Raw genomic sequence first — 56098 nt, 5'->3', positions numbered from 1 at the left:
GGCCCGCGGTTCCGTAGAGGGCGATGTGGGATCCCAGTAGCCGGCGACGAACAGGACGAGGGCCGCCGCCAGGGCGGCGGGAATCGCGGCCACACGCCGTTTCAGCGCCGGCGCGAAGTGGATCTCGCGGGTGTGGTCGGCGGCGATCAGGACGATGATGGCCATGATCAGCGCATGGCCCACCATGTCGATCCGGCCGAAGGGATAGACGGCCGCGTTGAAGATGACGAACAGCGACACGGCGGAGAGCCGCCGCACCAGCGGCGTCCAGAGGAAGGCGAAGCCCAGCGTGAACTCGGCGACCCCGGCCATCGGGATGAACGCGTCGCGCGGGATGCCGAAGGTGAGGAAGGGCTTCTCGGCCACGAGCGGGTAGAACCACTCAGGGTAGGCGAACTTCTCCAGGCTCGACCACATCAGCGCGATCGCGACGCCCCAGCGCAGCACCTCGAAGCGATGCTTGCGCCAGTCCTCGTTCGAGGAGGCCTCCAGCACGAGATAGGCGGCGACGGCGAGGCCGAGGGCCAGGTAGTCGAGCAGGTGGAAGAGGTCGTAGTCACGCAGCGCGAGCGCCCACAGCGCGACGATGCCGGCGGCCGAGATCGGCATGGTGCGGCGGGAGAAGACGCCGGCGGCGATCAAGAGCTGCGCCCAGGAGACCCATTCGGCGGGCGTCTTCAGATCGGGGGTCAGGTAGACGCCGCCGACCGCGAAGATGGCGACGAAGAACGCGCCGGTCGTCACCCGCATGAAATCGTCGGCGCGGGACCAGAGCGGGTCGAACACGCGGTCGAACCCGGCGAGCACGGCTTCGCCGACGCGCGTGCGTTCGATGGCGCGGGTCGCCGCGAAGAAGACGGTCACCAGGACGATCGCGGTCCAGAACCAGACGTCATGCAGGGTGGCCGACACGGGACGCGGGGCCGCCCCGACGATGTAGGGGGCGAACCACTTCACATGGGCTTCGGCCAGGGTGGGAGCGGCGATCATCGTCGCCGCGGCGGCCGCGACGAGGCGGCGGGCGGTGTTGGCCATCAAGGCCTCCGAGTCGCGCCCTGCCGGCGCGTTTGGGGGGAATGGCAGGACCGGAGCGGGCGCAGCTCGATCAGAGGGCGCGACGTCTCGCCGGCCCCGTGGATCTACGCCTCCAATCTCCAGACGGCATCCGTAGATTGCGCAGTCCGTAGCCCTACGGACGGCGGCCCGCGGCTATCGCTGCGCCACGGCGCGCAGCTTGTCGGGATTACGGGTGATGTAGATCCCGGTGATCCGGCCCTGCTCGATCTCCAGGGCGGTGGTCTGGAGGACCGCGCCGCGCTCGCGGCTGACATAGCCGGGGAGGCCGTCGATCCAGACCGGCTCGAGCAGCTCTGCTTCGCGGCGCCCCCATTTGCGGTGGAGGCCTGCATAGAGGCGCAGCAGCCGCTCGACCCCCACCACCGGGTTGATGAAGGCCAGCACCTTTCCGCCGCCGTCGGACTGAAGCACGGCGTCCTGGGCGAGGAGGCTGCGCAGGGCCGCGACGTCGCCGCTGGTCGAAGCCTCGAAGAAGGCGCGGGCGACCCGCTCGCCTTCCTCCCGCTCCACCTGGAAACGGGGACGCGCCGCCTGGACGTGCCTGCGCGCCCGCGCCGCGAGCTGCCGCACGGCCGGGCCCTTTCGCCCCAGCGTCTCGGCCACCTCGTCCAGCGGCACGCCGAAGACGTCGTGGAGCAGGAATGCGGCCCGTTCGAGCGGCGAGAGACGCTCCAGGGCCAGCATCAGCGTCAGGGTGAGGTCGTCCTCGTCGACGCGCTCGTCGGGCGCGGACAGCAGCGGCTCGGGGAGCCAGGCGCCGACATAGGTCTCCCGCCGCGCCCTGGCCGACTTCATCTCGTCGAGGCAGAGCCGGGTGACGATGCGCGCCAGGAACGGGAAGGTCGCCTGGACCGCGCTCCGGTCCGTGGCCGTCCAGCGCAGCCATGCGTTCTGGACCACGTCCTCGGCCTCGCTCCGCGAACCGAGCATCCGGTAGGCCATCCGCAAGAGGCGAGGGCGGTGCGCCTCGAACGCCGTCGTGGGATCGTCGGGTCGCGTCATCGCCGCGTGTTTCCGAGGCGGGCTGTCGGAACGGGAGACCCTCACCATGGCGCATCCTCTCGCGCGTGAACAGGGACCGCCTCCATGGCGGACTCGCCTCTCCAAGACGAGCCGGACCGCCGCGATGTGACATGGCGCAGCGCCGTCGGCGATGTCACATCCCGGCCCGCGATCTCGTCCTGGGGGCGCCGACGGTCGACCGACGCGTCGGAATGGCCGGAAGGCCCTGTCGCACCACGGAGACGACGATGACCCTGCGCCTCAACTACGCCAAGCTGTCCCCCGACCTCTTCAAGGCGCTCGCCGATCTCTCGGCGTCGGCCAAGACAGCGCTCGACCCGACGCTGGTCAGCCTGGTCGAGATCCGCGCGTCACAGCTCAACGGCTGCGCGTTCTGCGTCGACATGCACGTCAAACAGGCGAAGATCCACGGCGAGCGCGAGCTGCGGCTCCACCACCTCGCGGTCTGGCGGGAGTCGCCGCTGTTCTCGGCGCGGGAGCGCGCCGCGCTCGCCTGGACGGAAGCGGTGACGCAGCTGCCGCCGCACGGAGTGCCCGACGAGGTCTACGGAATGGCGCGGGACGAGTTCGCCGAGAAGGAGCTCGTGGACCTGACCTTCGTGGTCATGACCATCAACTCCTGGAACCGCGCCAGCGTGGCGTTCCGCGCCGAGCCGGGAGCGGCCGACAAGCTCTTCGGCCTCGACCGCGCCGGCCTGTCCTGACCGGCGACGGGGACCGGGGCGCGTCCGGTCGGGGCGCGGTTCCGGCGTGGCCCGCGGGTGTGGTCACGCACGGAATCCGCCCCGGAAGGAGGGCATGCTGCGGGCAGGATCGCAGGGGAGGGCGACATGCCCCTTTACACCATCGCACTGTACCGGGACGAGAGCTGCGCCTGGCTCGGCGCCGAGCGGGCGTTCCCCGACGACGACGAGGCGCTCTGCGCGGCGCTCGCCGAATATGAGTGGTTCCTCGGGATGGACGAGGACACCCCCTCCCAGGGATGGCGCATCGAGGTGTCGGACGGGCGCGGCGAGCCCCTGCGGTTCAGCTGCGAGACGCAGGCTCCGCCGACCCTTCACTGAGGAGGTCGGCCAAAGGCGCTCGTGCCGGGCCGGCCGGAGGAGTACCATCCGGTCTCGCCTTCGACGGGAGGAGACCATGGCCGAGAGCGTCTACAAGGTCATCGAACTCATCGGGTCCAGCACGGAGAGCTGGGAGAAGGCCGCCAAGGCCGCCGTCGAACGGGCGGCGTCGTCGCTGCGCGACCTGCGCGTCGCGGAAGTCGTCGAGCAGGACATGCTGATCGACGAAGGCGGGCGGATCGAAGCGTATCGCGCCAAGGTCAGGGTCTCGTTCAAATACGAGAAGGGCTCCGAGGATCCGCTGGCGGAAGAGCGTCTCGAATGATCGCCTGAGCTTCAGCCGGGGGCTCGGCCTTCCAGCCGTCGCCGCGGGCCCGGCGGCGGTCGTCGCACGCGCGCCTTGCGGGCTCGCGCCGCGCGTGGAATGACGGGCGCTCGGTCCCCGTTAGGGGGAAGCCAGGAGACCCAGCCATGGACACGCTTGAGAACGGGACCCCGGTCAGGGTGGCGATCGTGGCCGCCGGCGGCAGCGGCATGGGCGCGGCGGCCGCGCGCAAGCTGGCGTCCGAGGGGTGCAAGGTCGCGATCCTGTCCTCGTCCGGAAAGGGCGAGGCGCTCGCGGCCGAACTGGGCGGCCTCGGCGTCACCGGGTCGAACCAATCCCCGGACGACCTGAAGCGCCTCGTCGACCAGACGGTCGAGCGGTGGGGCCGCGTCGACGTGCTCGTCAACAGCGCCGGCCACGGGCCGCGCGCGCCGCTCCTGGAGATCAGCGACGAGGACTGGCGACGCGGGATGGAGGTCTATTTTCTCAACGTGGTCAGGGCCACGCGGCTGGTGGCGCCGGTCATGGCCGCCCAGGGCGGCGGCGCCATCATCAACATCTCGACCGCATGGGCGTTCGAGCCGAGCCCGATGTTCCCCACCTCGGCCGTGTTCCGCGCCGGCCTCGCCGCCTTCACCAAGCTTTTCGCCGACCAGTACGCGCCGCAGAACGTGCGCATGAACAACGTCCTGCCCGGCTGGATCGACAGCCTCCCGCAGACCGAGGAGCGCCGCCAGGGCGTTCCCATGCAGCGCTACGGCACGAGCGAGGAGATCGCCGCCACCGTGGCCTTCCTGGCCTCGCCGGGCGCGGGATACATCACCGGCCAGAACATCAGGGTGGATGGCGGGCTGATGCGCTCCGTCTGAGGGGGGCTTCAGTCAGAAGGACCGCGGCAGGCCGAGCACGTGCTCGGCCACATAGGAGAGGATCAGGTTGGTCGAGATCGGCGCGACCTGGTAGAGGCGGGTCTCGCGGAACTTGCGCTCGACGTCGTACTCGCTGGCGAAGCCGAAGCCGCCATGGAACTGGATGCAGGCGTTCGCCGCCTCCCAGCTCGCCTTGGCGGCGAGGTATTTGGCCATGTTGGCCTGCGCGCCGCAGGGCTGGCCGGCGTCGAACAGGCGGCACGCCTCGAAGCGCATCAGGTTGGCGGCCTCGATCTCGATATGGCTCTCGGCGATCGGGAACTGCACGCCCTGGTTCTGGCCGATCGGCCGGCCGAACACCACGCGCTCCTTGGCGTAGGCGACGACCTTGTCGATGAACCAGTAGCCGTCGCCGATGCACTCCGCCGCGATCAGCGCGCGCTCGGCGTTGAGGCCGTCGAGGATGTAGCGGAAGCCCATGCCTTCCTGGCCGATGAGGTTCTCCGCCGGGATCTCAAGGTTCTCGAAGAAGAGTTCGTTGGTCTCGTGGTTGACCATGTTCGGAATGGGGCGCACCTCCAGCCCCTTGCCGACCGCGTCGCGTAGGTCCACCAGGAAGATCGACAGGCCCTCGGACTTGCGCGCCACCTCGGCCAGCGGCGTCGTCCGGGCGAGCAGGATCATCAGGTCCGAATGCTGGACGCGCGAGATCCAGACCTTCTGGCCGTTGACGACGTAGCGGTCGCCCCGGCGCAGGGCGGTGGTCTTGATGCGGGTGGTGTCGGTGCCGGTGGTCGGCTCGGTGACTCCCATCGACTGCAGGCGCAATGCGCCTGACGCGATCGCGGGCAGGTAGCGCCGCTTCTGCTCGGCCGAGCCGTGCCGCAGCAGGGTGCCCATGTTGTACATCTGGCCGTGGCAGGCGCCGGAGTTGCCGCCGGAGCGGTTGATCTCCTCCATGATCACGGAGGCCTCGGTGAGGCCGAGGCCGGAGCCGCCATACTCCTCCGGGATCAGGGCGGCGAGCCAGCCCGCGCGGGTGAGCGCCTCGACGAAGTCCTCCGGATAGGCGCGGTCCTGGTCGACCTTGCGGTGATACTCGGGCGGGAACCCGGCGCAGAGGGCGCGAACGGCTTGCCGGATCTCCTGGTGGTCGTGGGGGGCGGATGCGGGCATGGGGCGGGTCCTGACGAGCGGCCCTCCTCCATGCCATGGCGAGCCCGAACGGGGAACCGTCGCCGCGGGGTCAGGAGCGATGCTGGAGGGTCGCCGAGGGGGACTGCCCGTAGAGCTTGCGGTAGGCCACCGAGAAGCGCCCGAGCTCCCAGAAGCCGTGGTCGGTGGCGACCGCCGTCACGCTCGTGCTGGCCGGGTCGGCCCGCCGCAGCGCGCGGTGCGCCAGGTTCATGCGGCGCAGCCAGAGATAGCGGATCGGACCCATGCCGAGCTGCTCCTGGCAGCTGACCCGCAGCGTGCGCTCGGGCACGCCGATGGCGGCGCAGACCTCGCTCAGATAGAGCGGCCGGTCTGGCGCCATCTCGGCGGCCTCCTCGAGCCGCTGGACCACCATGCGGTGATGTCCGCGCGCCAGGCTGGTGCGGACCGGCGCCGCCTCGTCCAGGCAGAGCGCCAGCGCGTGCTCGACGCCGCTCTGCAGTCCCCGGGCGATCTCGGCGTCGGACAGCGCCTCCGGGGCCACCCTGGCGAGGCGCATCACCGTCGCATGCAGCCGCATCAGCCGCAGCCAGGACGATGGCGGCGGGCGCAGGATGTGGGTTTCGGGCCAGGACGGAGGGTCGCGGCCGATCACCGTCCGGAAGACCGCGTCGAGGCGGTCCGGGGCGAGCGCCAGGCTCGCCCAGTCGCAGGATCCGGCGGTCTGCTGGGAGTTGAAGGTCCCGGGCCGGAACGCCGCCAGCTCGCCCGGCGACAGGGCGGCGCCGTTGTTCTGGAGCGGAGCCTGGCGCTCGTCGGCCAGGAAAAAGATCGACGCCTGGTCCCGCGGGGCCAGGAACGCGAAGGTGCGCGGCAGGTTCTCCGAGCCGCTCTGCAAGGTCAGCCCGTCCAGATCGACGCTGGCCAGCGTCGCCCGGAAGTCGCCGTCGCCGATGAAGACCGCCTTGACCTGCGCGGCGTGGATGGCGTCGTGATAGGCGTAAGGATCGCTGAAGCTGGTCACCGCGCTCGTCACTGCACCCACCGTGACATCGTGTCCTCACGACATGGTTGCAGCACAGTTGCGCGCCCGCATTGATAAGCGTCAGGTCAGCGCGCCCTTCCGGCGGGCGGTCGGCCGGAATCGCATAGCCGGTTGGCGGCGGACCGTGCAGTCGAGGCGGATGAACCCGCTCTGTCACCTGACCGCCGGGGCGCGGCGCCCCATCTCGCGCGTCCTGCGCGCCTGGGGCCGCGACGGCGTCCGCACATCGCTGCGCTGCGCTCTGGCGGCCATCGCCCTTTTGACCGCCGCCTGCGGCACGCGGCCGGAGTCGGGCTTCCTGACGCCCATCGCCAGCGTCGACCCCGGCGCCAGCGCCCATACGCTCTTGGTCGCCACCACGCGCAGCCGCGACGAGCGGCCGGGGACGCTGTTCAACGGCGAGCGCGCCGCGCCGCTGGATTTCGCCAGAGTCGAGGTGGTCGTCCCGCCCCGGCATGCGCCTGGCGAGGTCGAGTGGCCCTCGGCCGCCCCCGGCGACCCGCGCACGGAGTTCACGGTGCGCAGCGCCTCCTACCTGAACGAGGAGAAGGCCTTCGTCACGGCCCTGAACGCCCAGCTGGCGTTGCGGCCGCCCGGCAAGCGCAACGTGCTGCTGTTCATCCACGGCTACAACACGCTGTTCGCGGAGGGCGTCTACCGTTTCGCCCAGGTCGTGCATGACGCGAAGGCGCCCGGCGTGCCGGTGCTGTTCACCTGGGCTTCGCGCGGCAAGCTCGGCCAGTATGTCTATGACACCAACAGCGCCACGACGGCGCGCGACGACCTGGAGCGCACCATCCGGCTCGTCTTCGCCAGCAACGCCGAGCAGGTGAACATCCTGGCGCACTCGATGGGCAACTGGGTCACCGTGGAGGCGCTGCGGCAGATCAAGATCTCCGGGCGGATCCCGCCGATGGAGAAGCTCGGCACAGTGTATCTCGCCGCCCCGGACATCGACGTGGACGTCTTCAAGTCGCAGATGCGAAGGTTCGGCAAGCCGCAGAAGCCGTTTTTCATCATCCTGTCCCGCGACGACAAGGCGCTCGGCGCGTCGCGCTTCATCGCCGGCGGAGAGAGCCGCGTCGGGGACGACGCCAACGAGGCCGAACTGGCCGCGCTGGGCGCGGTCGTGGTGGACCTCACGGATCTGAAGTCGGGCGATTCCACCGGGCACGACAAATTCGCAAAGCTGGCGCAAGTCGCGCCCGAGATGCATCTCGTGCTGCAGCGCGGCGTCGGCGGCGCAGGGCCGGCCCGCTCGCAGGCCGCGCTGGGGACGTCGCTCGGCGCGATCGTGTCGCTGCCGGTCACCCTCCTGGGCGCGCCCGTGAGGCTCATCACCGAGCGGTGAGGGCCGCGGGCAAGGCGGCGATCTGCCGAAATCGCATAGGCCGGACCGCCCGCCGGGCGCAGCCTGCCATACGCGCCCTCGGGGGAGCGCGATCGGGAGTGCGTCATGAGAATCGTCTGGATCGCCGCGTCGATGGGTCTGAGCCTCACGCTCAGCATGCTGGGCGGCTTGCTGGTCCTTCCGGCGACGACCACGGAGGCGGGAGCTGTGACATGCGCGCGGGGCTATTACCGCGCCGGGTGCGTCGGGCCGCGCGGGGCCGCGGTGGCGCGCAGGCCGCCGGCCCGCGTGGTGCGGGTCCGCCGCTACTAGGCGGCCGTCATCGCCGTCCGGGGGAAGCTCCGAGCCCCGTTGAAGCATCGGAGGGGCAGGGGGGCTCGCGCGTGAACCCGTTCCGATATCTGATCGCCTGCCTCGGAGTCTGCGGACTGCTGGGGCTGTCGGCGTCCGCCGGAGTCATGGCGCAGACGCAGGCGCCGCCACCCCTGCCGCAGGGCTTCACGCAGGAGCAGTATGACGGGCTGGTGGACGCCATCAGCCGGGCCGTGGCCAAGCGGCTGCGCGAGGAGCCCGCGCCCGGCGCGGCGCCCGCGGCGTCGTCTTCGCCCGTGCCCATGGCGGCTCCTGCGCCTCCGGCCGCGCCCGCCGCGAGCGCGAGCGAGGACGGCGTGCTGGCGCAGGAGGCGGCAGCCTTCGCCGAGCGCGCCGGCGCGGTGATGCGCGCGTTCCCGGATCTGATCGGCGTCTATCGCGCGCTTCCGGCCGCTCTCGACAGGTCGGCCCAGGGGGGCAGGGGTCTCTGGTCCTTCATCGCGATGGCGGTCGCGGCGCTCGGCCTCGCCATCGGGTCGGAGCGGGCCGTCGCCGCGGCGCTTGCGCCGCTCAGGGCCCGGCTCGTCAGCGGCGCCGCCGCCCAGGCGGGCCGGGGCGGCCTCGCCCGCCTCGCGGGCCTGGCGCTCCTCGACCTGGTCGGGCTCGCCACGGTGTGGGCTGCGGCGGGCGTCCTGTCCGGGCTCTGGTTCGCCGGGTCGGACGGGCAGGCCCGTCTGGGCGCGGCCCTGCTGTCGGCGGCGTTCGCCTGGCGGTTCTACATGCTGGCGTTCAGGATCGTCCTTCGGCCGGCGACGCCGCAGGCGAGGCTGGCGGCCATGTCGGACGAAGACGCGCGCGCCGTCTATGGGCGGGTCTCGGCCATCGTGCTGCTGATCCTGGCGGGGCGCATCGCGCTGCGCGTCGCGGTCGCGCTGCAGGCGCCACCGGAGGCCGTCGCGGCGGGGCAGATCGTGCAGAACCTGGCGCTGCTCGGGGTGTTCCTGTGGGCCAGCGTCGCCAGCCGGCGCGCCGTCGCGGGCTGGTTCGTGGGTCTGGCCGGCGCGAGCGGCGCCGGACAGGCGCTGGGCCGCCATTGGCTGGCGATCGCGGTTCCGTTCTTCGTCGCGCTGTGCGGCGCCCAGGTCTATGGGGCGGTGCTGCAAAAGCCGTCCATTCCGGCCGCGATGCTGTTCACGCTCAACGCCGTGCTCGGCGTGATCCTGTTCCGCACGCTGGTGGAGGCCGTCGAGCGCCGGGCCGCCCACACCTCGCGGGAGGCGGCGTTCGGCCTGCTGGCGCGCTGCGTCACCGTCGCCGTCCTGATCTCGGCGGGCGTGCTGATCGCGCAGACCTGGATCGTCGACGTGCTGGGCCTCGTCGACGCCAAGGGCTGGCGGGCGCTGACCCGGTCGTCCCTGACGGCCGGGCTGACGCTCTTCATGGCCTATGTCGGCTTCGAACTGGTGGGCTTCCTCACGCGGCGCTACGAGACGGCGCAGGGTCCGGGCGGGCCCGCCGACGAGGACGAACATGCGGCGGCGGCGTCGCGCGTCGCCACCCTGATGCCTCTGATGCGCACGGCGCTGCTCGCCTTCATCGGCGTGATCGCGCTGCTCGTCGTCCTGTCCGAATGGGGCGTCAACATCACGCCCCTGATCGCCGGCGCGTCGGTGTTCGGGCTGGCGCTCTCCTTCGGCAGCCAGACGCTGGTGCGCGACATCGTCTCCGGCGTGTTCTACCTCGCCGACGACGCCTTCCGGGTGGGAGAGTACATCGACTGCGGCAAGGCTAAGGGCACGGTCGAAGGCTTCACGCTGCGCTCCATCCGGCTGCGGCACCAGAACGGACAGGTGCACACCATCCCGTTCGGGCAGCTCGGCCAGATCACCAATTTCAGCCGGGACTGGACGACGGTGAAGTTCAACCTGCGCTTCGCCCGCGACACGGACGTGGAGAAGCTGCGCAAGACCGTGAAGAAGATCGGCCAGGAGATGCTGGACGATCCGGAGATGAAGGACGAGTTCCTCGCGCCGCTGAAGCTGCAGGGCGTCGCCGACGTCGCCGACAACGCCCTGATCATGCGCTTCAAGTTCACTGTCCGGCCAGGCAAGCCCTCCTATATCCAGCGCGAGGCCGTGAAGAGGATGGTGCGGGCGTTCCCGGAGCTCGGCATCGAGTTCGCCAACTCCATGGTTTCGGTGCAGGCGCTGGGCGAACACGTCGACAGCGCCGCGGCCGGCGCCGCCGTCACGTCGCTTCTGCAAAGGGTCAAGGCCGCCGAAGCCACCGGCGCGGGATGACGGTCCTGCGAAGGCGCCGGCCTCGGCCCGCGCTCCTCATGCTGCGCTGCGCAAGACGCTTGGGCGCTGCAGCGCGCGCGGACTTGCGGCGGGGGCCTTCGGGGGGCATCCTTGAGCGGACCCGAGACCGAGTCCCGCCAGAGTGTCCGAGCCTTTGACATCGTTCGCGGAGTGGCTCGAGCACATCGGCCTCGCCGAGCTCACGCCCATCCTGGCCGCGCAGGACGTCGGGTTCGACACCCTGGGCGACATCACCGACGGCGATCTCAAGGAGCTGGGCCTGACCTTGGGCCAGCGCAAGCGCCTCCTGCGCGCCGCGGCCGCCATCGGCGGGGCGGACCATGCCGCCGCGGTTCATCCTGAGCTGCAGCCCGAGAGCGCCACGGAGCGGCGCCACCTCACGGTGATGTTCTGCGACCTGGTCGGGTCCACGCAGCTGTCGAACCGGCTCGAGACGGAGGATTATCTCGCCATCATCCAGGCTTACCGGGCGTTCTGCACGCAGGTCGTGAACCGCTACGAAGGCTTCGTGGCGCGGTTCATCGGGGACGGCATCCTGTGCTATTTCGGCTACCCGATCGGCCATGAGAACGACGCGGAGCGGGCCGTGCGCGCCGCGCTGGACATCACCCGAGGTCTGGGCGACATCCCCACCGTCGACGGGACCCGTCTGCAGGCGCGGATCGGCCTGACGACCGGCGTGGTCATCGTCGGCGACATGTTCAGTCCGGGCGGTCCCGAGCGCCAGGAGATCGTGGGTTCGACGCCCAACCTGGCGGCCCGCATCCACTCCGCCGCCCATCCGGACGAGGTGCTGCTGGCGGAGAGCACGTGCCGGCTCGTGCGCGGCGTCTTCGCCTGCGAGTTCCTGGGCCGGCAGATCTTCAAGGGGTTCTCGGCCGAGACGGCGCTGTGGCGGGTGCGCGGCGAGCGGCGCGTGCCCAACCGGCTCCGGGCCCGCCGGGGGCGTCGCGCCATCCCGCTCGTCAACCGCACGGCCGAGCTCGACGTGATCCGGACGCGCTGGAAGCGGTGCCTCGTCGGCGAGGGCGGCGGCCTGGTGATCGTGGGCGAGGCCGGCATCGGAAAGTCGCGCGTCGTGGAGCATTTCGCGCAGGCCATCGAGGGCGTCGAGGCGGAGGTGCACCGCTACACGGCCAGCCCCTTCGCGACCCAGAGCCCGCTCTACCCGGTCATCGAGTTCCTGACCCGATCGGCCTCCATCCGGCGGGGCGACGACGCCGCGGTCCGCCGGCGCAAGCTGGAGATGCTGATCCGGGGCGACGAGGACGAACGGCGCGAGGGCGCCACCGTCCTGGCCGACCTGCTCTCCATTCCGCTCGACCACACGCTGGATCCGGACCTCACGCCCCGTCAGGTCCGCGACCAGATCTTCGCCCTGCTGGGCGAACAGATGCAGCGCCACGCCGACGTCACGCCGCTGCTGATCGTCGTGGAGGACCTGCACTGGCTGGACCCGACCTCGCTGGACCTGCTGGAGCACGTCATCCCGCGGATCGCCGGGCGCCGCATCATGCTGATCGTCACCTGCCGCGAGGACGAGCAGGCGGACTGGATCGAGCAGTCGGGACTGCCGGTGATCCGGCAGGGGCGCCTGCTGCCCGAGCACGCCCGCGAGCTCATCCACACGGTGCTGGGCGAGCGGCGGCTCGATCCCGTGTTCGAGGCGCAGATCGTCAGCAAGACGGACGGCATCCCGCTGTTCCTGGAGGAGTTCACCAGCACTGTGCTGGACGCCGTGGAGGACGCCGCCGGCGCGGGGCGCTTCGTCGCGCCCACCATGCCGGCCATCCCGGACTCGCTGCACGAGATCCTGGTGGCGCGCCTGGACCAGGCCGGCGAGGGCAAGGCGCTGGCGCAGATCGGCGCCGTGCTGGGCCGCTCCTTCCGGTGCTCGCTGCTGGAGGCCGTGGCGGCGAACGAGGTCGCCGACCTGCGCGCCGGGCTGGGGGCGCTGCTCTCCTCCGGCTTGCTCTTCGAGGACGAGGACCAGGGCGAGCGCGTCTACAGCTTCAAGCACGCGCTGGTGCAGGACGCGGCCTACCGGACTCTGCTGCGGGACCGTCGCCGCCACCTGCACGCCATCGCGGCCCGGGAGATCCGGCGCATCACCCCGCAGGTCGAGCGCGAGCAGCCCGAGATGCTGGCTCACCATCTCACCGAGGCGTGCCTGTTCGAGCCGGCGGTCGCGTGCTGGCTCAGCGCGGCGGAGCGCAGCCTGAAGCGCTCGGCCTTGGCGGAGGCGGTCAACCAGCTGCAGCGCTGCCTGGAGGCGCTCGGGCATCTGCCCGACGAGCCGGCGCATCTGGAGCAGCGCCTGAAGGTGCTGGTCCTGCTCGGGCCTGCCCTCATCTCGCTGAAGGGCCCGGGCTCGCTGGAGGTCGAGGACGTCTACACCAGCGCCTACCAGACCTGCCAGAAGCTGCCCGAATCGCGCTCGCACTACCCGGTCTATTGGGGCTGGTGGCGCATGTCGGAGGACTACAACGACAAGACCCGGCGCTTCGAGGCGCTGCTCCAGCGCGCCAGGGCCCGGTCCGACTCCGAGCTGCTGCTGCAGGCGCATCATTGCGGCTGGGGCAGCTATTTCGGGCTGGCCCAGTTCGAGGCCTGCTGCGAGCACATCGAGAAGGGGCTGGCCATCTACGAGGCCGGCGACTACCGCCACCACGCCACCCTCTACGGCAATCACGACGCCAAGGTGTGCGCGCTGGGCGAGCGGGCCCTGGTCTACTGGCTGCAGGGCGCGCCGGAGAAGGCGGTCGAGCAGGAGCGCCTCGCCATGGCGTGGGCGGCCGAACTCGACCACGACGGCAGCTACAGCCATTGCATCGACATCGCCGTCATGCACAGCGCCTACCGGCGCGACATCCCGGCGGTGCGCGATCGCGCCGCGACCATGCTGCGGCTCGCGGAGGAGAAGGGCTTTTCCGACCACCTGTCCAAGGGGCGCATCTTCCTCGGCTGGACCACCGCGCTGGGCGGCGACCCCGCGACCGGCCTCGCCATGCTGACGGAGGGGCTGGCGCAGCAGAAGGAGAGCGGCACCTCCGAGGACTTCCCGATCTACACCTGCATGCTGGCCGAGATCCTCGAGCTGGCCGGCCGCCCGCAGGAGGCCCTGGCCGAACTGGAATCCATGCGCGAGGTCGCGCAGGCGGCCGGGTTGCGCATCTGGATGCCGGAGGTGCTGCGCCGCATCGGCGAACTGCTCGAGCGCACCGGCGCGGGAGCGGCCCAGGCCGAGGCCACGCTGCGCGAGGCGCTGGCGCTCGCCGAGGCGCAGGCCGCGCGGGCGCTGGCGGTGCGCGCCGCGCTCAGCCTCGCCCGGCTCCGGCTGACGCTGGGCGACCGTGACGCGGCGGCGGCGCTGCTCGGCCCCTATCTGGACGGACCGGCCGAATGGCGGGCCAAGGCGGACGTCCGCGCGGCGCAGGCCTTCGTGGCCGCCGTGGCGGCGGGGCTCGGCCCCGCGGAGATCCGCGCGGCGCACCCGGTCCTCGACGGAGCCGGCGCGTGAGCGCGGCGCGGCGTCTCGCGGGGCTTCCGGCGGACGTCGCGCACGCCAAGGCCTACACGGCCGGGGCGCATCGGCTGCGCAGCCCGGAGGAGACCTACGCGCGCTTCGCTCCGCTGGCGCGGCGCATGGGCGTCACCCGCGTGGGCGTGATCACCGGCCTGGACACGCTGGGGATCCCGGTGTGCTTCGCGGCGCGCCCGAACTCGCGCTCGATCGCGGTGTTCCAGGGCAAGGGCCTGACGCTGGCGGCGGCGAAGACCTCCGCCTTCATGGAGGCCTGCGAGACCTTCCACGCCGAAACGGTGCTGCAGCCGTGCCGGATGGCGCGGGCGCGCGACCTGGAGGCCGCCGGGTTCGACTGCGTCTGGCGCGGGCTGCCGCTCGACAGGGCGTTCGACGCCGACCAGCCGATCCCCTGGATCGCGGCGCGCGACGTCGCGACCGGGGCCGAAGCGCTGGTCCCGCTCGAGGTGGTCTCGGCCGACTACACCCCCGCGGCGGGGGAACGCGCCGGGCGCTTCTTCGAGGCCCACACCAACGGACTGGCGTCCGGCAACAGCGTCGCCGAGGCGCTCGCGCACGGCCTCTACGAGCTGGTGGAGCGGGACGCCGTGTCGCTCTGGCGGGTGCGCGGCGGCCATAGCGAGCCGTCGCTCGACCTCGCCGCGATCCGCGATCCGGGCTGCCGTTGGCTGCTGGAGCGCTTCGCAGGGGCCGGCGTGGCCGTCCGCCTCTGGGACGTGACGTCCGACGTCGGACTGCCGGCCTATCTGTGCCTCGCGGCGGACATGGCGGCGACCGCCACCGACCCGGAGATCGGAGCGGGGTGCCATCCGAGCCCGGCCGTGGCGATGACGCGGGCCCTCACCGAGGCGGCGCAGGCGCGCACCACCTGGATCGCGGGGGCGCGCGACGACTTCGCGCCCGCCCTCTACGAGGAGACGGCGCGGACCAACCGGCGCCGCGCCAGCCGGCTCTGGATGGAGGGGCGGGCCGACGCCCCGCCGGACGCGAGGCGGGACCTGTCCACCGACAGCGTGGCCCGCGACCTGGAGGTCGCGGTCGACCGGCTGGCCTGCGCGGGGCTCGGCCGCGTGCTCTATGTCGACCTCACCCGCGCCGATCTCGGCCTGCCGGTGGTGCGGGCGATCGCGCCGGGGCTGGAATCGCCGCTCACCGGCGAGGAGCCCGGGCGGCCCGGGGGCGAGCGCGCGGCGCGAGCGCGGCTCCGGGCGGGAACGCCGGGCGAAGGCGCCGGCGCATGAGCGGGCTCATCTTCCTGGGGCCGACCCTGGCGGCCGAGGAGGCCCGGGAACGGACCCGCCTGCGCGTGCTCCCGCCGGCCGCCCAGGGGGATCTCTACCGCGCGGTGCTGGACCATCGGCCGCGCGCGGTGGGCCTCGTGGACGGCTATTTCCACCAGGTCCCGTCCGTGTGGCACCGCGAGATCCTGTGGGCGATGTCGGAGGGCGTCGCGGTGTTCGGCGCCGCCAGCATGGGGGCGCTGCGCGCCTGCGAGCTGCAGGACTTCGGCATGGTCGGGGTCGGCCGCGTGTTCGAGGGCTTCGCCGCCGGGCGCTACGCGCCATTCGGGGACGACTTCGAGAACGACGACGAGGTCGCCGTGCTGCATGGGCCGCCCGAGACGGGGTTCCTGCGGCTCAGCGATGCGTTGGTCGACTTGCGGCAGGGGCTTGCGGAGGCCGAGGCGGCGGGCGAGATCGGCGCCGCGGACCGCGACCGGCTGGCCGCGCGGCTGCGCGAGACGCCCTATGGCGAGCGCAGCGTCGAGGCCGTCATGGAGGCGGGCGTGCTGACCGACGCCGTCGCGGCCCGGCTCCTGGCCTGGTGGCGGACTTCCTTCGAATCGCAGAAGCGCCGCGACGCCCTCGCGCTCATCGCCCGGATGGAGGCCTGGCTGGCGAGCGGCAAGGCGCCCGCGCCGCCCGGCTTCGTCTTCCAGCGCTCGGGCGTCTGGGAGGCCTTCGTGGCGGACGAGGCCGCCCGCCGCGCGGCCGCGCTCACGCCGGACGAGGCGCTCGTCGTCGACGACCTGCAGCTCGATCCGGACCGCTGGGCCGGCCTGTGCCGGGCGGCCGGGCGCGACGGCGCGTCAGGCCGAGAGGCCCGGCTCGTCTTCCACGACTGGCGCCGGCGGCGCGGGCTGGATTCGCGCGCGGCGCTGCTCGACTGGATGGCGGCGAACGGCCTCGACGAGGCGGGGCTGACCGCGCTCTTCGACCGCGTGGCCCGCCGCGGCGGCGTGCATGTGACGCCGGCTGGTCCGCGCGAGGCGATCGACCATCTTCGCATCGCGGGCGACTTCGCGTCGGCGCTGGAAGGCGCGCGGCGGCGCGCGGCGCTCCTGGCCGGGACGCCGCCGGCCCCGGACCCGGAGTCGCGCCAGCTGCGCGCCATCGCCGAAAGGCGCGGCCTGATCGACGATGCGGGGCTCGCCTTGGAGCCGCTCGCGAAGGCGGCGGAGCGCCTGTGCTATCCCAGCGAGCAGGCCTTTGCGCGCGCCCTGTGGAGAATGTACCATCTCGACCTCGCCGGCCGCGAAACGCCGGGCGGGGCGGACGGGGGCTGAGATGCGAGGAACGCTGTTCCGGTTGTTTCCTCAGGCGACCGACGCCTATCCGGAGCCGGAGCTGATCGAGGTGTCGCCGCTCGCCGGCACGGTCGGGCCCGGCCCATCGGACCAGCGGCTCGTAGTGGTCGACGCCATCGACAAGGCGCCCTACGATCCGCCGATCTCGACCCCGCCCTATCGCGGACCGGTCCGGCCGCCGGCCTGGCCGGACGCCAATGGCGACTTCGCCTCCATCCCGGTCGACACCCAGCAGTTCCTGCAAGCGCATCTCTATGGCTGCGTCCGGCTGACCCTCGACGTCTGGGAGAAATATCTCGGCCATCCCGTGCGCTGGCTGGACCTCGTCGGCGACGAGCGGGTCGAACTGACGCCGCTGGTCGAATGGGCCAACGCGCAGTCCGGGCCGGGCTTCATGGAGATGGGGCGCCAGGTGAACGACGAGGGCGACCTGCGCCTGTTCTGCCTCAATCTCGACGTCGTCGCTCACGAGACCGGGCACACGGTGCTGTTCGCCGAACTGGGCACGCCCGAATCGGGGCGCGTGACGCCCGACTTCCTGGCCTTCCACGAGTCGGTCTCCGACCTCACGGCCATGCTGACCGCCCTGCATTTCCAGGCGGTGGTCTCGCATGTGCTGACGCAGACCAACGGCAACCTTTATGTGCTCAACGACAGCAACCGCATCGGCGAGCTCTCGGGGGCGCAGCAGATCCGCATCGCCGACAACCTGACCCGGATGAGCGACGTCGCCGACCTGCGCATCGGGCCGGACGGCGAGTGGATCGACCCTTCGGGCCGCGGGCGCAACGCCCACGCGCTGGCCCAGCCGCTGACCGGCGCGCTGTTCGATTTCCTGATCGACCTCTACCAGGACAACCTGGTCTCCGCAGGTGTGATCGGGCCCGACCTCGATGCGCGCGGGTGGGACCGGGACGAGGTCGACCAGGCGATGGACGCGCTCGCCGCCGCCTTCGGGACCCGGCTGGAGAGCCTGCGAGGCGCGTTCCGCGCCGCCCTCCTGGACGCCCGCGACGTCGTGGGCCGGGTCCTGGGCGAAATGCTGAACCGGGTCGAGATCGAGGATCTCACCTATGGCCACGTCGCCGGCGTCCTGCTGGACGTCGCGGCCGAGCTGGTCTCGCCTTACGCGGCCGACATGCTGGCCGAGAACCTGCGCTGGCGCGGGATCGAGCCGGAACGGACCCGGCGCGCGGAGGCGCTGGCCCTGCTGGCCCGGGCGCAACGCTACAAGGCCGGCGCGCCCTTCGCCGAACAGGTCGGGCGGGTGCGGGCGCTGCGCCGCGCGGCGTGCTGCCCGCCGGGCCGCCACCATGAGGGCCTGCACGCCGCCGGGCTGGGCCAGATCATCCGGGCCGAGCATCGGCGCCCGGCGTGAGTGTGAGCTGCTTCACACGCGCCGGGGGCCGTCCGGTCCAGGCTGCGCTGTCGCGGCGGAATCAGAGCGGCGGCCCAGGGGGCGGTCGGGACGGCTTGGACGCGAGCAGAGGAGGGGCGCATGGCGGACTTGAATGAGACCTTGCTGGCCAGTTCGGTGATCCGCCTGTTCGGGCGCAAGATGACCGACCTGAAGGTCGAGGGGGACAGCGCGAAGGGCGGCGCCGTCCTGGCCCGCATCTACGGATTCAGCTTCGAGGGCCAGTATTACAAGCTCGCCGCGCCCAGCATCTTCAAGGTGCAGGGCGAAGGAAAGGCCGTCACGCCCGGCCAGGATCCGATCGACCTCGGCCTGGTCGGGATCGAGCTCAAGAGCGACGTCTTCGCCAACAATGTCTCGATGTGGGCGCATGACAAGGACGACCACTCGGTGCGGCTCGACAGCGTCGCCGGGACGCTCGCCGACATCCTGCTCACGCCGGAGCTCTCCGAAGACGGCGTCACGGCGCGCGCCCAGCTGACCGGCCGGGCCCAGCTGACGGGGCGGGCGCAACTGACCGGCCGCGCCCAGCTGACCGGCCGCGCCCAGATGACGGGCCGGGCGGAGTAGGCCGCCCACACGGCGCCCCCCCCTCGCGAGCGAAGGGCCCCGGGCGTACGTCTCGGGTTCCGGCTGCGCCCGTATGCATCGAGGCGCGGCGCGAGGCGGCTTTTTCGGTTAGCGTTCGGCGGATCGTTTCGATTCCCGCAGGAGTCCGCCTTGCCCGCCTTGCCCCGCATCCAGGCTTTCGCCGACGAACTCACCGCCATCCGCCGCGACCTGCACGCCCATCCGGAGATCGGCTTCGAGGAGGTCCGGACCTCGGGCGTCGTCGCCGAGAAGCTCGCCTCCTGGGGCGTCGAGGTGCATCGCGGGGTCGGCCGCACCGGCGTCGTGGGCGTGCTCCAGGGCCGCGGCGGGCCGGGCCGACGGATCGGGCTGCGCGCCGACATGGACGCGCTGCCGATGGACGAGACCACCAACCTGCCGTTCCGCTCAACCGTTCCGGGCCGCTTCCATGGCTGCGGCCATGACGGTCACACGACCATGCTCCTCGGGGCGGCGCGCTATCTCGCCGAGACCCGCGACTTTCCCGGCACGGCCGTGTTCGTCTTCCAGCCGGCCGAAGAGGGCCTGGGCGGCGCGCGCGCCATGCTGGCCGACGGCCTGTTCGAGCGCTTCCCCTGCGACGAAATCTACGGCCTGCACAACGCGCCCAACCTCGCGCCGGGCCAGATCTCGGTCTTTCCCGGCCCCGCCATGGCGGGCGCCGACTTCTTCGACATCAGGGTCCGGGGGCGCGGCAGCCACGGCGCCATGCCGCATATGGGCAACGACCCGGTGGTGGCCGCCATCACGCTGGCCGGCGCGCTGCAGACGATCGTCAGCCGCAACGCCAATCCGCTGGAGGCGGCGGTGCTGTCGATCACGCAGATCCATGCCGGATCGGCCTATAACGTGATCCCGGAGGAGGCAGCCCTGGCCGGCACGATCCGGACCTTCTCGCCGGCGCTGGCCGAGATGGTCCGCAAGCGCACGCGCGAGATCGCGGCCGGCGTGGCGCTGAGCTACGGCGTCGAGATCGACGTCGACATCCGCTCGATCTTCGACGTCCTGGTCAATCACGAGGAGCATGCGGCGGCGGCGGCCGAGGCGGCTCGCGAGATCGTCGGGGACGCAGGCGTGCTGACGGAGGCGCGGCCGATGATGGGCAGCGAGGATTTCGCCGACATGCTGCGCGTCGTTCCCGGCGCCTATTGCTGGGTCGGGCACGCCGGCGACACGCCGGTCCACAATCCCTCCTTCGTGCTGGATGACGGGATCCTGCCGGTCGGGGCGAGCCTGCTGGCGCGCATCGTGGAGAGGCGCCTGGCGATCCGGCCCGCGCCGGCGGCCTGACGGGGCGGGGCGTCCGGCCCTAGGAGACGGCCTCCTCGGCCGCTTCGGCCGCGCGCCTGGCGACGCGCCGCTCGGCCTCGTTGGCCGCCTCGGCCGCGTCCGACAGCCGGTCGGCGCGCGCCCTTGTTTCACAGCGGCTGCGCAGCTCCTCGAGCTCCTCCTCGGTCAGCCGCTCGATGCCGATATAGCGGTTCTGGGCGGCGCCGACCCGGATGAGTTCGTCGAGCTTGGCCTGCAGCGCCGCGCCGTCGCGGTTCTGCGTGTTCTGGATGAGGAAGACCTGCAGGAAGGTGACGATGGTCGTGCTCGTATTGATGACGAGCTGCCACGTGTCGGAGAAGTGAAACAGCGGGCCTGACGCTCCCCAGGCCAAAATGGCGACGAGGCAGAGCACGAACGTGATGGGCTTCCCGGTAGCCTTTGCTACGTTCGTCGAGAACGTGGTGAAAATTCGAGAGAAACTCATGTGTGCGTCCTCCGGGGCGGAGCGGTATAAGATTACATTCTTGTATAGTTCTTGCCGTTTTCCCAATGTCGAAACGATATTTGCTGGGCGATGGTTCCCTTGAGGCAGATCAGACCACCCGAATGACCCCGAAGCGCTCGCGCGCACCTCGCGAAGCACTTCGAATACTGGCGCTGAGAGGAGCAGACGGATCGCGGACCATGGGCCCGGCGTCAGGCCGGCCCGGCTGTCCGGTGGAAGCAGGGCCCGCCGCGTCGCGGCAGCGGCGGCAGGTCCCAGTCGCCGAAGCGGGCCCGGAACGCGTCCTCGGACAGGGGCGCTGCGTCGAGCGCGGCGGCGTGGGTGAGGCGGGTCCAGGGGAGGCCCTTATCGGCGAGCACGTATCGCGATCCCGCGAAGGCCACGGCGGGACGGTCGAGCCAATCCATGTACTGGACGTTCATCACGGATCCTGAACACGAGGAGGAGCGACCGAAGGCCCCCGAGCCCGTCGGTCGCTCCTGGCGTCGCCTACGCCCCCGTCGGCGACATGAGGATCATGCCCGCGCCCGTCCCGGCGCGCGAGATGGGCGCTTTGCGGATCGTGCTTTCCCGTAGCCGCGTCAGCCGCGCCGCGTCACGTCGCCAGGCGGGCGAGGTAGAGCGCCACGCCCGCCGCCGAGCAGGCCGCCAGGGTCGTCAGCATGCCGGCCTTGAAGCGGAACACCGCGACCGCCGCCGCGACCGACAGGGCCAGCGCCCAGGGATCGACGCTGGCCAGGACCGGCGCCTCGAAGGCGCCCCAGCCGAAGGAGACGGGACGGGTCTGGCGAAAGACGGTGTGGATCGCGAACCAGATCGCGAGATTCAGGATGACCCCGACCACCGAGGCCGTGATCGCCGACAGGGCGCCGGTGAGCGCCTTGTCGCCCCGCAGCACCTCGACATAGGGCGCCCCGAGAAAGATCCACAGGAAGCACGGGGTGAAGGTCACCCATGTGGTGAGGAGCCCGCCCAGCGCGCCGGCGAGCATCGGGGGCAGGGCGCCCGGGTCGCGGTAGGCCGCCAGGAAGCCGACGAACTGCAGCACCATGATGAGCGGGCCGGGCGTCGTCTCGGCCATGCCCAGCCCGTCCAGCATCTCGCCGGGCGCGAGCCAGCCGAAGGATTCGACCGCCTGCTGCGCCACATAGGCCAGCGCCGCATAGGCGCCGCCGAAGGTGACCATCGCCATCTTGCTGAAGAACACGGCGATCTGGCTGAACACGTGGCCGGGACCCAGCGTCAGGAGGAGGAGCGCGACGGGAACGAGCCAGAGCGCCAACCACACGGCCGCCGCCGCGAACGCGCCGGCCCGGCTCGGGTTCGCGAGGTCCGGCGAATCGTCGTCGAGCAGGCTCGGTCCCACACTCCTGGCGGGGCCCGAGGCGCCGTGGCCGCCGCCCACGGCGAAGTGCGGGAGGCCGGCGCGCCCGCCCGCATAGCCGATGAGGCCCGCTCCCAGGACGATGACCGGGAAGGGGGTGGACAGGAAGAAGATCGCCACGAAGGAGGCCGCCGCGATGGCCAGCATCACGCGGTTCTTCAGGGCACGCCCGGCGACCCGGATCACGGCCTGGATGACGATGGCGAGCACCGCTGCCTTCAGGCCGAAGAAGAGGGCGGTGACCACGCCGACATTGCCGAACGCGGCGTAGACCATGCTGAGCGCCATGATGGCGACCACGCCGGGCAGGATGAACAGCCCTCCGGCCAGGACGCCGCCGCGGGCGCCGTGCAGGAGCCAGCCCACATAGGTGGCGAGCTGCTGGGCTTCGGGCCCGGGCAGCAGCATGCAGTAGTTGAGCGCGTGCAGGAACCGGTTCTCGGAGATCCAGCGCAGCTCCTCCACCAGGATGCGGTGCATGACGGCGATCTGTCCGGCCGGCCCCCCGAAGGAGAGCGCGGCCACCCGCGCCCACACCCGGGCCGCCTGCCGGAACGACGGGTGAGCCGGGACGCCGGGGGGCGTCTCGACCCGCGAGGCGAGGTCGGTCATGTCAGGACGCCGTCTTTCTGGAGGGCCAATCGTGGGTTTCCTCGGTCGCGTCGCGGCACCAGCGATAGAACGCGTCATAGAGCGTCAGGCCGGCGTCGAGCTGGGCGAGGTCGTCGGCGTGCATGCGCGACAGGCCGAGCGATGCGGCGAGGAGGCCGGCCGCCTCGGGGGCGAGGTCGAGCCGGGCGGTGTCGGCGGCCCGCACGATCGCCGCCAGCCGGGAGAGCGCCGGCGTCGCGAGGCCGAATTCCTCCACCATGGCGTCGAAGGTGCACGCCTCGCCCCGGTGGCTCCAATGGACGCCCTCGACGTCGAAGGGCGTGGCGCCGAACCGGTCGGCCACGCCCAGCACCTCGGACGGCTTGACGAAGAGGAACGCCGCATCGGGGTCGACGAAGCGCCGGATCAGCCAGGGGCAGGCGATCCGGTCGATCTTCGGCCGCTCGCGCGTCACCCAGAGCGTGCGGCCCCTGGCGTCGCGCGGCGGGATCCGGGAGACCGGCACCCGGGGCAGGGCGGAGCGGGCCCACTGGTCGGTCCCGCCCTCAAGCGATTCGGCCGGGACGCCGGCGAGTCGCAGAAGGGCGGCGACACCGTGGCTGAGCTTGAGCCCCTTCTGGCAGATCACGACCGCGCTCCGGCCGGCGAGGGCGCCGGACCAGTCGGCGGTTTCGGCGTGGGACCGTCGGACCGAGCCGGGAACCAGCCAGGGTTCCACGGCGAAGTCCTCGGGCGTCCGAACATCGACGAGGACCGGGCAGCGGGGCGTGCCGATGAGGCGGGCGAGCTTGTCTGCGGAGATGGTGCTGATGGAAGACATGGCGCGTGCGTCCTGGATGGCGGCCGCCGGAATCGGACGACCTGGACGCGATGCTTCGGCTGGCGCCTCGTGGGGAGATCGCAGTCCCCATGCGGCCATTCAGGGCGAGCGCGGCCCGGGTGTCAAGCCGGCTCGATGGGCGGAGCGGCGCCGCGCCTGAACCCCTCCGAGGCCTGCATCAGGCGCCTGGTGTAGGGGTCCGCCACGCGGCGATGGGCGAGGTCGCCGGACGAAAGCTCCTCCACCCGCCGCCCGCGCTGCATCACCATGAGGCGCTCGCACATGTGGGTGACCACCGCCAGGTCGTGGCTGACCATCACGAAGGTGAGCCCGTGGCGGCGGCGCATCTCCTCCAGCAGGTTCAGCACCTCCGCCTGCACGGAGGCGTCCAGCGCCGAGGTGGGCTCGTCGAGCAGCAGGATCTGCGGCTCCAGGATCAGCGCGCGCGCGATCGCGACGCGCTGGCGCTGGCCGCCCGAGAGCTGGTGCGGATAGCGGAAGCGGAAGCCCTTGCCGAGGCCGACCTCGTCGAGGGCGCGCTCGATCCGGGTCTCGGCTTCGCCGATGCTGTGGATGGCGAGCGGCTCGGCCAGGATGCGGTCGACCGTCTGGCGCGGGTGAAGGGAGCCGTAGGGATCCTGGAACACCATCTGCACGCGCCGGCGGAACTCGCGCGAGCCGGGGGCCGGCAGCGCGCCCGAGGGCTCGCCGGGAGGCGCGATGAGCGACACGGTCCCGGCCGACATCGGGGCCAGTCCGCAGACGGCGCGCAGGATGGTCGACTTGCCGGACCCGGATTCGCCGACGACGCCGTAGCTCTGGCCCGGCTCGACCCTCAGCGACACATCGTCGACCGCGACGAACTCGTCGAAGACGACGCGCAGGCCCTCGATGGCGAGGCCGGCCGCGGACGGACGGGCGGTCACAGCGCCCACTCCGGCCTGCGGTCCAAAGTGGGCAGCGGATGCCGGTCCTCGCCCAGCCGCGGCAGGCAGTTCACGAGGCCGCGGGTGTAGGGATGGCGGGCGTCGCGAAGGCCGCCGGCCGACACCTCCTCGACGACCTTGCCGGCGTACATCACCAGGATGCGGTCGCAGAAGGTCGAGACGAGCCTCAGGTCGTGGGAGATGAAGATCAGGCCCATGCCCCTGTCGGCGACCAGCCGGTCGAGGATGGCCAGCACCTGCAGCTGCACGGTGACGTCCAGCGCCGAGGTGGGCTCGTCGGCGATCAGCAGGTCGGGGTCGGCGATCAGCATCATGGCGATCATGGCGCGCTGGCCCATGCCGCCGGAGACCTCGTGCGGGTAGAGGTCGAACACGCGGGCGGGATCGTCGATCTGCACCTGCCGCAGCGTCTCCATGGCCCGCTCGCGGGCCTCGCCGCGCGACACCCTGGCGTGGGCGTCCAGCGTCTCGACGATCTGGTCGCCGATGCTCATCACCGGGTTGAGGGAGAATTTCGGGTCCTGCAGCACCATGGCGATGCGGCCGCCGCGCAGGCTGCGTCGCTGCCGGCTGGAGCTCTTCAGGAGATCGATGCCGTCGAATTCGAGCCTCTTGGCGGTGACGCGGCCCTCCGGGGCGGTGAGGCCCAGGATGGCGCGGCCGGTCTGCGACTTGCCCGAGCCGGACTCGCCCACGATGCCGAGCCGCTCGCGGCCCAGCCTGAAGGAGACGCCGCGCACGGCCTCGGTCATGCCGCCGTCGCGGTTGGGGAAGGACACGCGCAGGTCGTCGACGACCAGCATGTCGGGGGCGCCGGGGCCGCTCATTTCACCCCCTTGGGGTCGAGGGCGTCGCGCAGGCCGTCGCCGAGCAGGTTGAAGGCGAGGCTGACCACGAAGATGGCCGCGCCCGGGGCGGCGGCGACCCACCACTGGTCCAGCACGTAGAGGCGGCCATTGGCGATCATCGCGCCCCATTCGGGCGTCGGCGGCTGGGCTCCGAGGCCGAGGAATCCGAGCCCCGCCGCGGTGAGGATGATTCCCGCCATGTCGAGCGTCACGCGCACGATCACGGAGGAGACGCACAGCGGCATGATGTGGCGCAGCACGATGCGCCAGGGCGAGGCGCCCATGAGCTTGACGGCGGCGATGTAGTCGGCCTGCCGGATCGTCAGCGTCTCGGCGCGGGCGATGCGCGCATAGGGCGGCCAGGAGGTGATCGCGATGGCGATGACGGCGTTCTCGATGCCGGGCCCCAGCGCGGCCACGAAGGCCAGCGCCAGGATAAGGCGCGGGAAGGCCAGGACGATGTCGGTGATGCGCATCAGCGCCGCATCGACCAGCCCTCCCGAATAGCCGGCGACCGTCCCGACCATGAGGCCGATCGGCGCCGCCAGGATCGCGACGAGCACCACCACGAAGAGGGTGATGCGCGAGCCGTAGATGATGCGCGAGAGGATGTCGCGGCCCTGGTCGTCCGTGCCGAACCAGTGGGCCCAGGACGGCGGAAGCAGGCGCGTCGTCCGCAGGTCGCCCACATAGGGCGAGGAGGGGGCGAGCTGGTCGGCGAACAGCGCCACGAGCAGCAGCGCGATCACGATGGCCAGGCCCAGCATGGCCAGCCGGTTGCGGGCGAAGGTGCGCCACGCCCCATAGGCGCGGCCTAGCGCGGCCTGGCGGCGCGACTGCGGCCGGTCCGACATCAGCCATTCGCGCCAGCCTTGGCGGAGGGAGGCGTCCAGCGCGCTCATCGGGTCTTGGTCCTGGGATCGAGGAGCCGGTAGAGGATGTCCGACAGCAGGTTCAGGCCGATGAAGATCGATCCCACCACGATGGTGCCGCCCAGCACCGCGTTCATGTCGGCGTTCTGCAGCGAGTTCGTGATGTAGAGGCCGAGCCCCGGCCAGGCGAACACGGTCTCGGTCAGCACGGAGCCCTCGAGCAGCCCCGCATAGGAGAGCGCGATCACGGTGACGAGCGGCACCATGGCGTTGCGCAGCGCATGGCGCCAGATGATGCGCGTCTCCGTGAGCCCCTTGGCCCGGGCGGCGACGACATATTCCTGGTTCAGCTCGTTCAGCATGAAGGAGCGGGTCATCCGGCTGATATAGGCGAGCGAGAAATAGCCGAGCAGCGAGGCGGGCAGGATGAGATGGGAGAAGGCGTTCCCGAAGGCCTCCCACTCGCCCGCCATCGCGGTGTCGAGCAGCATGAAGCCCGTCACGGGCGTCAGCGTGTATTCGTAGGCGACGTCGATGCGGCCGGGGCCGCCGACCCATCCGAGCCTGGCGTAGAAGACGAGCAGCGCCATCAGCCCCAGCCAGAAGATCGGCACCGAGTAGCCGATCAGGCCCATGACGCGGACGAGCTGGTCGGCCAGCCCGCCGCGGCGCACGGCCGCCCAGACGCCGAGCGGCACGCCGAGGCCCGCCCCCATGAGGGTGCCCAGCGTGGCGAGTTCGATGGTGGCCGGGAAGGCGCGGCGGATGTCCTGCATCACCGGATTGGAGGTGAGGATGGACGTGCCGAAATCGCCCTGCAGCACCTTGCGGCAATAGATGAAGAACTGCTCCCAGAGCGGCTTGTTCAGCCCCATCTCCTCCCGCACCCGCGCGATCACGTGCTCGGGCGCGCGGTCGCCCACGACGGCCAGCACGGGGTCGATCGGGATGACGCGGCCGATGAAGAAGGTGACCGCCAAGAGGCCCAGATAGGTGAGGACGATGACCAGCAGGAAGCGGCCGACGGCGTCGGCCCTATGCAGAAGGCGGGCGTTTCGGCGCCCGCCTCCGGTGGTTCGTTCCGCGAGGGCCATGACGCCTTACTGCTTGCTGACCTTGAACATGTAGGTGGCGTCCGAGGTCGGGCCGATCTTCAGGCCCGTCACGTTGCTGCGATAGGCGGCCACTTCGTTCATCTGGTAGATCAGCACGAAGGGGCTGGTCTCGCGGAACTCCGCCTGCATCTCCTCGTACATGCCCTTGCGCTTCTCGGTGTCGCGCTCGAGGGCGGCCGCGTCGGCCTTCTTGGTGAGCTCCGGGATCGCCCAGGCGTTGCGCCAGGCGAGCGGCTTGGACTTGGCGTCGTCAGAATTGTCAGGGTTGCGCACGAAGGTGTCGGCGTTGGTGTGGGGGTCCCAGTAATCCGCGCCCCACTGGCCGATATACATGTCATGCGTGCGGGCGCGGTATTTGGTCAGCGTCTGCTTGCCGTCGCCCGGGATGATCTCGATGTCGATGCCGGCGCGCTTAGCGGTCTGCTGCACCGCCTCGGCGATGCCCTGCACGGGCTGGACGGTGCGCACGTCCATGGTGACCTTGAAGCCGTTCGGCAGCCCGGCCTTGGCGAGCAGGCCCTTGGCCTTGTCGACGTCCAGCTTGAAGGGCTTCTCGGTCGATGCGCCGAGCAGGCCGACCGGCAGGAAGTTCTGGTGAACGATGCCGATGTTCTTGATCAGCGTGTCGCCGATGGCGTCGTAGTCGACCAGCCACTTCATGGCCTGGCGCACCTCGGGCTTGGCGAGGTTCGGGTTCTTCTGGTTGAGGCTGATATAGTAGACGGTGCCCTTGGGCGTGCCCGTCTCCTTGATGTCCTTGTTGGCCTTCAGCGCGTCGAGGTCCTGCGGGGTCAGGTTGCGGGCGATGTCGGCGTCGCCCTTCTCCAGCAGCAGGCGCTGCGTGGCCGCCTCCTTGACGTGGCGGTAGATGACGCGGGCGAGCTTGGACTTCTCGCCGTAGTAGTTGTCGTTGCGCTCGAGCGCCAGGATCTCGTTGGCGCGCCACTCGCGGATCTTCAGCGGGCCGGAGCCGGCGTAGTTGGTCTTGAGCCAGGCGTAGCCGAGGTCGCCGTTCTGCTCCTTCGACATCACGAGCTTCTTGTCCAGGATGGCGGCGACGTTGGCCGTCATGCAGTTGAGGACGAAGCTCGGCGCGTAGGACTTGTCGGTCTCCAGCGTCACGGTGAGCGGGCCGGCGGCCTTCACCTTGTCCTTCACGTTGTCCTTGGTCAGGCCGAACTGCGTGAGGATGAAGGCCGGCGTCTTGTCGAGGATGACGGCGCGCTGGAGCGAGAAGGCGACGTCCTCCGCGGTGACCGGATTGCCGGAGGCGAATTTGGCGCCGTCGCGGAGCTCGAACGTGAAGGTCTTGCCGTCGGGCGAGACCGTCCAGGACTTGGCGAGGTCGGGAAGGAGCTTGGAGGGATCCTCCACATCGTAGCGCAGCAGGCGGTCATAGGAATTGCCCATGAACTCGCCGGCGGAGATCTCGAAGGATTCGGCGGGGTCCATGGTGATGGTGTCGTCGAAGGCCCAGACCACGACCAGCGTGTCCTTGGGGGTGGCCGCCATGGCGGACCCGGCGAGCAGCGTCGCGAATGCGGCGGCCCCGATCAGGCGCGCCGCGCCCCGGATCGTCGAATGCTTCATCGTCATGTCCTCCTTCTTGCCCGGCGTCCAGACGACGGGGGTATCCCTGCGGGCGGCAGCCTATTCACTCCTTCGCCCGTCGACCACCACTATCGCGTGAGTTCGCACATGGGAAAGCGCCCCCCCGCGAAGGAGGGCGCTGGATCGCCCGCAGGGGCGATCGTCCCTGGGTCAGGCGACCTCTTCGAGGCCCCGCCGGGCGGGCTCGATGCCCCAGAGCGCCACCACGGCGATCTGGACGGCGAGCAGGCCGATCATGAAGGTGGTCACGCCCGAAACCCCGTAGCCCTTGAACAGCGCCACCACGATGAAGGGGGAGACGATGGTCGCCCCGCGGCCCAGCATGTTGCAGATGCCGTTGGCCCGCAGGCGCACCTCGGTGGGGAACAGCTCGGGCGTGTAGACGCCGTAGAGCAGCGCCACCAGCACATAGATGGCCAGCAGCAGCACGAAGCCGGTCGGGATGAGGAACACCGGGTTCAGCGCATAGGGGTAGAGCGCCCCGAACAGGATCGCCACCACGGAGGCGCCGATGATGGTCGGCTTGCGGCCGAGGCGGTCGGCCAGGAACGCCCCCATGGCGCAGCCGATCGGGGCGGCCAGCGAGATCGCCACCGTGTAGTTGAAGGAGCGGACGAGCGTCAGGCCCTGCTGGACGAAGAAGGTCGGCAGCCAGGTCACGAAGCCGAAGATCAGCGTGTTGATGACGATCAGCACCACCGAGCCCACGACCATGCGGGGGAAGAGCTTGGCCCCGAAGAGGTCGCCGGCCGCGGCCTGCCGGGCCGGGGCGGGCGCGGGCAGGATCGGACGCTCGGCGACGCCGGACTCCCGCTCGATGGACGAGACGAGCTCCTCGGCCTCCTCGATGCGGCCCTTGGACTCCAGCCAGCGCGGCGATTCCGGCATGGACTTGCGCATCTGCCAGACCACGAGCGCGCCGACGCCGGCGATCGCGAACATCGGGCGCCAGCCGAACATCGGGATCACCACGGCCCCGAGCAGCGTCGTCACCGGCAGGCCGCTGACGACCACCATGGCCATGAAGGACAGCCACTTGCCGCGCTTGGCCGGCGGCACGAACTCCGAGAGGGTCGAATAGCCGACCACGATCTCCGCGCCGAGCCCGAGCCCCATCAGGAAGCGCGCCGCGATCAGCCAGTCCATGTTGGGGGCGAATGCGGCCGCCAGCGAGGCCACGCCGAAGATCAAGAGGTTGGTCTGGTAGGTGAAGCGCCGGCCATAGGCGTCGCCCAGGAAGCCGGCGATGAACGCCCCGATGGTCATGCCGACGAAGGTCATCGACACGAACTGGGCGTTTTGCGCCAGCGTCGAGAAGCCGCTCGCGACCGTCGACCCGAGCACGCTCGCGCCGACATAGAGGTCGTAGCCGTCGAAGAACATCCCGGCCCCGATGAGCCAGAAGATCCGCCGATGAAAGCTGGAGATCGGCAGCCGGTCCAGCCGGAGGCCCGACTGCACCGATGCGATCGGGTGTTGCGGCGCGACGTTCATGGTGGTCCCCTCCCTGCGCCGGCCGGGGCTATGCCCGGCCCGGCGTCATTGTCGTGTGTCGAGCAGAGCCGCCACGTCCTGCGGGGCGATCGGATGGGCGCCCATGAAGGGCGCGGACGGACCCAGCGCATTCTCGACGGCGGAGATCACGCAGGCGGCGGCCGGGATCGTGCCGCCCTCGCCCGCGCCCTTCACGCCGAGCGGATTGCGCGGGGAAGGCGTCTCGATGTGGTGGATCTCGATGCGCGGCGTCTCGGTCGCGATCGGAAGCAGGTAGTCGGCGTAGGTGGTGGTGAGGGGCTGGCCCTCGGCGTCGTGGATCATGCGCTCGAACAGCGCGTTGCCGATGCCGTGAACCACCCCGCCGATGATCTGGCCGTCCACGATCTGCGGGTTGATGAGCCGGCCGCAGTCATGCGCCACGACGTAGCGGACGACGCGCACGTCGCCCGTGTCGGGGTCGATCTCGACCTCGCAGGCGTTCGACCCGTAGGAGAAGGTGAGCCCCTCGGATTCGAAATAGGCGGTGGCGGCGAGGTCCGGCTCCAGCCCGTAGGGCATGCCGAGGCCCGGCGCGCCGGCCAGCGCCTTGGCGATGTCGGCCAGCGCGACCCCGAGGCCGGGCACGCCCTTCACGCTCACGACGCCGTCGGCGAGCTCCAGGTCCTGCTCGCCGGCCTCCAGCCGGTGGGCGGCGAAGCGCATCGCCTTGGCCCGCACCTTCTGGGCCGCCATCTCGACCGAGGATCCGGCCGTGACGGCGATGCGGCTGGCGATCGTCGAGATGCCGAGGGGGAAACGGGCCGTGTCGGCCGCCTCGACGAGAACGTCCGCGATGTCGACGCCGAGCGCGTCGGCGGCGATCTGCGCGAACACGGTGCGGTGCCCCTGGCCCTGGCTCGACGCGCCCGTGGCGATGACGACCTTGCCGGCCGGCGTGACCCGCACGGTGGCGCCCTCGAAGGGGCCGAGCCCGGTGTCCTCCACGCAGGAGGCCATGCCGAGGCCGAGGAGCTTGCCGCGGCGGCGGGCCTCCTCCCTCCGCGCCGGGAAGCCGGCGGCGTCGATCTTCTCCAGCACGAGGTCGAGCGCGCGGCGGTAGTCGCCGCTGTCATAGGAGCTGGGCGAGCCGTCGCGCGCCTTGCCGCCCGTGACGTAGGGCATCTGGTCGGCGCGCACGAAGCTGCGCCGCCGCACCTCTTCGCGGGGGATCCCGAGATGCGCGGCGACGCGGTCGGCCATGCGCTCCAGCACGAAGGCGATGGTGGGCCGCGACGCGCCGCGCACCGGCGTGGTCGGGACCATGTTGGTGAGCACGACGTCCAGGGAGACGTCGAGCGCCTCGAACGCATAGGGGCCAGGAAAGCAGCCGAGCGCGTTGGCGGCGAGGATCAGACCGTAGGGCGCATAGGCGCCGTTGTCGTGGACGCCGCGCCCGCGCAGCCCCAGCATGCGTCCCTCGGCCGTGAAGGCGACGTCCACGGTCCAGATCTGGTCGCGCTGCTGGGTGGTGGCGAGGAAGTGCTCCTGGCGATCCTCGATCCACTTCACCGGCCGGCCGAGCTTCAGGGCGGCCAGGGCGGTGGCGAACTCCTCCGGGTAGACGTTGGCCTTCGGCCCGAAGCCGCCGCCGACGTCCGGCGCGACGACGCGCACGCCGCTTTCGTCCCGGCCCAGATAGGCCGCCAGAAGGCGGCGCACCAGGAAGGGCGACTGGGACGAGGTGTAGACGGTCAGTTCGTCCCCCAGCGGATCCGACATGGCGAGGACGCCGCGACACTCCATGGAGTGGCAGCCGCCGCGATGGGTGACGATGGTCTCGGTGACGACATGGTCTGCGCGGGCGAAGACGCCGTCGGGGTCGCCGAAGCTCGCCTTCAGGGTGGCGGCGAGGTTGCCGTCGCGGCCGGCGTGCGCCAGGGGAGCGCCCGGCTCCAGCGCCGCGACAGCGTCCGCGATGGCGGGGAGCATCTCCATCTCGACCATGACGGCCGCGGCGGCGTCCTCGGCGAGGCCGCGGCTCTCGGCCACCACGATCGCGATCGCCTCGCCGACATGGCGCACCTCGTCCACGGCGAGCGGATGATAGGTGAGGGGCGTCTTCAGCAGCGGATGCGGCGCCAGCGCCGGCATGGGGCCGGCCGCGATGGCGGCGAAATCGCCCATCACGAAGACGCCCGCGACGCCCGGCATGGCCGCCGCCGCGGCGACGTCGACCGAGAGGATGCGGGCGTGCGCGGTCTGGGAGCGCACGAAGGCGGCGTGCAGAAGCCCGGCGGGGTGAAGGTCGTCGACGAAGCGGCCCTGGCCGGAAACGAGCCGGGGATCCTCCAGCCGCGCCACCGCGGCCCCGAAATAGCGCGCGCTCATCGGCCGGCGCCCTTTCCGTCGGTCCGGGCGTCGGCGGCGGCGAGGGCCGCGTCGACGATGCCCTGGTAGCCGGTGCAGCGGCAGATGTTCCCCGAGATGGCGACCCGGATCTCCTCCTCGGTGGGGCGGGGCGTCTCGCGCAGGAGCGCCTCCAGGGTCATCAGCATGCCGGGCGTGCAGAAGCCGCACTGCAGGGCGTGGTTGTCCGAAAAAGCCCGCTGCAGCGGCGACAGGGCGCCGTCGGCGCCGGCGAGGCCCTCGACGGTCTCGACGACGCATCCCTCGGCCTGGACGGCGAGCATGAGGCAGGACCGCACCGGGCGGCCGTCGACGATGACGGTGCAGCTGCCGCAGACCCCGTGCTCGCAGCCGATATGCGTGCCGGTGAGGCCCGCCGCATGGCGCAGGAAGTCGCCGAGGTGCAGGCGCGGCTCGGCGGCGTGCGCCACGGGGCGGCCATTGAGGGTGAGCGCGATCACGCGCGCGTCGCGCGCTCCGGCGGGGGTCATGTCCGGTCCTTCGTCAGGCGCCGGACGGCGTCGCCCAGCGCGCGTTTCGCCATGGCGACGGCGAGCCTGCGCCGGTAGGCGGCGGTGACGTGGACGTCGTCCATGGCGTCGAGCGCCTCCGCGGCGGCCAGCACGGGGGCCGGATCAAGCGCATCGGCCGGCTGGCCGACGAGCGCGGCCTCGGCGGCCCTGAGGCGCACGGGCGAGGGCTCCACCCCGAAGATCACGACGGCGGCGCGGGCGATGCGCCCGGCCGCGTCCGCATCGAGGAGCGCGCCGCAGCCGACGATGGCGAAGTCGCCATGGCGGCGGGCGTATTCGGCGAAGCCGTGGCCGGAGCCCGGCCGCCAGGGCTCGAACCGGATCGCCTCGAGATATTCGTCGTCCTCGAGCGCCGATTGCAGCATCCCGGCGCACCAGTCGGCGGCGGGCACGGTCCTGCGGCCGCGGGCGCCGGCGACCTCGAAGGCCGCGTCATGCAGCACCGCCATGGCGGGCTGCTCGGCCGAGGGGTCGAGATGGCAGCAGCTGCCCCCGATGGTGCCGCGCGAGCGCGTCTGCATGTGGCCGACATGGGCGAGCGCCTCGGCCAGCGCGGGCAGGCGCTCCCGCACGATGGGCGAGGCCAGGAGGTCGCTCTGGCGGGTCATCGCGCCGATCACGACGGCGTCGCCCTCTCGCCGCACGCCGGCCAGGCCCTCGACGCGGTTGATGTCGATGAGGTGGTCGGGAAACAGCAGCCTCAGATTCAGCATCGGCATGAGCGATTGCCCGCCGGCCAGGACCTTGGCGTTGTCCAGCGACGCCAGGAGCCCGGCGAGCTCCTCGCGGGTCGTGGGGCGGTGATAGGCGAAGGGCGGGGCTTTCATCGCGGGAGCGCCTACGGAACGACGGCGAGGCGGGAGAGGGCGGCCAGGACGCGCTTGCGCGCCCGGGCCACGTGATCGGCGAGGAGGCGTCCGGCGGCGCGGCCGTCGCGGGCCTGCAGGGCGTCGATGATCGCGCCGTGCTCGGCGACCAGCCTCTCGCGCCCCTCGGGCGAGGACTGGTTGACGCTGACGATCACGAGCCGGTCGAACTGCTCGATGAGGTCCACGGTCGCGTCGCGGAGCCGGCGGTTGGCCGACAGGCCGGCGATCGCGATGTGCAGGTCGCGGTTGTAGACCACGAAGGACGGGGCGGGGTCGTTGCCGGGAAGCCCCGCGTAGCGCTCGAGCGAGCGATAGGCGTCCAGCCTGCCGAGCGCCTCGTCGGTCGCGCGGCCGACCGCGTCGCGGGCGCAGGCCGGCTCCAGGATTGCGCGCAGGTCGAACAGGTCCGCGGCGTCGGAGAGCGAGATGGCCGCGGCCTGGTAGCCCTTGCGCGGATGGACGACCACGAGGCGCTCGGTTTCGAGCCGCAGGAGGGCGTCGCGGATGGGCGACTTGGAGACGCTGAAGCGGTCGGCCAACTCGCCTTCGCGCAGCTCCGCGCCGGGCGCGATGGTGCAGTCGAGGATCTGACGCCGCAGCTCGCGGTGCACCTCGTCACGCATCAGGGACTGCGTTTGCGTCGACATGTGGAATATCATACAAGCCAATTCGGCTCGCACAAGGGGCGGATCGGGGCAAACTGGGGCCATTCGGACGGCATCTCGCCGGGAAGCGGCTTGGCGGCTTGGCGTCTGGGCGTCCTCGTCCGAGACAGTGAAATATCATGTTGGGAGGATTGACGACGATGGCGGACGTCAGAACGATCGAGATCAGCGGATCCGGCCTGACGGCCGCGCAGGCCGGGGCGGGCCCGGACCTGCTCGTCATTCACTCCCTCCTGGCGGATCGGGCGGCCTTCGACTCGGTGCTGCCGTGGCTGGCCGAGCGCTTCAGGGTCACGCTCGTGAACCTGCCGGGCTTCCATGGCTCGCGGGTCATCGAGCCGGGCATCGACGCCTATGCGGACCATGTCGCGACGGTGTTCGACGGCGCGGGGATCGCGCCCGGCGCGACCGTGCTGGCCAACGGCTTCGGCGGCACCGTGGCGCTGGCGATGGCGCTGCGCCACCCCTCCCTGGTCGGCCGCATGGTGCTGTCGGACGCGGCCGCCGGCTTCCCGCCCGCCGGCGCGGACGCCTTCCGGATCATGGCCGAGAAGGTGACGGCGGAGGGGATCGCATCGGTGGCGACCATCTCGGCCAACCGGGTCTTCCACCCGGCCTATCTGGCGCAGCACCCCGAAGCGGTGGACGAGCGCCGCGCCGTCCTGCTGGCGATGCAGCCAGCCGCCTTCGTGGCGGCCTGCAGGACGCTGATGGGAACCGATCTCGTGCCGGAGCTCGGCCGGATCCAGGTTCCGACCCTGGTGGTCTGCGGCGAACTCGACGCCGCCACGCCGCCGGCCCTGTGCCGGCAGATCGCCGACGGCGTGCCGGGCGCGACCTATCTCGAGCTGCCGGGCTGCGGCCATTGCCCGCCGCTCGAGCAGCCTGAGGCCTTCATCGCGGCCGTGCGGGACTTCCTGGCCGCGGCGGCCTGAAGCTCCGCTTCGCCGGGCGTCCGGCGCGGCTCAGTGCACAGCGGAGCTCGTGGGCGCGGTCGCCTCGGTCTCGGCCTCGGCCGCCAGGGCCTCGGCGGTGGCGGGCTCGGCCATCATGACGGTGGTGAGGCCGCGGCGCTGGGCCTCCATCAGGGCGCCGACCAGCCAGGTGGTCAGCGCTTCGTCGTCCATCTCGTCGAAGGCGGGCATGGGTCGTCCTCCGGCCGCCGTCCCGGATCGGGACGTCCACAACGGCTGTGGCGGGATCGAGCAACGCGCGTGCCGCGCGTCGCGTCCCGACGGCTCAGCCGCGCGGGCGTCAGGCCAGCGCCTGGTCCAGCGCGCCGATCAGCCGGTCGACCTCTTCCAGGGTGTTGTAGTGCACGAGGGACGCCCGGATCACGCCGGAGCCCTCCGCCAGCCCGAGATTCTCCACCAGCCTGCGCGAGTGGAAATCGCCGAAGCGGATGCCGACCTTGTGCGGATCGACCGCCCTGACCACCTCGGCGGAGTCGCGGCCCGCCGCCTTGAAGGAGATGGTCGGCGCGCGCACGGCGCGGTCGGCCGTGCGGGGACCCACGATGCGGACGTCGTTGCGGGCCCGGAGCCAGGACAGAAGGCGCTCGGCCAGGGCCTCCTCGTGCCGGGCGATGGCGTCGAAGGCGCGGACCACGGCGGGGCGGCCCTCGCCGCCGCCCAGCTTCTCCAGATAGTCGACGATGCCGACGCAGCCCCAGGCGAGCTCGTAGTTGGTGTTGCCGGGCTCCAGCTTCCCGGGGACTTTGTCCTTGCCGTAGAACCAGTGATAGAGCCCGTCGAGATCGAGCAGCCGCTCGTGGCGCCCCCACATCACGGCGAAGTGCGGCCCGTAGACCTTGTAGAACGAGAACACGTAGTAGTCCGCCCCGGACGCCGCGACGTCGACGGCGCGATGGGGCGCATAGGCGACGGCGTCGACGCAGAGCTGCGCGCCCGCCGCATGGACGCGCGCGGCGATCTCCGCGACGGGGTTGATGGCGCCCAGGATGTTGGAGGCGTGCGTGACGCAGACGAGCTTCGTGCGCGGGTTCAGGAGCGCGTCGAGCTGGCCAAGGTCGATCTCGAAGCTGCCGGGATCGATCGCCCAGGTGCGGAAGACGACCCCGCGCTCCTTCAGCTGCAGCCAGGGGCCGATATTCGACTCGTGATCGAAATCCGTGACGATCACTTCGTCCCCGGCCTGGAACTGGCTCGCCATCGCGGCGCAGAGATTGCGCATGAGTTGCGTCGTCGACGGCCCGAGCACGACCTCTTCGGCGCGCTCCGCGCCGATCAGGGTGGCGATGCGGGCGCGCGCCTGGGCCAGCCGCTCCGTGGCGTGGACCGAGGCCTCGTAGCTCGCGCCATGCTGGACGCTGGTGGTGAGCAGGTAGTCGGAGATGCGGTCCGCCACGCCCTTGAGCACGAGCGACCCGCCGGCGTTGTCCATATAGGCCCAGTCGCCGAGCGCCAGCGCGGGAAACTGCGAGCGGACGAAGTCGAGGTCGAGCGTCGGGGGCGAGGAGACTGGGCTCATGGCGGGGGTCCGTGGTGCAGGGTGGGGCGGCGAGGACGGCGCCGGATCAGCGCCGGCCGATGGCCCAGCTCTTCTCCATGTGGCCGACGAGGCGCACGAGGGGCAGCAGGATGAGGACATAGATGCCGGCGGCCGCCATCAGGGGCGTCGGGTTGGCGGCGAGCGCCTGGGCTTGCGTCGCCTGCTTGAGCAGGTCCGGCATGGCGACCACCGAGGCGAGGGCGGTGTCTTTCAGGACGTTGATGGCGTTCGACGTCATCGGCGGCACGACGATGCGCAGCGCCTGGGGCAGCACGACCTTCGACATCACCAGCCAGGGCGGGAGGCCCAGCGCGCGCGCCGCCTCGAACTGACCGGAGGGCACCGCCTCGATGCCGGCGCGGAAGATCTCGGCGCTGTAGGCGGCCGCCACCATGGAGATCGCGCTCATGGCCGAGGTGAAGGCCGAGAGCCTCAGCCCGGCGAAGGGCAGCGCGTAGTAGATGACGATCAGCAGGACCAGGATCGGGATCGCCCGGAAGAGGTCGATATAGCCGATCGCAAGCAGGCGCCACGGCGTCGCGGCGTAGAGGCGCACCAGCGCCAGCGCGAGCCCGAGCAGGAAGCCGGCCACGATGCTGCTAACGCCGAGCAGCAGCGTGGTGCTCAGGCCCGACAGGATCAGCGGCAGCGTCTCCAGGAAGACGCGGCCGTTCAGGAACGTCTCGAAAATGTCCATGCCGGGTCCTGGCGGCCGGGGGAGGGCTCAGGGCCCGCCCCGGCCCGCTTCGGTTCGATCAGAGCTTGGGGATCTCGAGCACGGTGGCGGTGGCCATGCCGACATCCGGGTCGGTTCCGAACCACTTCTTGTGGATCGCGGCGAGGGAGCCGTCCTTCTTCATGGCCGTGATCGCGTCGTTGATCTTGGGCAGGAGGGGCGAGTTCTTGGCGGTCATCACCGAGTATTGCTCGGTGGTCTTGATCCGCTCGACGACGGCGAATTGCGGCTTGTCCTTGATGTAGTAGAGCAGCGCCGGAATGTCGGAGACATAGCCGTCGATGCGGCCGGCCGCGAGGTCCAGCATGGCCGGGTTGAGGCCCTCGTAGCGGCGGATCTCCTTGACCTTGGTGGTCGCCTGGTTCTGCGTCGCCCACATGTCGCCGGTCGAGCCCGTGTCGACGCCGATGACCTTGCCCGCGAGGCCGGCCACGTTCTTGACGCCCGACGCCTTCGTGACGGTCAGCGACTGGTCGCTGTCGTAGTAGGGCTGGGCGAAGGCGACGCTCTCCAGGCGCTTCTTGGTGATGGTGATGGACGAGACCGCCGCGTCGATCTGGCCGGACTGCACGGCCGCGAACAGGCCCTGGAAGGGGATGTTGACGATCTCGGCCGTCATGCCGTTGCGCTTGGCGACCTCGTTCACGAGGTCGATCTCGAAGCCGACGGACTTGCCCTGCGCGTCCTGGAACTCCCACGGCACGTTGCCGATATTGGCGCCCACCTTGAGCGTGGACTGGGCGTTCGCCGATCCCGCCAGCCCCAGGGCGATCGCGATGGCGGCGGTTGCGGTTCTCCAGGCGTGCCCCAACGTGGCGTGACGCATGTGAAAGTCTCCCCTCTCGCCGGCACTGGTCTGGCCGGTCTGACCAGTGCATAGTGATGGCCCCGGACCGGTCCGGTCAAGCCGATAGACGCGTCAGGCGGCGCCTCCCCGGAGCGCAGTCCGCCTTCGCGTCGCGCACAGGAGGACCCGCACGTGTTGGATGCGTTCGTGGCCCATCAGCGGCCCAGTCCCAGCAAGACGCCCCATGACGTCGCGGCCAAGATCCAGCAGCAAATCGTGGACGGCACGCTTCGGCCTGGCGACAGGCTGCCGGCCCAGCGCGGGCTCTCGGAGACCATGGGCGTCAGCCGCGCCTCGCTGCGGGAGGCTCTGTCCGTGCTGGAGACGCTGGGGCTGATCGACATCAGGCCCGGGCTGGGCGTCTTCGTCGCCCATCCGGCGTCGGGCGGTCCCCGCGGCCGGAGCCTGGACGCCGGCTCGGCGCGCGACGTCTATGAGGCGAGGCTCGCCTTGGAGGGATCGGCGGCCGCGCTGGCGGCCGAGAGGATCGGGCAGGAGCAGCTGGCGCATGTGGCCGCCCTGGTGGAGGACATGACCGAGGCGATGCGCCGTTCGGACCTCGTCGCCATGGCGGCCTGCGATTCGGCGTTCCACGACGCCATCATGGAGGCGGCGCGAAACCCGCTGCTGGCGAGCATGTACCGCTCCGCCCGCGCCGCCATGGAGGAGACGCAGCGCGCCCCGATGGCCGGGCGCGCCACGCTGGCCGAGACCGTGTCGGAGCACCGGGCGATCGTCATGGCGCTGGCGAGCGGCGACCCCGCAGGCGCGATGGCGGCGATGCGGCGCCATATCGCCGGCTCGGCCCGCCGCCTCGGCGTGGCGCTCTCGATCTGAGGCGTCAGCGGTAGCCGGCGGCCTGCAGCTCGAAGAGCTCGGCGTAGCGGCCCCGGGCTCGGACGAGGTCGTCATGCGAGCCTTCCTCGACGACCCGGCCGCCCTCCACCACGACGATGCGGTCGGCCATCCGGACGGTGGAGAAGCGGTGCGAGATCAGCACCGCCGTCCGGCCGCGGGATAGGTCGCCGAAGCGCTGGAAGACCTCGAACTCGGCGCGCGCGTCGAGCGCCGCGGTGGGCTCGTCCAGGATCAGGATGTCGGCGTCCCTCATATAGGCGCGGGCGATCGCGATCTTCTGCCACTCGCCGCCGGAAAGGTCGTAGCCGTCGCTGAAGCGCTTGCCGAGCGGCTGGTCGTAGCCCTGCGGCAGCCGGGCGACGACCTGGTCGGCCAGGCTGCGCTCGGCCGCGTCGCGCACCCGGACCTGGTCCTGCGCCTCGGCGATGCGGCCCATGCCGATATTCTCGCCGGCGGTGAAGTGGAACCTCACGAAGTCCTGGAAGATCACGCCGACATGGCTGCGCAGCTCCGCCAGGTCGTAGTCGCGCAGATCCCGGCCCTCGAGCAGGATGCGGCCTTCCGTCGGGTCGTAGAGCCTTGCGAGGAGCTTCACGATGGTGGTCTTGCCCGCGCCGTTCTCTCCCACCAGGGCGAGGACCTCGCCGGCCTTCAGGGTGAGGTTCAGGCCCCGGACGGCCCACCGGTCCGTGTCCGGATAGCGGAAGCCGACATTCTCAAAGGTCACCCCCCGCCGGATCGGGCTCGGGAAGGGCAGCGCGTGGGCGGGCGAGAGAATGTCCGGCTTGATGTCGAAGAAGGAGAACAGGTCGTCGAGATAGAGCGCCTGCCCGGCGATCTGCGAGAAGCCGAGCAGCAGGCCTTCGAGCAAGGTGCGCAGACGCAGGAAGGAGCCCGCCAGGAAGGTGAGGTCGCCGAGGCTGAACTGCCCCTGCACGGTCCGCAGCGCGATCACCGCATAGGCGACGTAATAGGCGAGCGCGCCGAGCGCGGCCAGGCCGCCCCCCCAGGCGGCGCGGCGCACCGCCAGGCGGCGGTTGTCCCGGTACATGGCGTCGGCGTAGCGCCTGAACCGCTCGACCAGGAAGTCGTTGAGGCCGAAGAGCTTGACCTCCTTCACGGTCTCGACGCTGGAGCCGAGATAGCGCACATAGTCCAGCTTGCGGCGCTCCGGCGTGCGGAAATAATTGAGCCGGTAGCCCTGGGCGTTGAAGTGGATCTCGCCGATCAGCGCCGGCGCGAGGGCCGCCAGCAGCATGAGGATCAGCAGCGGCTCATAGGCCATCAGCCCCGCCGCCAGCGAGGCGACGGTGACGAGATCCTGCGCCTGGCCGAAGAGCTGGGTGAGCAGGGTGGTGCGCCCGGTGACCTGCCGGCGGGCCCGCTCCAGCCGGTCCTGCTGATCGGTGTTCTCGAAGTGGGCGAGGTCCAGCGTGGCCGCATGGCGCATCAGCCGGATGCTGGCGTGGTTGCTGTAGAGTTCGGCCAGCAGGCTGTCGACGAGATTGCTCGCCCGGGCGAGCGCGTCCGCCACGATGGCGAGGCCGAATTCCGCGCCGACCAGTAGGCCGAGGCGCGCCAGGCGTCCGCTCGCCAGCCAGTCGGACAAGCCGGGGCCGGGAGCGCCGGCGCGGGTCTGGAGCACGACCTCGTCGATGATCAGCTTGCCGACATACAGCGCCGCCACGGGCAGGAGCGCCCGGCTGAGGCGCAGGAGCATGCTGCCGAGGGTGAGGGAGGGGCTCGCCTCCCAGACGAGGCGGAACAGGGCCGGGATCCGCCGCAGCGCGCCGAGGCGGGCGCGCCAGGTCTGCGTCCCGGGCGGCGGCGGACGGTCCCCGGCCGGGGGGCGCGCTTGGGGGGCTGCGGGGCTGGCGTGAGCTGACGTCATGGACGCCCTAAGGTGGGGCCGCGGCGACGCCTTGTCGACCGGCGCGCGGAAAGACGCGGTTCACGCGCGATTTTGACTGAAACGCGCGCAAATCGAAGCTATGCTCGCACAGAAGCCGGAGGGAACCGGATGCAGACCCTGTCGCCTCGCCAGAGCGAGATCATCGGGCTCGCGCGCATGCAGGGGCGGGTCAGCGTCGACGACCTCGCGTTGCGCTACGAAGTCAGCCCCCAGACCATCCGCAAGGACCTCAACGAGCTCTGCGACCAGCGGATCCTGTCGCGCGTCCATGGGGGCGCGGTGGTGGCGTCCAGCGTCGAGAACCTGGCCTATGAGGCGAGGCGCTTCATCGCCCGGGACGAGAAGGCCGCCATCGGGCGCGCGGCGGCGTCGCTCATCCCCAACAACGCATCCCTGTTCATCAATATCGGCACGACCACCGAGGAGGTCGCGCGCTGCCTGAAGGATCATGCGGGACTGCTTGTGATCACGAACAATCTGCACGTGGCGACGCTGCTCTATCCGCATCCCAAGATCGAGGTGATCGTGGCGGGCGGGCCTGTCCGGCGGTCGGACGGCGGGGTCGTGGGCGCGGCGGCCATCGACCTCATCCGCCAGTTCAAGGTGGACTATGCGGTGGTGGGGACGTCCGCGATCGATCCCGAGGGCGTGCTCCTGGACTTCGACTATCGCGAGGTGCGGGTGTCGCGCGCCATCATGGAGAACGCCCGCAAGACGCTGCTCGTGGCCGACAGCCTGAAATTCGAGCGCTCGGCGCCGGTGCGCATCGGCCATCTGGGCGACGTCGACATGTTCGTGACGGACCGCGTGCCGGCGGAGCCGATTCGCGAACTGTGCCGCCGCGAGTCGATCGAGGTGATCGAGACCGGCCCGCCGGCGTCGGCGCCGGGCGCGGCGGCGGCGGACTGATTTCGTTTTTGGTTTCGTTTTGCGATTGCGCGCAACCTGGACACTGGTAGTCTGGCGGTCAAGCGAGGGCTGACTCGCGCAGGATGGCGCAGGGAGGACGCTGAGTGACGGACGAGACGTTCGATCTCGCCATCATCGGAGGCGGCGTGAACGGCGCCGGCATCGCGCGGGACGCGGCCGGCCGCGGCGCGTCCGTGGTGCTGTTCGAGCAGAACGACCTCGCCAGCGCCACCTCGTCCGCCTCGACCAAGCTCATCCATGGCGGACTGCGCTATCTCGAATATTACGAGTTCCGGCTGGTCCGGGAGGCGCTGAAGGAGCGCGAGGTGGTCTGGGGCATCGCCCCGCACATCGTGTGGCCGCTGCGCTTCGTGCTGCCCCACCACGCCGGCCTGCGGCCGGCCTGGCTGCTGCGGCTGGGGCTGTTCCTCTACGACAATCTCGGCGGCCGCAAGCTGCTGCCGGCGACCCGGACCCTGGACCTCACGCGCGATCCGGCCGGGCGCCCTTTGAAACCGATCTTCGCAAAGGGTTTCGAATATTCCGACGCCTGGGTGGAGGACGCCCGGCTCGTGGTGCTGAACGCCATGGACGCCGCCGAGCGCGGCGCCTCGATCCGCACCCGCACCCGGGTGGTCGGCGCCCGGCGCGCCGAGGGCCTCTGGCGGATCGAGACCGTGACGCAGGACGGCGAGAGCGGCGTGACGTTCGCCCGGACCCTGGTCAACGCCGCCGGCCCCTGGGTGGCGGAGGTCGCCAACGCCACGCTCGGATCCAACATCCCGGCCGCCGTCCGGCTCGTCCAGGGCAGCCACGTCGTGGTGCGCAAGATCTTCGACGGCGACCAGTGCTACATTTTCCAGAACTCCGACAACCGCATCGTCTTCGCCATTCCGTATGAGCGGGACTTCACGCTGATCGGGACGACGGACAAGGACTTCTCGGGCGACCCCTCGACCGTCGCCGCGAGCGAGCAGGAGGTCGAGTATCTCTGCCAGGCGGCCAGCGAGTACTTCAAGGCGCCGGTGAGCCGCCAGGACGTGGTGTGGACCTATTCGGGGGTGAGGCCCCTCTATGACGACGGGGCGTCCAAGGCCCAGGAGGCCACCCGCGACTATGTGCTGACGCTGGACGCGCCCTCGGACGGCGCGCCGATGCTGTCGGTGTTCGGCGGCAAGATCACCACCTATCGCAAGCTCGCCGAGGCGGCCCTGGCCAAGCTCGACGGCCTCCTGCCGGCGGCCGGCAAGCCCTCATGGACGGGCGGCGCGCCGCTGCCGGGCGGCGACTTTCCCAAGACCGGCTATGACGACCTCGTGGCCGAGACGGCGCGGCGCCGGCCGTGGCTGCCGGCCGGCCTCGCCCGCAGGCTCGTGCGGGCCTACGGCACGCGCACGGAGCGCCTCCTGGGCGACGCGCGCAGCTTCGCGGATCTCGGCCGCGTCTTCGGCGCGGACCTGACGGAGCGCGAGGTGCGCTACCTCATGGACGAGGAGTTCGCCCGGACGGCGGCCGACGTGCTCTGGCGGCGCAGCAAGCTCGGCCTGCGGCTCACGGCCGACGAGCAGGCCGCGCTGGCCGCGTTCATGGACCGTCGCCGTCCCGCCCCGGCGAGCCAGGCGGCGGACGCCGAAAGGCAGGCCGCGCCATGACGCTCGAACTCCAATCGGTCGGCAAGGACGTGGGTCCCGACACCCATCTCGACGACATCTCGATGACGCTCGGGAACGGCTCGCTCAACGTGCTGCTGGGCGCCACCTTGGCCGGCAAGACCTCGCTGATGCGGCTGATGGCGGGGCTCGACGCCCCCAGCCGCGGCCGCATCCTCGTCGACGGCCGGGACGTGACGGGACTGCCGGTGCAGAAGCGAAACGTCGCGATGGTGTACCAGCAGTTCATCAACTACCCGGCCATGACGGTGTTCGAGAACATCGCATCGCCGCTGCGGGTCGCCGGGCGGAGCGCGGCGGAGATCCGCGCCAAGGTGGGCGAGGCCGCCGCGATCCTGAAGCTCGAACCCTATCTGGACCGCAAGCCGCTGGAGCTCTCGGGAGGCCAGCAGCAGCGCACCGCCATCGCGCGGGCGCTCGTGAAGGGCGCGGACCTGGTCCTGCTCGACGAGCCGCTCGCCAATCTGGACTACAAGCTGCGGGAGGAATTGCGCGAGGAGCTGCCGCGCATCTTCGCCCAGTCCGGCGCGGTCTTCGTCTACGCGACGACCGAGCCGTCCGAGGCGCTGCTGCTGGGCGGGGCGACCGCGACGCTGTTCCAGGGCCGGCTCACCCAGTTCGGCCCGACCGCGGAGGTCTATCGCCGGCCGCGCGACCTCGTCACCGCGCAGGTCTTCTCCGATCCGCCGCTGAACCTGATGACCGGCGCCCGCCATGGCGGGATGGTGTCCCTCAGCACCGGCCAGGTGGTCGCCACCTCGGGTCCCTTCGCCGGCGTTCCCGACGGGCGCTACGACCTCGGCTTCCGGGCGCATCACCTGGGCCTCGAGAGGACCAGCGCCGACGCGATCCCGCTGGCCGCCACGGTGTCGGTGGTGGAGATCACCGGGTCCGAGAGCTTCGTCCACATGGATGTGGGCGGGCACCGCTTCGTGGCCCTTGTCCCCGGGGTCCACCGGCTGGAGCCCGGCTCCACGCTCACCGCCTATGTGGAGCCGCGCCGCCTGTTCCTGTTCGATCCGTCCGGCCGCACCGTCGCGGCCGATTTCGCACTCGCCGCGTGAGGACGACGCCTTGGCCCGCATCACGCTCGACAAACTGGCCCACTCCTACAAGGCCAACCCGCGCGGCCCGGAGGACTTCGCCCTCAAGGAGATCGACCATGTCTGGCGCCAGGGCGGCGCCTATGCGCTGCTCGGGCCCTCGGGCTGCGGCAAGACGACCTTGCTGAACATCATCTCCGGACTGGTCGAGCCCACCCACGGGCGCATCCTGTTCGACGACCGGGACGTGACGCGGCTGCCCACCGAGGCGCGCAACATCGCGCAGGTGTTCCAGTTTCCGGTGGTCTACGACACCATGACGGTGCGGGAGAACCTCGCCTTCCCGCTGAAGAATCGCGGCGTCGACGCCAGGGCGGCCCGGGTGCGGGTGGAGGAGATCGCCCAGCTCCTCGACCTCACGCCGCATCTGGACCGGCGGGCGAGCGGCCTCACGGCGGACGCCAAGCAGAAGATCTCGCTCGGCCGCGGACTGGTGCGGCCCGACGTGGCCGCGATCCTGTTCGACGAGCCGCTGACGGTGATCGACCCGCATCTGAAATGGCAGCTGCGGTCGACCCTGAAGGAGCTTCACCGCAAGCTCGACCTGACGATGATCTACGTCACCCACGACCAGACGGAGGCGCTCACCTTCGCCGACACGGTCGTGGTCATGCATGACGGCGCGGTGGTGCAGACCGGCGCGCCGGACGAGCTCTTCGACCGGCCGGAGCACGTCTTCGTCGGGCATTTCATCGGCTCGCCCGGCATGAACGTGCTGCCCTGCCGGGTGGAGGGCGCGACGGCCTATGTCGACGGCGCCGCGACGCCGCTGTCGCGCAGCTATCCCAGGCTGCCCGACGGCGCGCGCATCGAACTCGGCGTGCGGCCGGAATTCGCCACGCTGGAGACGGGCGGCGAGGGCCTTTCCGTGCGCATCCGCCGGATCGACGATCTCGGCCGCTCGCGCATCGCCAGGGTCGAGCTGGGCGGCAGGACGATCGCGGCCTCGGTGGCGGAGGACGCCAGCTTCGACGGCGACCAGGCGATCCTGAGGCTGGATCCGGCCAGGATCCACATTTATGCGGACGGGCGCCGGGTGGCCGGCGAGGAAGGCGCGGCATGATCAAGCCCGTCAACCAGATGGCGTGGCTGCTGGTGCTGCCGGTGATGCTGATCGTGGCCTTCTCGGCCGTGATCCCGCTGATGACCGTGGTCAACTACTCGGTCCAGGACACGTTCGGGAACAACCAGTTCTTCTGGAACGGGGTGGGCTGGTTCGTCGAACTGCTCGATCCCTCGACCGATCTCGGGGGACGATTCTTCGCCTCGCTGTGGCGCAACCTCGCCTTCTCGGCCATCATCCTGGCCATCGAGGTGCCGCTCGGCATCGTGATCGCGCTCTCGATGCCGCGCGAAGGCTGGCGCGTGGCCGCCACCCTGGTGCTGATGGCGCTGCCGCTGCTGATCCCGTGGAACGTGGTCGGCACGATCTGGCAGATCTTCGCCCGCAGCGACATCGGCCTGCTGGGCGCGGCGGTGAACAAGCTCGGGATCGACTACAACTACGTGTCGAATCCGCTGCACGCCTGGGTGACCATCGTCACCATGGACGTCTGGCACTGGACGTCGCTCGTCGCGCTGCTGTGCTACGCCGGGCTGAAGTCGATCCCCGACGCCTACTACCAGGCGGCCCGGATCGACGGGGCTTCGCGGTGGGCGGTGTTCCGCACCATCCAGCTGCCGAAGATGCAGCGCGTGCTCCTGATCGCGGTGCTGCTGCGCTTCATGGACAGCTTCATGATCTACACCGAGCCTTTCGTGGTGACGGGCGGCGGGCCGGGCAACTCCACCACCTTCCTGTCCATCGAACTGGTGAAGCTGGCGCTCGGGCAGTTCGACCTCGGCAAGGCGGCGGCGCTGTCGATCGTCTACAACCTCATCATCCTGGCGGTGTGCTGGGTCTTCTACACGGTCATGACGTCGGCCGACGCCAAGCAGGGAGCGGCCTGATGCGCGGCGGACGGTTCATCATCGTGCTCTACATCGTGCTCCTGATGGCGCCGATCTACTGGCTCATCAATATGAGCTTCAAGACCAACACCGAGATCACGACGACGCTGACCCTGTTTCCGCATGGCCTGACCTTCGACAACTACAAGAAGATCTTCACCGATCCGAGCTGGTACAACGGCTATATCAACTCCATCAAATATGTGGCGCTGAACACGATCCTGTCGATCTCCTTCGCGCTGCCTGCCGCCTATGCGTTCTCGCGCTACCGCTTCCTGGGCGACAAGCACCTGTTCTTCTGGCTGCTGTCGAACCGGATGGCGCCGCCGGCCGTGTTCGCGCTGCCGTTCTTCAACCTCTACTCGGCGATCGGCCTGTTCGACACGCCCTGGGCCGTGGCGCTGGCGCATTGCCTCTTCAACGTGCCGCTGGCGGTGTGGATCCTGGAAGGCTTCATGTCCGGCGTGCCGCGCGAGATCGACGAGACGGCGGCGATCGACGGCTACTCCTTCCCGCGCTTCTTCGTGAAGATCTTCATCCCGCTGATCGCCAGCGGCATCGGGGTGGCGGCCTTCTTCTGCTTCATGTTCTCCTGGGTGGAGCTGCTGCTCGCCCGCACGCTCACCTCCGTCAACGCCAAGCCGATCGCCGCCACCATGACCCGCACCGTCTCGGCGGCGGGCATGGACTGGGGCGTGCTGGCGGCCGCCGGCGTGCTGACCCTGATCCCAGGCGCGCTCGTGATCTGGTTCGTCCGCAACTACATCGCCAAGGGCTTCGCCCTGGGGAGGGTGTGATGGATTTCGCCTGGATGGCGTGGACCTGGCAGACCGCCCTGTTCTTCGCCGGCATCGCCCTCGCGCTGGCGACCATGACCGCGCTGGGGATCATGCGGCCCGAGAGGGCGCGCGTGGGGGTGCTGACATTGCCCACGACGCGCGGCGACCGGCTGTTCATCACGCTGCTCGGCGCCGCCTTCATTCATCTGGCCTGGCTCGGCCTCGTCGGCCACGACGTCTGGGCGGCTTCCATCCTCTCCCTTCTCTACGCCGCAGCGGTGTTCCGCTGGGTCTAGAGCGGCTGCAACACGTCAAGACCGCCAGCAAGGCGGCGATCAAGAACGACGCTTTCACAGGAGGAATGACGATGACGACGCGGATTGACAAGCGCGGTTGGATTGCGGGGGCGAGCCTTTTGGCCTTGATGCTGGGCGCCGGTTCGGCATGCGCCGGGATGGACGAAGCCCGCAAATGGGTCGACCAGGAGTTCCAGCCCTCGACGCTGACCAAGGATCAGCAGCTCAAGGAGATGGAGTGGTTCATCAACGCCGCGAAGCCCTTCGCCGGCATGGAGATCAACGTCGTCTCCGAGACGATCACGACGCATGAATACGAGGCGAAGACGCTCGCCAAGGCCTTCAGCGAGATCACCGGGATCAAGCTCACGCACGACCTCATCCAGGAGGGCGACGTCGTCGAAAAGATCCAGACGCAGATGCAGTCCGGCAAGAACATCTATGACGGCTGGATCAACGACTCCGACCTGATCGGCACCCATTTCCGCTACAAGCAGGCCGTGAACCTCACCGACTGGATGGCGGGGGAGGGCAAGGACGTCACCAATCCGGGGCTCGACGTCGACGACTTCATCGGAAAGTCCTTCGGCACCGCCCCGGACGGCAAACTCTATCAGCTTCCGGTGCAGCAATTCGCCAACCTCTACTGGTTCCGGTACGACTGGTTCCAGCGGCCCGACTTCAAGGAGAAGTTCAAGGCCAAGTACGGCTACGAGCTGGGCGTTCCGGTGAACTGGTCCGCCTATGAGGACATCGCCGAGTTCTTCACCAACGACATCAAGGAAGTCGATGGCGTGAAGGTTTTCGGCAACATGGACTACGGCAAGAAGGACCCGTCGCTCGGCTGGCGGTTCACGGACGCCTGGCTGTCCATGGCGGGCAACGGCGACAAGGGCATCCCGAACGGCCTGCCGGTCGACGAGTGGGGCATCCGCATGGAGGGCTGCCGCCCGGTCGGCTCCTCCATCGACCGCGGCGGCGACACCAACGGCCCGGCGGCCGTCTACTCGATCACCAAATACATCGAGTGGCTGAAGAAATACGCCCCGCCGCAGGCGCAGGGCATGACCTTCGGCGAGGCCGGCCCGGTGCCCGCCCAGGGCAACATCGCCCAGCAGATGTTCTGGTACACCGCCTTCACGGCCGACATGGTGAAGCCCGGCCTGCCGGTGATGAACCAGGACGGCACGCCGAAGTGGCGCATGGCTCCCTCGCCCAAGGGCGCCTACTGGAAGGACGGCATGAAGCTCGGCTACCAGGACGCCGGGTCCGCCACGCTGCTGAAGTCCACCCCGGTCGACCGCCGCAAGGCGGCCTGGCTCTACCTGCAGTTCATCACGGCCAAGACCGTGAGCCTGAAGAAGAGCCATGTCGGCCTCACCTTCATCCGTGAGAGCGACATCTGGGACAAGAGCTTCACCGACCGGGCGCCGAAGCTCGGCGGCCTGATCGAGTTCTACCGCTCGCCGGCGCGCGTGCAGTGGACCCCGACGGGCAACAACGTCCCCGACTACCCGAAGCTCGCGCAGCTCTGGTGGCAGAACATCGGCGACGCCTCCTCGGGCGCGAAGACGCCGCAGCAGGCCATGGACGCGCTCGCGGCGGCGCAGGACGCCGTCATGGAGCGCATCGAGAAGTCGGGCGTGCAGGGCGAATGCGGCCCCAAGCTGAACCCGAAGACCTCGGCCGAGGAGTGGTACGTGAAGGCCGAGAAGGCCGGCACGATCGCGCCGCAGCGCAAGCTGGCCAACGAGAAGCCGAAGGGCGAGACGATCGACTACGACACCCTGATCAAGAGCTGGCCGGCCACTCCGCCCAAGAAGGGCTGAGCCTTCTCCCGGCGGCCCCCTGGGCGGGGCCGTTCAGAACGATGCGATGGGCCGGGAAATCTCCCCGGCCCTTCGCGCGTCGCCATCCACAGCGCAGAGTTGCAACCTGCGATGAACGTCGTTCGCTGCTAGGGTTGCTCGCCTTAGAATTTTCAAGGTCTTGCGCTCGGGTAAGCGTCGCGGCCGAAAAGGGGGCGGCGGGCCTCTTAAACCGTCGAATGGGTTCGGGTTCGTACGGGGGCGGACACAACCTTCATTGTCGAGAGGGGTTATCCACCATCGAGAGGAAGTGTGGGGCTGCGTTCTCGTGGCTTCTGGGGCTGCACGGGGAGCATAGGGTGAAAGCGTGATCCAGACAGCAAAGCGTCGCGTGTTGGTCGTTGAAGACGACTTTTTCATCGCATCCGATCTCGCTTCCGCGCTGCGAGGGATGGGAGCGGAGGTCGTCGGGCCTGCGCCGAATCGGAACGCCGCTATCGAACTCATCGATAAGCAGCCGGTGAACGCGGCGGTCCTGGACATCTGCCTGGACGGCGACTCCGTCTATCCGCTGGCGTCCGAACTGCGGACCCGCGGCATCAATTTCGTCTTCGCGACAGGCTATAGCGACACCGTGATCCCGGCGGAGTTCCGCGGCATCCCGTGTTTCGAAAAGCCCATGCGGCCGCTCGACCTGGCCCGCTCGGTCCTCGACAACGCCTCCGCCAACCGGGAGGTCGACGTCCGCGCGAACACGCTCCTGTCCCGCATGCCGGACGACGAGTTCGACCGCTTCCGCCCGCATTTCAGCTGCGTCCAGACCAAGAAGGGCGCGACGCTCTTCAACCCGGGCGACAAGATCGACCAGATCTTCTTTCCGCTCAGCGGCATCTGCTCGCTGGTAGTGGGCGACGACCCGGTGGCGATCGAAGCCGGCATGATCGGGCGCGACGGCATGCTCGGGGCTTCGCTGCTGATGGGCGTGACCCGGCTGCCGATGCGCTGCGTCGTCCAGATCGAAGGCGAGGCGCTGGCCATCGCCGCCGACCAGTTCCTGGCCCGCCTGCGCAGCTCGCCCCGCTCCTGGGCGCTGCTGCTGCGCTACCAGCATTACCTGCATCTGCAGACGAACTACTCGCTGCTCGGCACGGGCGCGGGCAGCATCGAACAGCGCGTGGCGCGCCTCCTGCTGATGCTGTGCGACCGAATCGGCGACGACATCCCGATCATCCACGACGTGATGTCGACCATGCTTCACGTGCGCCGGGCAGGCGTCACCCAGGCCCTCCACATCCTGGAGGGCAACGGCGCGATCAGGGCCCGCCGGGGCAGGGTCAGCATCCGCTCCCGCGAAGGGCTCGAGCAGGTCGCGGGCGTGGCCTATGGGCCCGCCGAGACGGAGTATGAGCGGTTGATCGGCGTTCCGCTTCGGGCCGGCGGCCACGCCTCCCGCGAAGGCGTCGACCGTGCTCAACCCGCAACTGGGCAGGATCGCGCTTCCGCGCGGCATGGACTCGCCTGATTGAGGGCCTCGTCGAGCGTCGAAACACCCGTAGATTTGCAGGATTGGCCGGCCGGCGGCGCGGCCAGTTCTTCGCTCCACTCCCGCCAGCGCCAAAATGACGCGGAGAGTGCGCAGAATCTCTCGATTCTGCGTTGAGACCCCTATTCATCTTCTTCATCCGGGCCTATAGAGGCGCTCTCAACATAGGAGAGCAAAGTGTCCGACGACACCAATAACAGGCTCGACTTGGTCGCCGACATCGTTTCGGCCTACTTGTCGAACAACATGCTTCCCGCCGGCGAGATCGCCGGGCTGATCGCTTCTGTTCACACCGCCATGCAGGGCGTCATGAACGGCAAGACCGAAGAGCCTGTCGTCGAGCTCAAGCCTGCGGTTCCGATCAAGAAGTCGGTGACGCCGGATGCGATCATCTGTCTTGAGGACGGCAAGGCGTTCAAGTCGCTCAAGCGTCACTTGATGACGAAGTACGGCATGACTCCCGCCGAATACCGCACCAAGTGGGGCCTTCCCAAGGACTATCCCATGGTGGCGCCGAACTATGCCGCGGCCCGCTCGGCCCTGGCCCGCAACATGGGCCTGGGCCTGGACCGCCGGAAGGCGGCCGAGCCGGAGCCCGTCGCTCCCGCTCCCAAGGCCAAGAAGCCCCGCAAGGCCAAGGCCGACGCGTAAAGGCTGGGCGCGCGCGCCGAGCTCCGGCGCTCCGCGCCTGACGCCGCGAGCGCGCGCATCGTTCCGGAGCCGCCACGGCGGCTCCGGACCACTTTCGACTTCGCATCCGGCGCGATCCCGTTCATTGTCCGCTTGCTGCGCCGCAGAGCGCACGACGCCATGGACGACGGGAGAGACGCATGAAGGCCCTGACCCACGGTCGCATCCTGGGGCGGGACGGCCCCTGGGCGCTGTTCGCGCTCGACCACGGGGCCGAGCTGCGCGTCGCCATTCTCGAACACGACATCGGCCGGGTGTTGCTGAAGCCTGCGGGCGGCTATCGGCTCGATCGCGGCTGGTCCATCGCGCCCGGCCGCCTGGAGCCGGCCTATGCGGGCCGCCTGCGGGAGGACCTGACGGGCTTCGCCTGCCCGCCGGCGGCGCTCGCCGAGGCCGACGGCGTCGCGACGCTCTCCGTCGAGGGAGGGCTCTCGGCCGTCGTGACGCTGGAGCCCTTCTCCATCGCCTGGCGCCGCGCCGGAGAGGATCGGCCCTTCCTGCAGGACCGGCGCACGCAGGCCTATTTCGCCTCGCGCCAGACGAAGGCTTTTTCGCACTTCACCGCGCGGGACGCGGGCCACCGGCATCACGGCCTCGGCGACAAGGCCGGTCCGCTCGACCATACCGGGCGGCGATTCAGGATCGACGCGGTGGATCCGTGCGGCTTCGACGCGGAGACGAGCGATCCGCTCTACAAGGCGATCCCCTATGTCCTCGTGGAGGACGGCTCCGGCGCGCACGGCCTCTATTACGACAACCTCGCGGTGGCGGAGGTCGATCTCGGCGCCACCATCGACAACTATCACGGACTGTTCAGATCCTACGCGGCGCAGGATGGCGACCTCGACTTCTATGTCCTCGCGGGGCCGGGCGCGGCCGATGTGACGCGCCGCTTCTCCTGGCTGACCGGCGGGCAGGCCTTTCCGCCGAAGTGGTCGCTCGGCTTCGGCATGACGTCGATGACCATCGCGGACGCGCCCGACGCCGATGCGCGGGTCACCGGCTTCATCGAGACCTGCCGCCGGCACGACATCCCGTGCGACAGCTTCCATTTCGGGTCGGGCTATACGTCGATCGGGACGCGCCGCTACGCCTTCAACTGGAACCGCGAGAAGTTTCCGGACCCCGCCGGAACCATGGAGCGGCTGAAGCAGGCCGGCATGCAGCCGGTCACCAATCTGAAGCCCTGTCTGCTGGACGACCATCCGAGGCTGGACGAAGCGCGCCGCAAGGGCGTGCTCGTCACCGACGGCGAGACCGGGGAGCCGGCCGAGGCCCAGTTCTGGGACGGTCTCGGATACCATGTCGACTTCACCAACCCGGCCGGCCGCGACTGGTGGCGGACCGGGATCCAGACCGCGCTGCTCGACTACGGCGTGGTCTCCGTCTGGAGCGACAACAACGAGTATGAGATCTGGGACGAGGACGCCCGGTGCCATGGCGACGGCCGGCCCTTCCCGCAGCACTTGGCCCGGCCGGCGCAGCCCCTTCTGATGACCAAGGTCGCCTTCGAGGCGCAGGCGGCCCATGCGCCGGGCAAGCGGCCCTACACGATCACGCGCGGCGGCGCGGCGGGCATCGCGCGCTACGGGCAGACCTGGTCCGGCGACAACGAGACGGCGTGGAAGACGCTGCGCTTCAACCTCGCCCAGGGGCTCAATATGAGCCTCTCCGGCCTCTACAATATCGGCCACGACGTCGGCGGCTTCCACGGTCCGAGCCCCGGGCCCGAGCTGTTCTGCCGCTTCGTGGAGTTCTGCTCGCTCTGGCCGCGTTTCGTGATGAATTCATGGAAGGACGACGGCGTCGTCAACCTGCCCTGGATGCATCCGCAGGTCTTGCCGCAGGTGCGCGAGGCGATCGCGCTGCGCTATCGGCTGGCGCCCTATCTCTACACTTGTCTCTGGAGCGCCGCCGCGACCGACGAACCGGTGGTGCGCCCGCTGTTCCTGGCCTTCCCCGAAGACGCCGGCGCGGCCACCGTGCAGGACAGCTTCATGCTCGGGCCGGACCTGCTGGTCGCGCCCGTGCTGGAGGAGGGCGCTGTCGCGCGGGAGGTCTATCTCCCCGAGCACCCCGGGGGCTGGCACGATTTCCGTGACGGAACGGCCTATGCGGGAGGCGAGGTCGCGCGCGTCGAGGCGCCGCTCGGGCGGCTGCCGGTGTTCGCCCGCGCGGGGGCGCTGACGCCCGTCTGCGTCGCCGGGAGCGCCATGGTTCCGGCGCGCGACGTCGGGCGGGAACTGCTTATCTTCGGCGACGATCCACGCGGGTCGGCCGCTGCGCTCTACGAGGACGATGGCGAGACGGCCGCCTGGCGGGACGGCGGCGGCCTCGCCCTTCGGTTCGCCCTGACGCGCGACGGCGCCGCGCGCCGGCTCGCGATGACGGCCGACGGCCGGGGGCGGCCCGCCTTCGACCGGATCGCCGTGCGGATCATGGCCGGGCCGGCCGACGTCCAATGGTCGGCCGAGCCCCTTGGGCCCGTGCGGCTGGACCGCGCCTGAGGCGCGGCCGCTCAGCGGTAGCGGCGCGCGCGGTGGTGCTTCACCCGGTGAGACCGGTAGGTCCGGACCGAGGTGCGCTGCGGAACGCCGAGCACGCCCTTGACGCCGCCCGCCACGCCGCCGACGACGCCGCCGCCGACCGCGCCCACGGCGCCGCCGACCGGACCGGCCGCGCGATTGCCGATCGCCGCGCCTTCCTGGGCGCCGCGCGGGATGCCCTGAGCCTGGAGCGAGGCCGGAACCATGGCGGCCGCGATCGCGATCGCAATCCAATAACGCTTCTTCATGTCTGAACCTCGTGACCCTTGTACCTGATGGCAACAGGCGCGGCGGCGCTTCGGTTCCGTTCAGGTCTCCTGGATAAAGCGCACGACGTCGTCCAGGACCGGCGCGCGCTCCCGGAAGGGCTTCGAGAGGGCCAGGAGCAGGCCCACATGGGTCTCGCCCTCATAGACGCGCTCCACCACGGGGACGCCGAAGCCCCGCAGCCGGGCGGCGAGGTTCAGCGTGTTGCGGGGGTAGACCGTCGTGTCCCGCGAGCCCGTGGCCAGGAAGGAGGCCGGCGCGCCCCGGCCCGCGACCGAGACGGGCTGGGTCTCCTGCAGGCGGGGCCACTGGCCGAAGGCCGCGACCGTGGCGGGCGCGTCGAGGGGCAGGAAGTCGTAGGGCCCGGCCAGCCCGACGAGGCCGCGATAGGGCCGCCCCGCCAGGCCGGCCGCGCGCGTGAAGCGGGGATCCAGCGCCGCCATCGCGGCCGAATAGGCGCCGGCCGAGTGACCCATCGCGAAGACGCGCCGCGGGTCGCCGCCATGGCGGCCGATCTCGGCCTTCACCCAGCGCGTCGCGAGAGCCACGTCCTCGACGAAGCCGGGGAAGCGCACCTGCGGGACAAGGCGGTAATCCATCACGACGGCGACGACGCCCCGCGCGGCGAGCGCCCGGCCCACGAAGGCGTAGTCGCCGCGGTCGCCGCTGTTCCAGGAGCCGCCATAGACGAAGAGGGCGACCGGCGCGCCGCGCCCGGCTCCCGCGCCCGGACCGTAGACGTCGAGCCGGTGCCTGGGATCGGGCCCGTAGGCGGCGCCCGACGCCGTGAGCCTCGCGCCGTCGTCCACCGGGATCACGGCGTTGTAGACGCCCAGGGCCGAGCAGCCGGAGAGCGCGGGGGCGAGAAGTCCGGACAGGATCAGGGCGCGGCGGTTCAGGTTCGGCACGGGACGTCCTCTGGGGGCGTCCTGAGTACGGGCCGAAGCCTCGGACGGTTTCAGGCCGCCGCCGCGGAGTCGCCGTAGCGGGCTTCCAGATGGCGGAGATAGGGCGCGGGATCGAGGCCGCGGCCTGTGGC

Annotated in this window: 52 protein-coding genes (2 of these 52 cut by a window edge); 26 read left to right on the top strand and 26 right to left on the bottom strand. The window is 70.5% G+C overall.

Annotated elements, in window-relative coordinates; translation table 11 throughout:
• Window positions 1-1035: the 5' portion of a hypothetical protein gene (locus ACYVO7_RS13205; RefSeq protein ID WP_460450283.1), read on the bottom strand. It extends 21 nt beyond the left edge of the window; the window shows 1035 of its 1056 coding nt (coding positions 1-1035); it begins with the start codon at window positions 1033-1035; its stop codon lies beyond the left edge, outside the window.
• A gap of 174 nt (window positions 1036-1209) precedes the next feature.
• Window positions 1210-2079, bottom strand: a complete 870-nt coding sequence (locus tag ACYVO7_RS13200; protein ID WP_460450282.1) for a sigma-70 family RNA polymerase sigma factor — start codon at window positions 2077-2079, stop codon at window positions 1210-1212.
• A 248-nt stretch (window positions 2080-2327) separates the two neighbouring features.
• Between ACYVO7_RS13200 and ACYVO7_RS13195 the strand changes: the two genes are divergently transcribed.
• The 4 genes from ACYVO7_RS13195 to ACYVO7_RS13180 all read left to right on the top strand — a co-directional run bounded on the left by ACYVO7_RS13195 (window position 2328) and on the right by ACYVO7_RS13180 (window position 4358).
• Window positions 2328-2804 (top strand): carboxymuconolactone decarboxylase family protein, encoded by a 477-nt coding sequence (locus ACYVO7_RS13195; protein ID WP_460450281.1) that lies wholly within the window; start codon window positions 2328-2330, stop codon window positions 2802-2804.
• A gap of 126 nt (window positions 2805-2930) precedes the next feature.
• Window positions 2931-3164 carry a hypothetical protein gene (locus ACYVO7_RS13190; RefSeq protein ID WP_460450280.1) on the top strand — a complete coding sequence of 78 codons (234 nt, stop codon included), beginning with the start codon at window positions 2931-2933 and terminating at the stop codon, window positions 3162-3164.
• A 76-nt stretch (window positions 3165-3240) separates the two neighbouring features.
• A complete protein-coding gene (locus ACYVO7_RS13185) occupies window positions 3241-3489 on the top strand; it encodes a dodecin family protein (RefSeq protein WP_460450279.1) in 249 nt (82 codons plus the stop codon).
• Between the two features lie 146 nt (window positions 3490-3635).
• Window positions 3636-4358 carry an SDR family oxidoreductase gene (locus tag ACYVO7_RS13180; RefSeq protein ID WP_460450278.1) on the top strand — a complete coding sequence of 241 codons (723 nt, stop codon included), beginning with the start codon at window positions 3636-3638 and terminating at the stop codon, window positions 4356-4358.
• Between the two features lie 12 nt (window positions 4359-4370).
• Here the strand turns inward: ACYVO7_RS13180 and ACYVO7_RS13175 are convergent, their stop codons facing one another.
• Window positions 4371-5534 carry an acyl-CoA dehydrogenase family protein gene (locus tag ACYVO7_RS13175; protein WP_460450277.1) on the bottom strand — a complete coding sequence of 388 codons (1164 nt, stop codon included), beginning with the start codon at window positions 5532-5534 and terminating at the stop codon, window positions 4371-4373.
• 70 nt (window positions 5535-5604) lie between these two features.
• Entirely contained in the window at window positions 5605-6537 is a 933-nt protein-coding gene (locus ACYVO7_RS13170) for a helix-turn-helix transcriptional regulator (RefSeq protein WP_460450276.1), read from the bottom strand.
• Window positions 6538-6697: 160 nt separating this feature from the next.
• Here ACYVO7_RS13170 and ACYVO7_RS13165 point away from each other — a divergent pair, with 160 nt between their 5' ends.
• The 9 genes from ACYVO7_RS13165 (at window position 6698) to ACYVO7_RS13125 (ending at window position 19989) form a co-directional block, all read left to right on the top strand.
• Window positions 6698-7909 carry an alpha/beta hydrolase gene (locus ACYVO7_RS13165; RefSeq protein ID WP_460450275.1) on the top strand — a complete coding sequence of 404 codons (1212 nt, stop codon included), beginning with the start codon at window positions 6698-6700 and terminating at the stop codon, window positions 7907-7909.
• Window positions 7910-8014: 105 nt separating this feature from the next.
• A complete protein-coding gene (locus tag ACYVO7_RS13160; protein WP_460450274.1) occupies window positions 8015-8221 on the top strand; it encodes a hypothetical protein in 207 nt (68 codons plus the stop codon).
• 71 nt (window positions 8222-8292) lie between these two features.
• Window positions 8293-10521 carry a mechanosensitive ion channel family protein gene (locus ACYVO7_RS13155; RefSeq protein ID WP_460450273.1) on the top strand — a complete coding sequence of 743 codons (2229 nt, stop codon included), beginning with the start codon at window positions 8293-8295 and terminating at the stop codon, window positions 10519-10521.
• A 142-nt stretch (window positions 10522-10663) separates the two neighbouring features.
• Entirely contained in the window at window positions 10664-14062 is a 3399-nt protein-coding gene (locus tag ACYVO7_RS13150) for an AAA family ATPase (RefSeq protein ID WP_460450272.1), read from the top strand.
• A complete protein-coding gene (locus tag ACYVO7_RS13145; RefSeq protein ID WP_460450271.1) occupies window positions 14059-15327 on the top strand; it encodes a YcaO-like family protein in 1269 nt (422 codons plus the stop codon). The genes ACYVO7_RS13150 and ACYVO7_RS13145 overlap by 4 nt, the downstream gene beginning before the upstream one ends.
• On the top strand, window positions 15324-16652 hold the full coding sequence (locus ACYVO7_RS13140) for a TfuA-like protein (protein WP_460450270.1): 1329 nt from the start codon (window positions 15324-15326) through the stop codon (window positions 16650-16652). The genes ACYVO7_RS13145 and ACYVO7_RS13140 overlap by 4 nt, the downstream gene beginning before the upstream one ends.
• Window position 16653: 1 nt before the next feature.
• Window positions 16654-18051, top strand: coding sequence for a gluzincin family metallopeptidase (locus tag ACYVO7_RS13135; protein WP_460450269.1), 1398 nt, complete (start codon window positions 16654-16656; stop codon window positions 18049-18051).
• A 120-nt stretch (window positions 18052-18171) separates the two neighbouring features.
• A complete protein-coding gene (locus tag ACYVO7_RS13130) occupies window positions 18172-18660 on the top strand; it encodes a hypothetical protein (protein ID WP_460450268.1) in 489 nt (162 codons plus the stop codon).
• A gap of 150 nt (window positions 18661-18810) precedes the next feature.
• Window positions 18811-19989, top strand: a complete 1179-nt coding sequence (locus ACYVO7_RS13125; protein ID WP_460450267.1) for a M20 aminoacylase family protein — start codon at window positions 18811-18813, stop codon at window positions 19987-19989.
• Window positions 19990-20008: 19 nt separating this feature from the next.
• Here the strand turns inward: ACYVO7_RS13125 and ACYVO7_RS13120 are convergent, their stop codons facing one another.
• The 14 genes from ACYVO7_RS13120 to ACYVO7_RS13055 form a co-directional block, all read right to left on the bottom strand.
• A complete protein-coding gene (locus tag ACYVO7_RS13120; RefSeq protein WP_460450266.1) occupies window positions 20009-20455 on the bottom strand; it encodes a low affinity iron permease family protein in 447 nt (148 codons plus the stop codon).
• Between the two features lie 212 nt (window positions 20456-20667).
• A complete protein-coding gene (locus ACYVO7_RS13115; RefSeq protein ID WP_460450265.1) occupies window positions 20668-20898 on the bottom strand; it encodes a hypothetical protein in 231 nt (76 codons plus the stop codon).
• A 173-nt stretch (window positions 20899-21071) separates the two neighbouring features.
• The gene (chrA, locus tag ACYVO7_RS13110) at window positions 21072-22472 is read right to left on the bottom strand and encodes a chromate efflux transporter (protein ID WP_460450264.1); all 1401 of its coding nucleotides are present in this window, start codon (window positions 22470-22472) and stop codon (window positions 21072-21074) included.
• A 1-nt stretch (window position 22473) separates the two neighbouring features.
• Complete coding sequence (locus ACYVO7_RS13105) at window positions 22474-23292, bottom strand: chromate resistance protein ChrB domain-containing protein (RefSeq protein ID WP_460450263.1); 819 nt, start codon at window positions 23290-23292, stop codon at window positions 22474-22476.
• Window positions 23293-23414: 122 nt separating this feature from the next.
• On the bottom strand, window positions 23415-24218 hold the full coding sequence (locus ACYVO7_RS13100) for an ABC transporter ATP-binding protein (protein WP_460450262.1): 804 nt from the start codon (window positions 24216-24218) through the stop codon (window positions 23415-23417).
• Window positions 24215-25066 (bottom strand): ABC transporter ATP-binding protein, encoded by an 852-nt coding sequence (locus ACYVO7_RS13095; protein WP_460450261.1) that lies wholly within the window; start codon window positions 25064-25066, stop codon window positions 24215-24217. Before ACYVO7_RS13095 ends, ACYVO7_RS13100 begins: the two co-directional genes overlap by 4 nt.
• Window positions 25063-25989, bottom strand: a complete 927-nt coding sequence (gene nikC, locus ACYVO7_RS13090; protein WP_460450260.1) for a nickel transporter permease — start codon at window positions 25987-25989, stop codon at window positions 25063-25065. Before nikC ends, ACYVO7_RS13095 begins: the two co-directional genes overlap by 4 nt.
• Window positions 25986-27053 carry an ABC transporter permease gene (locus ACYVO7_RS13085; protein ID WP_460450259.1) on the bottom strand — a complete coding sequence of 356 codons (1068 nt, stop codon included), beginning with the start codon at window positions 27051-27053 and terminating at the stop codon, window positions 25986-25988. The genes nikC and ACYVO7_RS13085 overlap by 4 nt, the downstream gene beginning before the upstream one ends.
• A gap of 6 nt (window positions 27054-27059) precedes the next feature.
• Window positions 27060-28664: an ABC transporter substrate-binding protein gene (locus ACYVO7_RS13080; protein WP_460450258.1), complete on the bottom strand. Its 1605-nt coding sequence runs from the start codon at window positions 28662-28664 to the stop codon at window positions 27060-27062.
• 171 nt (window positions 28665-28835) lie between these two features.
• Window positions 28836-30179: an MFS transporter gene (locus tag ACYVO7_RS13075; protein ID WP_460450257.1), complete on the bottom strand. Its 1344-nt coding sequence runs from the start codon at window positions 30177-30179 to the stop codon at window positions 28836-28838.
• A 45-nt stretch (window positions 30180-30224) separates the two neighbouring features.
• The gene (locus ACYVO7_RS13070; protein ID WP_460450256.1) at window positions 30225-32549 is read right to left on the bottom strand and encodes a molybdopterin cofactor-binding domain-containing protein; all 2325 of its coding nucleotides are present in this window, start codon (window positions 32547-32549) and stop codon (window positions 30225-30227) included.
• The gene (locus tag ACYVO7_RS13065; protein WP_460450255.1) at window positions 32546-33058 is read right to left on the bottom strand and encodes a (2Fe-2S)-binding protein; all 513 of its coding nucleotides are present in this window, start codon (window positions 33056-33058) and stop codon (window positions 32546-32548) included. Before ACYVO7_RS13065 ends, ACYVO7_RS13070 begins: the two co-directional genes overlap by 4 nt.
• On the bottom strand, window positions 33055-33927 hold the full coding sequence (locus ACYVO7_RS13060; RefSeq protein WP_460450254.1) for an FAD binding domain-containing protein: 873 nt from the start codon (window positions 33925-33927) through the stop codon (window positions 33055-33057). The genes ACYVO7_RS13065 and ACYVO7_RS13060 overlap by 4 nt, the downstream gene beginning before the upstream one ends.
• An 11-nt stretch (window positions 33928-33938) precedes the next feature.
• Entirely contained in the window at window positions 33939-34616 is a 678-nt protein-coding gene (locus ACYVO7_RS13055) for a GntR family transcriptional regulator (RefSeq protein WP_460450253.1), read from the bottom strand.
• Window positions 34617-34774: 158 nt separating this feature from the next.
• On the opposite strand from ACYVO7_RS13055, the gene ACYVO7_RS13050 reads away from it, so the two are divergent.
• Window positions 34775-35569: an alpha/beta fold hydrolase gene (locus ACYVO7_RS13050; RefSeq protein WP_460450252.1), complete on the top strand. Its 795-nt coding sequence runs from the start codon at window positions 34775-34777 to the stop codon at window positions 35567-35569.
• A 30-nt stretch (window positions 35570-35599) separates the two neighbouring features.
• Here the strand turns inward: ACYVO7_RS13050 and ACYVO7_RS13045 are convergent, their stop codons facing one another.
• The 4 genes from ACYVO7_RS13045 to ACYVO7_RS13030 all read right to left on the bottom strand — a co-directional run bounded on the left by ACYVO7_RS13045 (window position 35600) and on the right by ACYVO7_RS13030 (window position 38707).
• Window positions 35600-35779, bottom strand: coding sequence for a hypothetical protein (locus tag ACYVO7_RS13045; RefSeq protein WP_460450251.1), 180 nt, complete (start codon window positions 35777-35779; stop codon window positions 35600-35602).
• Between the two features lie 109 nt (window positions 35780-35888).
• Window positions 35889-37124: a cysteine desulfurase-like protein gene (locus ACYVO7_RS13040; RefSeq protein ID WP_460450250.1), complete on the bottom strand. Its 1236-nt coding sequence runs from the start codon at window positions 37122-37124 to the stop codon at window positions 35889-35891.
• 46 nt (window positions 37125-37170) lie between these two features.
• Entirely contained in the window at window positions 37171-37842 is a 672-nt protein-coding gene (locus ACYVO7_RS13035) for an amino acid ABC transporter permease (protein ID WP_460450249.1), read from the bottom strand.
• A gap of 58 nt (window positions 37843-37900) precedes the next feature.
• Window positions 37901-38707, bottom strand: coding sequence for a transporter substrate-binding domain-containing protein (locus tag ACYVO7_RS13030; protein WP_460450248.1), 807 nt, complete (start codon window positions 38705-38707; stop codon window positions 37901-37903).
• 153 nt (window positions 38708-38860) lie between these two features.
• Between ACYVO7_RS13030 and ACYVO7_RS13025 the strand changes: the two genes are divergently transcribed.
• Complete coding sequence (locus tag ACYVO7_RS13025) at window positions 38861-39565, top strand: FadR/GntR family transcriptional regulator (protein ID WP_460450247.1); 705 nt, start codon at window positions 38861-38863, stop codon at window positions 39563-39565.
• Between the two features lie 4 nt (window positions 39566-39569).
• Here ACYVO7_RS13025 and ACYVO7_RS13020 read toward each other — a convergent pair whose 3' ends face one another.
• Window positions 39570-41477 carry an ABC transporter ATP-binding protein gene (locus tag ACYVO7_RS13020; RefSeq protein ID WP_460450246.1) on the bottom strand — a complete coding sequence of 636 codons (1908 nt, stop codon included), beginning with the start codon at window positions 41475-41477 and terminating at the stop codon, window positions 39570-39572.
• Window positions 41478-41606: 129 nt separating this feature from the next.
• Here ACYVO7_RS13020 and ACYVO7_RS13015 point away from each other — a divergent pair, with 129 nt between their 5' ends.
• From ACYVO7_RS13015 to ACYVO7_RS12965, 11 genes are all read left to right on the top strand, one after another.
• Window positions 41607-42407, top strand: a complete 801-nt coding sequence (locus ACYVO7_RS13015; protein WP_460450245.1) for a DeoR/GlpR family DNA-binding transcription regulator — start codon at window positions 41607-41609, stop codon at window positions 42405-42407.
• A gap of 104 nt (window positions 42408-42511) precedes the next feature.
• Window positions 42512-44059, top strand: a complete 1548-nt coding sequence (gene glpD / locus ACYVO7_RS13010) for a glycerol-3-phosphate dehydrogenase (RefSeq protein WP_460450244.1) — start codon at window positions 42512-42514, stop codon at window positions 44057-44059.
• Window positions 44056-45141, top strand: a complete 1086-nt coding sequence (locus ACYVO7_RS13005; protein ID WP_460450243.1) for an ABC transporter ATP-binding protein — start codon at window positions 44056-44058, stop codon at window positions 45139-45141. Before glpD ends, ACYVO7_RS13005 begins: the two co-directional genes overlap by 4 nt.
• Before the next feature lie 10 nt (window positions 45142-45151).
• A complete protein-coding gene (locus ACYVO7_RS13000) occupies window positions 45152-46243 on the top strand; it encodes an ABC transporter ATP-binding protein (protein ID WP_460450242.1) in 1092 nt (363 codons plus the stop codon).
• Window positions 46240-47130 (top strand): carbohydrate ABC transporter permease, encoded by an 891-nt coding sequence (locus tag ACYVO7_RS12995; RefSeq protein ID WP_460450241.1) that lies wholly within the window; start codon window positions 46240-46242, stop codon window positions 47128-47130. Before ACYVO7_RS13000 ends, ACYVO7_RS12995 begins: the two co-directional genes overlap by 4 nt.
• On the top strand, window positions 47130-47927 hold the full coding sequence (locus tag ACYVO7_RS12990) for a carbohydrate ABC transporter permease (RefSeq protein WP_460450240.1): 798 nt from the start codon (window positions 47130-47132) through the stop codon (window positions 47925-47927). The genes ACYVO7_RS12995 and ACYVO7_RS12990 overlap by 1 nt, the downstream gene beginning before the upstream one ends.
• Entirely contained in the window at window positions 47927-48205 is a 279-nt protein-coding gene (locus ACYVO7_RS12985) for a DUF2160 domain-containing protein (RefSeq protein ID WP_460450239.1), read from the top strand. Before ACYVO7_RS12990 ends, ACYVO7_RS12985 begins: the two co-directional genes overlap by 1 nt.
• A gap of 71 nt (window positions 48206-48276) precedes the next feature.
• Window positions 48277-50034 carry an ABC transporter substrate-binding protein gene (locus ACYVO7_RS12980; RefSeq protein WP_460450238.1) on the top strand — a complete coding sequence of 586 codons (1758 nt, stop codon included), beginning with the start codon at window positions 48277-48279 and terminating at the stop codon, window positions 50032-50034.
• A 499-nt stretch (window positions 50035-50533) separates the two neighbouring features.
• Entirely contained in the window at window positions 50534-51535 is a 1002-nt protein-coding gene (locus tag ACYVO7_RS12975; protein WP_460450237.1) for a helix-turn-helix domain-containing protein, read from the top strand.
• A 198-nt stretch (window positions 51536-51733) separates the two neighbouring features.
• Window positions 51734-52207, top strand: a complete 474-nt coding sequence (locus tag ACYVO7_RS12970; RefSeq protein WP_460450236.1) for a Ros/MucR family transcriptional regulator — start codon at window positions 51734-51736, stop codon at window positions 52205-52207.
• 179 nt (window positions 52208-52386) lie between these two features.
• Window positions 52387-54753 carry a glycoside hydrolase family 31 protein gene (locus ACYVO7_RS12965; RefSeq protein ID WP_460450235.1) on the top strand — a complete coding sequence of 789 codons (2367 nt, stop codon included), beginning with the start codon at window positions 52387-52389 and terminating at the stop codon, window positions 54751-54753.
• 11 nt (window positions 54754-54764) lie between these two features.
• Here ACYVO7_RS12965 and ACYVO7_RS12960 read toward each other — a convergent pair whose 3' ends face one another.
• The 3 genes in view from ACYVO7_RS12960 to ACYVO7_RS12950 are tightly spaced (at most 60 nt apart) and all read right to left on the bottom strand, a layout consistent with a single transcriptional unit that may run on beyond the window.
• Entirely contained in the window at window positions 54765-55040 is a 276-nt protein-coding gene (locus ACYVO7_RS12960) for a hypothetical protein (protein ID WP_460450234.1), read from the bottom strand.
• A 60-nt stretch (window positions 55041-55100) separates the two neighbouring features.
• Window positions 55101-55967 carry an alpha/beta hydrolase gene (locus ACYVO7_RS12955; protein ID WP_460450233.1) on the bottom strand — a complete coding sequence of 289 codons (867 nt, stop codon included), beginning with the start codon at window positions 55965-55967 and terminating at the stop codon, window positions 55101-55103.
• A 50-nt stretch (window positions 55968-56017) separates the two neighbouring features.
• Window positions 56018-56098 carry the 3' portion of a carboxypeptidase M32 gene (locus tag ACYVO7_RS12950; RefSeq protein WP_460450232.1) on the bottom strand. It continues 1443 nt past the right edge of the window, so the window shows 81 of its 1524 coding nt (coding positions 1444-1524); its start codon lies beyond the right edge, outside the window; it ends in the stop codon at window positions 56018-56020.

The sequence above is a fragment of the Alsobacter sp. SYSU BS001988 genome (genome assembly GCF_054796215.1).
This window is presented reverse-complemented; position numbering and strand designations above follow the sequence as displayed.

Excerpts from the sequence above, each read along its gene's own strand:
- ACYVO7_RS13200 (WP_460450282.1), bottom strand. The coding sequence starts at position 2,079 with ATGACGCGACCCGACGATCCCACGACGGCGTTCGAGGCGCACCGCCCT.
- ACYVO7_RS13195 (WP_460450281.1), top strand. The coding sequence starts at position 2,328 with ATGACCCTGCGCCTCAACTACGCCAAGCTGTCCCCCGACCTCTTCAAG.
- ACYVO7_RS13190 (WP_460450280.1), top strand. The coding sequence starts at position 2,931 with ATGCCCCTTTACACCATCGCACTGTACCGGGACGAGAGCTGCGCCTGG.
- ACYVO7_RS13185 (WP_460450279.1), top strand. The coding sequence starts at position 3,241 with ATGGCCGAGAGCGTCTACAAGGTCATCGAACTCATCGGGTCCAGCACG.
- ACYVO7_RS13180 (WP_460450278.1), top strand. The coding sequence starts at position 3,636 with ATGGACACGCTTGAGAACGGGACCCCGGTCAGGGTGGCGATCGTGGCC.
- ACYVO7_RS13175 (WP_460450277.1), bottom strand. The coding sequence starts at position 5,534 with ATGCCCGCATCCGCCCCCCACGACCACCAGGAGATCCGGCAAGCCGTT.
- ACYVO7_RS13165 (WP_460450275.1), top strand. The coding sequence starts at position 6,698 with ATGAACCCGCTCTGTCACCTGACCGCCGGGGCGCGGCGCCCCATCTCG.
- ACYVO7_RS13160 (WP_460450274.1), top strand. The coding sequence starts at position 8,015 with ATGAGAATCGTCTGGATCGCCGCGTCGATGGGTCTGAGCCTCACGCTC.
- ACYVO7_RS13140 (WP_460450270.1), top strand. The coding sequence starts at position 15,324 with ATGAGCGGGCTCATCTTCCTGGGGCCGACCCTGGCGGCCGAGGAGGCC.
- ACYVO7_RS13135 (WP_460450269.1), top strand. The coding sequence starts at position 16,654 with ATGCGAGGAACGCTGTTCCGGTTGTTTCCTCAGGCGACCGACGCCTAT.
- ACYVO7_RS13130 (WP_460450268.1), top strand. The coding sequence starts at position 18,172 with ATGGCGGACTTGAATGAGACCTTGCTGGCCAGTTCGGTGATCCGCCTG.
- ACYVO7_RS13120 (WP_460450266.1), bottom strand. The coding sequence starts at position 20,455 with ATGAGTTTCTCTCGAATTTTCACCACGTTCTCGACGAACGTAGCAAAG.
- ACYVO7_RS13115 (WP_460450265.1), bottom strand. The coding sequence starts at position 20,898 with ATGAACGTCCAGTACATGGATTGGCTCGACCGTCCCGCCGTGGCCTTC.
- chrA (WP_460450264.1), bottom strand. The coding sequence starts at position 22,472 with ATGACCGACCTCGCCTCGCGGGTCGAGACGCCCCCCGGCGTCCCGGCT.
- ACYVO7_RS13105 (WP_460450263.1), bottom strand. The coding sequence starts at position 23,292 with ATGTCTTCCATCAGCACCATCTCCGCAGACAAGCTCGCCCGCCTCATC.
- ACYVO7_RS13095 (WP_460450261.1), bottom strand. The coding sequence starts at position 25,066 with ATGAGCGGCCCCGGCGCCCCCGACATGCTGGTCGTCGACGACCTGCGC.
- nikC (WP_460450260.1), bottom strand. The coding sequence starts at position 25,989 with ATGAGCGCGCTGGACGCCTCCCTCCGCCAAGGCTGGCGCGAATGGCTG.
- ACYVO7_RS13085 (WP_460450259.1), bottom strand. The coding sequence starts at position 27,053 with ATGGCCCTCGCGGAACGAACCACCGGAGGCGGGCGCCGAAACGCCCGC.
- ACYVO7_RS13080 (WP_460450258.1), bottom strand. The coding sequence starts at position 28,664 with ATGAAGCATTCGACGATCCGGGGCGCGGCGCGCCTGATCGGGGCCGCC.
- ACYVO7_RS13075 (WP_460450257.1), bottom strand. The coding sequence starts at position 30,179 with ATGAACGTCGCGCCGCAACACCCGATCGCATCGGTGCAGTCGGGCCTC.
- ACYVO7_RS13070 (WP_460450256.1), bottom strand. The coding sequence starts at position 32,549 with ATGAGCGCGCGCTATTTCGGGGCCGCGGTGGCGCGGCTGGAGGATCCC.
- ACYVO7_RS13065 (WP_460450255.1), bottom strand. The coding sequence starts at position 33,058 with ATGACCCCCGCCGGAGCGCGCGACGCGCGCGTGATCGCGCTCACCCTC.
- ACYVO7_RS13060 (WP_460450254.1), bottom strand. The coding sequence starts at position 33,927 with ATGAAAGCCCCGCCCTTCGCCTATCACCGCCCCACGACCCGCGAGGAG.
- ACYVO7_RS13055 (WP_460450253.1), bottom strand. The coding sequence starts at position 34,616 with ATGTCGACGCAAACGCAGTCCCTGATGCGTGACGAGGTGCACCGCGAG.
- ACYVO7_RS13050 (WP_460450252.1), top strand. The coding sequence starts at position 34,775 with ATGGCGGACGTCAGAACGATCGAGATCAGCGGATCCGGCCTGACGGCC.
- ACYVO7_RS13045 (WP_460450251.1), bottom strand. The coding sequence starts at position 35,779 with ATGCCCGCCTTCGACGAGATGGACGACGAAGCGCTGACCACCTGGCTG.
- ACYVO7_RS13040 (WP_460450250.1), bottom strand. The coding sequence starts at position 37,124 with ATGAGCCCAGTCTCCTCGCCCCCGACGCTCGACCTCGACTTCGTCCGC.
- ACYVO7_RS13035 (WP_460450249.1), bottom strand. The coding sequence starts at position 37,842 with ATGGACATTTTCGAGACGTTCCTGAACGGCCGCGTCTTCCTGGAGACG.
- ACYVO7_RS13030 (WP_460450248.1), bottom strand. The coding sequence starts at position 38,707 with ATGCGTCACGCCACGTTGGGGCACGCCTGGAGAACCGCAACCGCCGCC.
- ACYVO7_RS13020 (WP_460450246.1), bottom strand. The coding sequence starts at position 41,477 with ATGACGTCAGCTCACGCCAGCCCCGCAGCCCCCCAAGCGCGCCCCCCG.
- ACYVO7_RS13015 (WP_460450245.1), top strand. The coding sequence starts at position 41,607 with ATGCAGACCCTGTCGCCTCGCCAGAGCGAGATCATCGGGCTCGCGCGC.
- ACYVO7_RS13005 (WP_460450243.1), top strand. The coding sequence starts at position 44,056 with ATGACGCTCGAACTCCAATCGGTCGGCAAGGACGTGGGTCCCGACACC.
- ACYVO7_RS12995 (WP_460450241.1), top strand. The coding sequence starts at position 46,240 with ATGATCAAGCCCGTCAACCAGATGGCGTGGCTGCTGGTGCTGCCGGTG.
- ACYVO7_RS12990 (WP_460450240.1), top strand. The coding sequence starts at position 47,130 with ATGCGCGGCGGACGGTTCATCATCGTGCTCTACATCGTGCTCCTGATG.
- ACYVO7_RS12985 (WP_460450239.1), top strand. The coding sequence starts at position 47,927 with ATGGATTTCGCCTGGATGGCGTGGACCTGGCAGACCGCCCTGTTCTTC.
- ACYVO7_RS12980 (WP_460450238.1), top strand. The coding sequence starts at position 48,277 with ATGACGACGCGGATTGACAAGCGCGGTTGGATTGCGGGGGCGAGCCTT.
- ACYVO7_RS12965 (WP_460450235.1), top strand. The coding sequence starts at position 52,387 with ATGAAGGCCCTGACCCACGGTCGCATCCTGGGGCGGGACGGCCCCTGG.
- ACYVO7_RS12960 (WP_460450234.1), bottom strand. The coding sequence starts at position 55,040 with ATGAAGAAGCGTTATTGGATTGCGATCGCGATCGCGGCCGCCATGGTT.